The following is a 46,666-nucleotide window of genomic DNA, read 5'->3' as shown; positions in this document are numbered from 1 at the left end:
CCAATCGCTATGGACAAAGGTCTTCGCTTCGCTATTCGTGAAGGCGGCCGTACTGTAGGCGCTGGTGTTGTTGCTAATGTAAGCAACTAAGATTACCGATATCAGAGTATTCTGATAGACGTGATTGATCAGTGAAAAGCCACCCTCTATTTGAGGGTGGCTTTTTTTTGAGTAGGGAATAATTATTATTTTACGATGGCTTTGGTTTAATATATATATACTGAAAATTATTCGCAACAATAGAGATACGAATTATAAATGAACAAACTCATTATTGAGATCTTAGTTGATTATGGGGCTGAAGAATATATTTGGTATAGCTCATTTACTAATATATGAGAACTTATAGAATGGTGGGAAAATATCGAATCTATAGACGTTTTTGACTACGACCCACGTAAACTTATTAATGCTGGTACAGTAGAATTAATACCTGCAAACTCAGAAATTGATTTTGGATCATATTATTCTATAGAGAATGGTCCAAGAATTATGATAGACAATGACTATTCCTCATACCTCTATTACTCGGGGAAAAAATACAGACACAAAGGTCATAAGATTTATAGAAATAAGTTTTACGAGCGCTAAAGCCTATTAAGAAAATTAAGAGAAGTTATTTAGATAGTAACAAGCGTAGGGTGGGCTAGAAAATAAAAACAAGGCGTAACACACCATTGAAATGCGATTGATGTGAGCATTATGCTATCGCTCATCATAGTGCTAGTTGAATTACCTCCAAAATATATGATGTAAGGATAGTTATAATGAAACATATCAAACACTTTGTAAATTCTTATGGAGAGCATACTTGGGATTTTACGTACTACTATGATGAAGTAGTCCCTAAGATACTTAAACGTAGGAAAGATTTAAGCTCGATTTTATCAAGTGATTTAAATGGAATAGATAATAGAGAGAAGACGCTTAATAAAGGAATAATCAAGTCGATTTATTATGATTTAGAAAATGATAGAATATTATTGAAGATCGAGCAAAGACAAGGCAGAGATTTAATAAAAATCATCTATTCTGATATTATAAATGTTGATATTAATTGTCAAATATTACCAATGACCATAATGGCACATGAAGTAGACGTAACGCCTGATAATAATATTATACATTCACTATTTTTGTTAGGTGATACAGAAATAGTTTTTGAATGCGAAAAAATAGAACTAAAAAATAGTCCCCTTGAGAAAGCCACAAATCAAGCTATAAGTTACTACGTCGGCTAATTTATCACTGACATCAAAAAAACGTAGAGAGCAAGGATCAAACTGGCCAACACCACGCACCATTCACCTTACTCATGAATCTACCCATTAGAACAAAATATGCCAACTATAGAAAACCTAAAAGCTGTAACCAATGCAAACAAGCCTATTCTTCAAGCCGTTGCCGATATTGAAACCATTATTCAACCGCGAGACGCTTGGTCATATCAGAGCATAGTAGAATTACTGGCACAGGATAGTATTGATTTATTAGTAGTCTATCAAGGCGATAAAGTCGTTGGCTACTGTCTTTATCAACATCTTTTTGAGCAAGCAGAAATCTTGCGGATAGGTACTCATCCTGATTATCAACGACAAGGAATGGGTTCACAGACATTAAATAGGTTGCATGAATTATTGCAGGGCAATCAGGTAGAGAGTCTGTTATTAGAGGTGCGAGCAGATAATGTCCCTGCGATAGCGTTGTATGAGCAGCAAGGGTTTGCAATGATTCATCAGCGAAAAGGCTATTATAAATTGCTAGACCAGCCAGCGATTGACGCATTGATTATGCAGCGTGTTTATAGATAATAAAGTGAGTAAAATCTAATTAAAAAATTGAGAAAGTAATTCTGCTGAAGATAAATACGCAATCTAAACCAGCGTCATGGTCTTTAGCGTGGCGATGTTTTCTTTTTACAGGTTTCAGTATTTAGTTGGTAGTCACTGTTTGCTTTCATACTTTCAAGCACTTCGATACGTTCGCTTAGCAACTCTACCATAAGGTTAATGTTGGCTTGCTGTTTTTGAACTTGTGCTAATTTTTGCTGAGTAATCGTCAGCTGTAAACCAATATCAAGTTGACCGTCGTAATAATCGTTGAGGCTATCTTTGATTTCAGTCAGTGTAAAGCCAATGGCTTGGGCACTTTTGATCAATTCGATGCGCTCGATACATTGTGGATGAAACTCTGTATATAGACGCGATCCTGCCTGACGTTTGCGAGATTTTAGTAAGCCCAGTTGCTCATAATGGCGGACAGTATCTTTGGTCGTATTAGCCTTGGTTGCTAGTGTGCCAATTAATAAGAATGAGGTATCAAGTGCCATAATAATGTCGTCGATAGGTAGTTGTTAATGGCAAGAGAGGAGCGATAGAAAAGGAGTAATCATCTCAATTTAAGTTGCCATGGTTTTATCGTATCGAGTAGGGACACGGCCAATGGCTTATGCGAGTCGCCTTGCCATTTGACTGAGCCATCACTTATTAAGGTATCCAATTGAACAAGAAAATCAGCTCGCGGCAAGGTGACAGCACCTAAGCTCATAAGATGGTCATTTGGTAGCTGACAGTCAACGAGTGCGACATGACTTTGCTCACACAAGCGCATCAAGCCCCAAAATGCTAACTTTGAGGCATTAGAGGCACGATGAAACATGGATTCACCAAAGTAGATGCGGCCTATTTTTAATCCATAAAGTCCACCGACCAATTGCCCTTTATCATCCCAAACTTCGATGCTATGAGCAAAGCCTTGTGCGTGTAGCTCAGTGTAAGCTTCGATCATCTCATCATGAATCCAAGTGTGCTCACCCTCAGGTAGCCCATCGCTACGTGGTAAACTACAGGCATGGATAACGTCATCGAATGCTTGATTGAGTGTCACTTGCCAACGTGCGCTATTTGCCTGCTTCCGTAAAGACTTGCTGGGTTGATAGTCCGTTGGCACCATCACACATCTTGGCTCAGGACACCACCAAGCGATTGGCTCGTCTTCATTGAACCAAGGAAACAGGCCCTGCGCATAAGCAGAAATCAGCGTCTCGGGTGCCAAATCACCACCTATAGCGATGATACCAAGCCCATCAGGATCGATAGAAATAGGATTAGGAAAGTCATAACGCCCAAGACTTTTTAAGGTCTCAGGCGTGATGACTTTATCGTTCTGTTGAGAGAAGTTATCCATTTAGGATTCTTTGTCAGCAGTCAAGGTTGACGCATAAGTATGGTCAGTTGCAGTCGTTTCACCGATAGCATCCAAGTATTTTTCAGCATCAAGCGCAGCCATACAGCCAGTGCCAGCAGAAGTAATAGCCTGACGGTAGACATGATCGGCGACATCACCTGCTGCAAACACCCCTTCGACACTGGTTTGTGTGGCCATGCCGTTCAAGCCGCTTTTGACGATAAGATAACCATCTTTCATATCGAGCTGATTTTTGAACAATTCTGTATTAGGCTTATGACCGATCGCGACAAACATGCCCATAACGTCTAGTGGTTTGGTCGTGCCATCAATCATAGATTCGATGATCACGCCATTGACGCCCATATCATCGCCAACGACTTCTTTGACTTTGTGGTTCCACTCGATTTTGATATTGCCATTTTTGGCTTTCTCAAACAGCTTGTCTTGGAGGATTTTTTCAGAACGCAAGCTATCACGGCGATGTACTAGCGTCACTTCAGAAGCAATATTAGATAGATATAAAGCTTCTTCGACAGCAGTATTACCGCCACCAATTACAGCGACTTTTTGGTCTTTATAAAAGAAACCGTCACAAGTGGCACAAGCTGAAACGCCTAAACCTCTAAATTTGGTCTCTGATTCCAATCCCAAATACTGAGCTGACGCGCCGGTTGAGATAATCAAGGCATCACAAGTATAATTGCCATTATTGCCCGTCAATTGAAAAGGTCGCACATTCAGATTTACTTCATTGACATGGTCATAGACCAATTCAGTACCGAAACGTTCGGCATGGGCTTTCATGCGATCCATTAACGCAGGACCGGTCAAATCGTGTGCATCACCTGGCCAGTTATCGACTTCAGTAGTGGTTGTTAATTGTCCACCCACTTCCATCCCAGTGACCATAACTGGTTTAAGATTGGCACGCGCGGCATAAACTGCAGCAGAGTAGCCCGCCGGGCCTGAGCCTAAGATGATGAGTTTTTCGTGACGTGGAGCGGTGTTGTCAGTTGCCATGAGTTGTTCCTTGCTAAATATACGAGTTAAAAATGTGAATGATCAATATAATCAAAAAAAATATTCAAAAAATACGACTAATATGGTTTTTCTAATTGCTGTGTGATAATAACATAAGGCCATATGGCACAAAGTGCAAGTTTGCTAAAACAAACATGGGAATCATTAGAATTAAAGCATGTTTGCCTTGAAATACAATTTTGAATTATAACCATGAGAAACAGTGGCTATTTTATAGAATTTGTACAAAATTGTTAGCAGTATCCTGTCAGCCATTTTAATTAATCGTGTGATTTTGTGTCTAAATCGTGTATCGACTCATCTTCTTGCACTCTTTCTTTAGAAGACTGTCGCCACTGCACCTATCTATTTGTTATTATAAGAAGTTATGCCAAGTGTGATAGGGGCCAAAAGATAACTGTTATACGCAGTTGCTAGGACAAATAATGGCTTTTAAACACTTCGCTAGATATATCTATGTCAGCACTTTATGTCAGCATGATTAGGCTTAGTCATGCGCAGGCGACCATTTAGTATTAATAACAAGGCAGATCTTACGTGATATCAGCACCGCTTATTGAGTATTTAAAAAAAGGAATATTTACCCTCCTTGGGTCAATACTGGCCGTTTATCTGTTTGTCATTTTGATGACGTATACAGGCAATGATCCTAGCTGGTCGCACATCAGTAGTGATATGACCACGATTAATAATATGGGCGGTGAGACAGGTGCTTGGTTATCTGACTTGCTCTATAGCTTTTTCGGTTTTGGCGCATGGTGGATGCTGGCATTTATCGTTTATGAGTCTATCCTTATTTGGTGGGACAATAAGCCAACGTTTTGGCTGATGCGCGTGGTCGCTTATGTGTTTTTATTATTAAGTGCCAGTGCCTTATTTGCTCAGATTGTGTTTTTAGTACAGCAAGTCACCAATCCTGTATCGACAAAGCTTGAAGGGGTGGCTGGCGGTATCATCGGTCTTGAGTTGCAGTCGCGTTTAGCACAGCTTTTATCGCAGTGGGGGAGTGTGTTGTTTTTGATGGCATTCGTCATTATTACAGCGACCTTTGCCTTTAACATTCATTGGCTGACGATTTATCGGAAGATTACTACGTTATCGTGGTTCGGTTCAGGTGTTAAAAACAAAAATATAACGCCGCAAAATACCACCACTGAGCAAAATATATCAAAAGGTAATACAAAAAAAGCAGCATCAGAGTACGAACAGTTACCACTTGAGTTGCAATCCTCCAACCATGCTCAAGCAGTAGATAACAGCGGTCGGTTCAATAATGTATTGTCAGATTTTTTAGTGAATTCAGGACTTACTGATAGCGTAAAAGCTTCTATGGTAGCGGCAAAACAAGCCACGGCTAATCAAATGGCTATGGCTAATAATGTCAATAGCGATTATTTAAATACGGCCGCAGTGACACCTAGCAGTACGATAGATAAGACTATTAGCCCCACTAATACCTCAACGACTTCGAACCCTGTCATAGTGCCTACTCGTAAAGTTGAGCCAAGCTTTGCATGGAATGATGCCAATACCGTCGATGATTTATTAGCCAGCGAGCATACGGCTTATAACGCTAATAGCATCAATTATTCTGAGGCGGCTGCTTTTGTTTCTAGTTCTTCCAGCCCTGAGTCATTGAATACTGACTTATCAAATACTGACTCACTAAATGACGTTGCACCAGTATCCAACCATCACTTAAAAATAGAAAGCTCAGAGGCAGAGCTGTCTGCGAGTCAATCTATTGTCAGCCCAAAAACAAGAGTCATCCAACCAGCAGTTGACGAATGGGTGAACAGTGAAACAGCTGGCCACACTATTGATGAGTCTGCCTCACCTGCATCAACAGAGACCACAGTAGGTGTTGATACGTTGGCAGCGTCATGGTTAACAGAGCATGCCGACGACTTGAACCCAGCTGCGGCACAACCTGATGAAGCCGTTGAGTCAGATAGCGCTGAGCAGGAGCCATCACATCATGTTGTGTCACCAGCGGTGCCTGAAATCCCTGTTGCGCCAGTATCGATAGAGGTTACTCCACCTGTATCAGTTGTCTCAGATATGACGCCGACAAATACGCCACCTGCTAATCCAAAAGCAGCGCCAACGGACAATACGGCCACAATCGTACAGCCTGCAACGACAGCTAGGCCGACCATGAGCTTTGCGGTGCCAGAGGGCGATAGCAGCAACCATATCGCCGATATGATGCCAGAAGACGATAGCCGTATTGATGATGTCGATTCACCAGTGATGCCGCATATTAGTGACGATGCTGCATTCAGTCAAAAATCACGCTCGATGCAAACGGCAGCTTATCGCAGTGCCTTAACGCCTATTCCAGAAATATCTATACTCGACAAACCTGATCCTGACCGTAAGCCTAGTTATACTATTGCAGAGCTTGAGCAATTATCTGAGTTATTAGAGATTAAACTGCAAGAGTTTAATGTAAAAGCTAATGTGGTTAATGCCATTCCAGGACCCGTGGTGACTCGTTTTGAAGTAGACCTTGCTGCTGGGGTGAAAGCCAGTAAGGTCACAGGCATTTCACGAGACTTGGCACGTTCGTTATCGATGGCGTCTCTGCGTGTGGTTGAGGTGATTCCTGGTAAGCCTTATATTGGCATTGAAGTTCCCAATAAACAGCGCGAAATGGTGCGTTTAATTGAATTGCTCAATACCGAAAAATTCAATGATCCTAAAGCCCAAATCAGTATGGCAATGGGTAAAGATATCGGCGGCAATCCAATCATTACCGACCTTGCCCGCGCGCCGCATATGTTGGTTGCTGGTACCACAGGCTCTGGTAAATCGGTATTGGTCAACTCAATGCTATTGTCTATGCTGCTCAAATATACGCCGAATGAGCTGCGCCTGATTTTGATTGACCCCAAGCAGTTAGAGCTTGCCAACTACAATGACATTCCGCATTTACTAACGCCAGTCGTTACTGATATGACGGAGGCGGCCAGCGCTTTGTCATGGTGTGTGGCAGAAATGGAACGCCGTTATCAGCTGATGAGTTTGCTCAAAGTACGCAAGCTCAATGAGTTTAATAAAAAGGTCATCGCTGCAGAAAAATCAGGCAATCCAATGCTCGATCCTTTATGGCGACCGAATGACAGTGTGAGCATTAGCCAAGCACCAAAGCTAAAAACCTTACCGATGATTGTGATTGTCGCAGACGAATTTGCCGATATGATCATGCAAGTTGGTAAGCAAGCAGAAGAGTTGATCACACGTTTGGCACAGAAATCGCGGGCAGCGGGTATTCACTTGATGCTTGCGACCCAGCGCCCATCCGTCGATGTTATTACAGGTCTGATTAAAGCCAATATCCCGGTTCGGGCAGCGTTACGTGTCAACTCAAAAGTAGATTCGCGGACGATTTTGGATAGTGGTGGTGCTGAGGATATGCTGGGTAATGGTGATATGCTATTTCTAGGGCCTGGACAGATTGAACCAGATCGTGTGCATGGTGCGTATGTCAGTGACGAAGAGGTCAACCGTGTCTGTGACGCTTGGCGTGAGCGCGGCGCCCCCGATTATATTGATAATATGGCAGGCAACTTTGAATTGTCTAGTCCTAGTGGCGGCGGTAGCTCGAGCAATGCCTCTGGCGAAGATGATGATCTTTACAACGAAGCCGTGGGCTTTATTATGGAAACGCGTAAGGTGTCTGCTTCTAGTATCCAGCGTAAATTTAGTATCGGCTACAACCGAGCCGCTCGTATTGTCGATTCAATGGAAGAGGCAGGACTGGTCAGCTCGATGGGTAAAAGTGGTAAGCGTGAGCTATTAATGTAGCGCTATTAATATAGAGCTAAGTCAGTGTGATGAATCATAAAAAGGCGAGCCGCGAGAGTGACTCGCTTTTTTTATTCCCATGTCCCATCCTAAAATGAGTTGACACATTTTAAGAGTCGTTGAATAAACCCAGATCGATAGGATGGCTGTTCGATCTGTAAACCGATATACTAAATAAAATCATTTACCAAGGAAGGTCGGTTATGTTCAAAGAATATACTCAGTATGATGCCCTAGGTTTGGGCGCTCTTATTAATGCAGGTGAGGTGAGTGCTAAAGAAGTATTAGACGCTGCTGTCTCTCAAGCGAACAAGCTTAACCCAAAACTCAATGCCATTATTCACCGCTTTGATGAGCGCGCTTATAATGCCGCGCAAGCAGGATTGCCGACTGGCGTATTCAATGGCGTGCCTTATTTGCTAAAAGATTTGTCATTTAGTTTCGCTGGTGAGCCAGTGACGATGGGCAGTCGTAGTGTCAATATCATCTCAGAAAATGACAGTGAAATCGTTAAACGCATGAAAGCCACAGGCGTCAATACCTTTGGTAAAACCAATACCCCTGAGTTTGGTTTGATTATTACCACTGAGCCAAAAGCCCATGGCGCCACTCACAACCCTTTTAAGAAAGGCTATAGCTCTGGCGGCTCTTCTGGTGGTAGTGCAGCGGCAGTGGCTGGTGGCATAGTACCAATGGCAGGCGCGGGTGATGGCGGCGGCTCGATACGTCTCCCTGCTGCTTGGTGCGGCGCATTTGGATTAAAGCCGAGCCGTGGTCGTAATCCGATAGGCCCCAAATTTGGTGAAGGCTGGGAAGGGGCGGTTGCCGATCATGTGATTACACGTTCGGTACGCGACAGTGCCGCGATGCTTGATGCGACGAGCGGTGCAGAAATCGGTGCGCCATTTATCATTGCACCACCAAACGGTACGTTTTTACAAGCGGCGATGCGTGCGCCGCGGCAATTGACCATCGCTTTACATCAACAACCTCTAATCGCCAACACAGTAGTAGACAAGGAAGTGCTCGCTGTACTGGAGCAGACGGCAAAACAACTAGAAGCCATGGGTCATCAGGTGATACCTGCTGAGCCTAATATCAACATTGCACAGTTTTGGCACGATTTCATGGTAGTGGTCTGCGCGCATACCGCTTTCACTATCGAAAATATCGAACGTGATTTTGGTGCTGCGCATATCAAAAACTTAGAGCCACAAACTTACAATATGGCATTACTAGGGCGTTCTTTATCAGCAGTTGATTTGGCGCATGCTAAACACGGCTGGCATAATAGTCAATATCAAACAGGTTTGCTGCTCGAAACTTACGATATGATTTTGTGTCCAACCGTTCCGACTGCTGCTGTGAAGCATGGCGTGTTACCACCCAGTCGTATGGATGAGATGATGATGCGTAGCGCTGAGATACTCAATAAAGGCTTTGATATGGGTAAGTACGCCTTTAGCTCGGGTATGATCGAAAAACTTAGCGCACCAGTATTGGGTAAAATGGGCTTTACATTATTGGGCAATGTCACAGGATTGCCTGCAATGTCGTTGCCAGTAGGGATGAGCAAAAAAGGCTTGCCCATTGGCATGCAACTGATTGGACGGATGAATGATGAGGCGACTTTGTTCAGTGTGGCAGGTGAGATGGAGCGAGCTGGTTTATTTACCAAACTTGCTTTTGAAAAGTAGTTTTGGTTTTTTTATAATCGCTTTGACGAGTGCGTTCTAATCAAAGCGATAGATATCCATGCCCAAACTATGATGTGCCATGCTTTGATGGACGACAGAAACACGCTGACCAGCACCTAAAGCAAAAAACAGCGGTAGTAAATGCTCGTCACTTGGATGAATGTCTTTATAGTCAGGGTACTGCTGCCAATCTAGGGCGGTAGGAATGTCCGCCTTAATATGCTGTAGTAACCATAGCTTAAAGTCTTTTGCTGTCTGATCTGTACTGTCCGCTTGCCAGCGCAGCGCTTGCAAGTTATGCGTGATGCTACCGGAACCGATGACAAGTATTTGCTCTTCACGCAAACGGGCAAGCTGTGCGCCCAATTGATAACAAGCGATACTGTCATAGTGCTGCGGTAATGATATTTGTACGATAGGCACATCTGCCTGTGGATACAGATGTCTGAGCGGTGCCCAAACCCCATGATCGCAAGCACGCATCGGATTTATGCTGCACGTAATACCGCGTGCTGTGAGCTGATGTGCAAGTGACTCAGCGAGCGCTGGCTGACCTACCGCAGGATACTGTAACTCGTACAATTCAGGCGAAAAACCCGAAAAGTCATGCCACGTCTTTGGTTGCGGATTACTGCTGATCTCAAGCTTTGTTGACTGCCAGTGTGCTGACATAATGATGATGGCGCGTGGCTTGGGTAGGTTCTGCCCGATGCGTGCCAGCGCGCTAGTCGTGGCAGATTGTTCAATCGCAAGTGTGGGCGCTCCATGCGAGATAAACAAGGCAGGTAGCTTCGCCAAATTGGACACTACCGCAGGTGTGTCTGTCCAAGCCGCCGTAGTCGAGATGGGCGGCGACGCATGACTGCGATGATCGTTACGTTGACGATTGGCATGAGAGGCATTGGGTGTTACGAGTTTTGGATATTTCATGTTCCATTTATTAGGGTAAGTACGCATTTTTCAATCTGTTTTAGCAGATATCTTTTTTATAAAGCCTCTGCTGTCTAAAAATATTTTAGGCGTTTTCAAATATCAAAGCGTTCAAAACATGGTCTTGCCAAATACCATTAATCATCAAATATGATTTCGCATATCCTTCTTGTACAAAACCAAGTTTTTTCAATAAAAACGCACTCTTTTTGTTATCAGGTAAATGATTGGCCATCACTCTATGCAGAGAGTATGTATCCCTTATATAAATTAAGGCACTTGATAATACTTCATACATAATGCCTTTTCCTTCGTACTTTTCATCAATAGAAAAGCCCAAATAACAAGCTTGAAATACCCCAAAGATAAAGTTTGTGAAATTTATAACGGCAATAATTTCTTGAGAATCTTTTAATGTCACGGCAAAAGAAACGCCTTTAGTGTGTTTTTGCTCAGATACTGAAGCGTCAATACGTTCTTTTATATTGGCTAATGTATAGTATTCGGAGTCTCTTAATGGCTCAAAAAGCGACAGTCTGGTTCTATTTCTAGTGAGATACTTTTGAACTTCTTCGGCCATATCATGATTAATATAAAAAACGTTCGTTCGTTCTGTCTCAAAAGCGCTATACGAATTCATATATGACCTGACGTTTTTTATTCAAATTGGGCGTGTTGGTGGTTCGCTTAAAACAATGTTATGGCTATCAATTACCACGGTGATAAGGGTGGTTATTATTAATACTCATCGCTCGATATAACTGCTCCATTAATACAACACGTACCAATGGATGCGGCAATGTCAGCGCGGACAACGACCACTTTACATCGGCTTTTGCCAAGACTTCTGGGGACACACCATCTGCGCCGCCAATCACTAAAGCAATGTCATCACCTTGCTGCATCGCATCTGCCAAGCTATCTGCCAATCCTTCTGTTGATAGCATCTTTCCTTTGACATCCAATACCCATAACCGCTCACGCCCCGCTGCATTATGTGCGGCCAAGATTGCTTGACCTTCTTGCTCACGATACTGTGCTAAATTGGCATCTGAAGGATTTTTTGCTCGTTTTGCCGCAGCAATTTCGACAATTTCTGTACTGAGCATGGGTTGAATGCGTTTATGATACTCATCAAAACCTGTCTGTACCCAGTTAGGCATTTTATTGCCAACGCTCAAAATTCTTACTTTCATAATCCATACCATGTCAATAATTGAATAAATATTACAAACAATGCTACCGTTAGGTGAATCGAATAAACGGTCTTTTATGGCCTGTGGTCTACATCAAAGGCGCAATGGTTTGTGAAACCTGAGTTTCTGTGCTTTGCTGATCGTTACTAGCGTCGCTCGGCTTTGGAATGATGGTTAGCTTTGCATCCGATTCAAAGACGATAGCTTCAACATCATCGAAACTGTTGATCCCCTCAGAACGCATCGCACATTCTATCTCCTGACGAGTCAACCGCTCAGCTTGCATCGCATCTGGCAAGAACTGCCCTTGATAAAAAACAATACGTGGCTCGGACAAAATAAAGTTGCTAAATACCGGTGAGATAGAGGCGTATTTGGTAACCAAAAACTGCAATAGATAAAGCACCAAAATAGACGTCGCGCCTTCGATAAAAGGAATGTCTTTGAGCAAAATGGTACTGGCACCCAGTGAGCCAATCATCACCGTAACGATCCAATCAAAGTTGTTGAGCTGTGAGGTAGAGCGTTTCCCTGAGACTTTAGTCACCAGCACGATTAAGACGTAGATCATGACAGCCGTCAAGGCAATACGTCCAAGTTTGTCTATATTGTCAAAAAAAAGCATTTCCATGGAGATCGCTCCTATTGTGAAAGTGGCACAAGTCTCTGCTAATCATTTACCCGTTAAAGTTAGCCTAACGCATTTTATGCATCTATAGGGAAAAACTTACCGTCACTTTAGGAGGTTTTTTAGTCACTTATAGCGTTTTGGTTATCTCACTAGCGTTAAATTGTCTTGCGTTTGGGGTCAAGCAAACGATTGAGTAGCAAAATACTGATTCGAGCGCTGACCAATGTCATTACCAATATCAGTATCATTGACGCAAGCAGCGGTAGCGGCTGCTGTTTGGTCATCTCAAACAATACCTCACGGCTCACCGAATCAAACAACCAGAACCATATACCTAATAAGTAAATGAGCGTCAGTAGCCAAACGATAGCGACGCTGCCGAACATCAAGCGATTGCTCTCATTTCTATTCAGTGCGCGCTGTTGGTGTTTGATGAATTTGTGTACCGCGATATAAGCACCGACAATGATAGAGATGACCGTGACCAATGGTGAGTTTAGCGCCATTTTGGTTTGAATAATCATAAATATCACGCTGGCAAGCATATAACCAATCACAAAAAATCCAATATATTTTGCCAGTTTAGGTTGAGTGGATGTATGAGCTTGTGTCAATCCATTATGGCCTGAATTCAGGTTAGGTTTGCTGAGGTTGGTTGTCTTGCGTGACATAAGCTGACCTTTATAAAGGTAAATAATAGGAAATTAAAAGTAGAGCGTGTTGACCGCTGCTCGCTATAAAAAGCATCTTTAATAAGCGCCTCTAATGCTGCGCCGTCCAGTCAAGCATCGCATCTAGCACCGTTCTAGCATTATAAGCGTTTAACGCTTGCTCGCTATTGATAAGCCCAACGACGGCATAGTCCTGTCCTGATAACCCTTTGACATATCCTGCCATCGACGTGACGTTGTTTAAGGTGCCCGTTTTTATCCAAGCGCGACCAATGGCTGACGACTCAGGTAGACGGTCACTATGACTGGAAATGGTGCCACTAACTCCCGCCACGCCTAAGGAATTGACGTAGGCGTCGAAGCTTGGACGATTATACGCGTACGTCAATAATTCGCTTAAATTAGCGGCAGTGATCGTACAGTCGCGGCACAGCCCTGAGCCATTGGTTAAATGCGGTGGCGGCGTGTCTAAATGCGTCTGCCACCATTGGCTGATCGTCTGTAAGGCCTCAGGATAATCTGTCGCCGTCGGATTGCCAAATTGATATAAACTGCTGGCATCATTGTGACTACTCTCATGATTAGCAGTTTGGCTATTGGCTTTTTTACCATCCATACTTTGATTAGCATTGGTTTTGGCTAAATTTTCTGGAGAGTAAGCGCCTATCGATAACGCCACTTGCTCAGCCATGACATTGTTTGAGAAGTGATTGATGTCATGAACTTGTTGCCTCAAATTCAGTGAAGCATAGCTAACAATAGGTAATGGTGACATGGGCCATGCGGCTAGACCTTGTGCTGGCTTTGTCTTTTTTGTCGCATCGTAAGGGGTTTCTTGTGTGATGACCTTACCACTCAGTGTATTGCCCAGCGCTTGCCATTTGGCAGCGATGATGCGTGCGGCAAAATCTTTGGCATCGGGATAAGCGATATAAAAAGCATGCTCTTGGCAGCTGTTTGGCAGATCGGTATTTAGTACCAATCGCGTGGCTTGCCACTGCGGTGCAAGACTATAGCGTGCTTGACCACAGGCCGCTGAGCGCACATCTATGGTATTTGGCAGTTGATAGTTCGCTAATTGCGGCGTATAGACTAGGCTTGCTTGACCATCGTCCGTCGGATAAGTTTTGATACCGATGGTGGTAAAGTTGACCAAAAACCCATCCGGACTGGCGTTATAAGGGCGTAACGGGGCATTGTCAAAGGCCGCGGGGTCTTTAGTCACGTTGTGAAAAATAGCGCTATCGACGATGATATCACCGTTGATATGGCGAATCCCTGACGCTTGCACTTGATATAGCAGCTGTTCTAAGCGCTCATGGGTCATTTTTGGGTCGCCACTCCCTTGAATAATCAAGTCGCCATATAGCTGATCTTCTACGATGACACCGGTATGGTAGACACGAGTGTGCCAGACAAAGTCAGCACCAAGCATATCTAAAGCAATAAAACTGGGAACCAGTTTCATGGTGCTAGCAGGAGTACGAGCGATATCAGGTTGATAATTCAGTAAAGGCGAAAATGAGATTTTGATAGATGAGGCAGCGCTATTGGTATTATTGTTTGCTGCACTATTACTATCATTATTGAGTGCTGTCTGAGTGCTGGTTGAATTCGTCGCGGACAGATGACTATCAGGGATAATCGTTGGAATACTCTCTATACTTTGGTAAATATAAGGATCGTCAGTATAAGCGTGTATTTTTTGCTCATGCTTTTTAATCGTTTGCTTTTCGATAGTGATCAGGGCATTAGTCGTTACAGCACTATGCTGGCTCGACGTATTTTTAACATGAGTGTTACTCTCATTATTATGATTGCTTTTTTGATTGAGAGTTTTGGCGTTAGAATTCGCCTCTGTTAACTTTGAGCGACTGCTATCGATAACATTAATGGGGGAAGGCAAGTGACTGGCATTTTTATCACCGATTGGCGTAATCACCATACTGATATCAGAAGCTGATAAGTTTGCACGTGATAAAGCCGCTTGTATGGCCTCTGGTAATGCTGCTTGCGCGTAGAGCGGTGTTGCTATAACTGTGGCTAATACAGCAAATAAAGACAGGCGTTTGCCCGCTTGAGAAAACGCTCGTAAACGGCTATCAGACAACTTTGATTCGGCGTTAACTTTGGCGCTAGTTGTAGCATTAGCTTTAGGGTTAGTTTCGGTACGAATAATGATGTCATTATCGAGGGTATGGCAGCGTTTTGAGGTGAGGAACATGAGCATCTATCTATCAGGTAAAAAAACAGCCTATGGTAACACGAGTTGCTGTTTTCGCGTAGATGCAGGGTGATTTTTGACGGTCGCTTGTGCCTTGCCTTATGAGCGCGCGCGTAGGTGCAAAAACGCCATCGCTGTCATAATCGCATCATTATAAGCATCATGCGCACCCAGCTCAGGAATATTATAATGCGCTAAAATATTGGTCAGATGCTGTGATTGATTGGGAATGCCTTGAGTACGGTCGCCCATGCGCTGACTGTATAATCGACGAACATCGATGACCTTATTTGGCAGAGTTGTGCCCATATAGCGTTTGACCACAGGATTTAAAAATCCCATATCAAGCGGCGTACAGAAGCCAACGATTGGCCGATTATCTATAAAAGGTAGCAACAGCGCTAGCATTTCATCATAGCTCATCCCATGCTCAACGTCAGCGGTACGCAAACCATGAATCACAATGGTATCGCGGTCTGGCATTACGGGTGGCCTGCACACCAAATGCAGACCATTACCCGTATCAATCGTGTTGTCATTAATATGAATCGCTGCTACAGACAGTAAATGATGCTTTTTTGGGTTAAGCCCTGTCATCTCGCAGTCAATGGCGACCCACTGATTAGCCATGGGTTTGCTAAACATGGATGCCAACTCTGGACGTTGTAGCTGGGTCTTTTGCCAATTGCCAGATAACTGTTTTAGCCAACTCATATATAGTCAGTCCTAGATAAAATAAGATCAAATAGTATCACTGTGTTTGTTTATAGTGGATCGCCTATCCATCGCTCATCTATTTACGATAATTTTGTATTTACGATACCTTCATATGCATGATATTTATGATATTTATGATATTTCTAATTGATAATGTTGACGTAGCTGAGTCTTAAAACTTTTGACCACCGCCAGACATTCTTTGAACAAGTCACGTTCAAGCGCGGTTAAGGTCATTGGATTTACTTGCCGTGCATACTTATCATCAGTTGAAAGAGCAACTGATAGACGCTGTGCCATAAAAAACTCCAATGCTTCTAATAAGGTATCCGCACGCTCTTGGTTCAAAGCATGCGCTTGTACCAACGCTTTGAGACGATTTTTAGTACTAGGGACTTCTAAAATGTCGTTTTCTAATGCCAAGGTGCGAATACCATGAACCAATGGAAAGATACCTGCTTTTTTTAGGTCGATGTCTGGCGAAACGGATTTGCCGCCGAGCAAGGGCACAAACTTTTGCCACCATTGATTGACATCACCAAACTGTAGTGCTGCACGTGCGAACTGACGGATAAACATAGGATCTGACTGCCGATGAGCGACCTTGAGGTGTTGACGGACTTGCGTCAGTAGCGACTCATCACCGCAAACGTATTCTCCATCGAGTATGGCGGACAAATATATACTATGCATCGGATCGATGTTTTTAAACCATAAATCAATCTGTGCATTGAATTGTTTTAGTGGTTGCCGCCACATGGGATTGGTCATCATAATATTGCCATCGCATAGCGGATAGCCGAGACTGGCCAGATGATGATTAAAGGTATCAGCAAACTGTGCCAAATTAGGATGCGCGTAGCCATCGCGTATGATGAGTGCATTATCTTGGTCAGTACGCATAATTTGCTCGCCGCGACCCTCTGAACCCATCACGATGAGGCAAGTATTTGCCACGACCTCATCAGGTACGATCAGCTGCCAAAGTTTGGTAAATACCTGTGCATTGAGCGTTTGTACCATGCGACTAATATTGCCAATTTTTACACCATTTTGATGCTGAGCTCGAATATAGCGACCGATAAGCTCGACCGCTGTAGCTAAGCTCGGTAAGTCTTTTGCCTGTTCGATTTGAATACTAATGAGCTGTGAATGGTGGCTAATGTGAGCGAGCATGTCGCTTTGTCCTAGTACACCTGCAACATTTCCATGAGTATCAATGACCGGTAACCTATGGATGCGGTAGCGGGTCATGGTCAATAACGCATCGCCAATCTCATCGCTTGCTTTAATCGTACGCAGATTGAAGTTGGCATAACGCTGACAAGGCGTCGTGGCTAAATCCTGCTGGTCACTTACCGCGCGGCAAATATCGGTATCGGTCAAAATGCCCAACAGATGACCCGTTCCCTGTGACAGTGATGCGGTATTTTGTAGAGCATTCATTGGCCGCACCAGTACGTGTTTTAATCCTGCTTTTGTCATAGTGCTGGCCGCTTCATAGAGGCTGGAGTTGGCATCGATAATATGCACTGGTAATAACGTGACATCCGTCACTGGCTGCAACATGATTTGCTGCACTTCTTGTTGGTTATCATAACGAGAGGGATCAATGGACTTGCCACTGCGCCGTTGTTGTAATGCTTTTACTCGTTCAGAAAGATTGTCTGATAACATCTGACGTACCAGATGATTTTGTGCGCTGATTTTATCAATTGCTGCGCCAGCGACTTGTAAAAGCAAGGTATCCTCGGCAGCTCGAAACTCATAGGTGTTTGCAACTTCAATATCAGCGTTATTTTCCTCATTACCTTGTAAGTTTTTTTTAGTCATGGATTCAGGTAAGCGCCGACTGTCGAACCAGTCGTTGTTATTGAAATCGTCGGAGTGGTTATTACCCAAGTATGAGGCGACAAACTCACTATCTAGTGATTGCTCAATCTGTCCTTTAATGACTACATAAAGGTATTGCAATTCTTCTATAGTCAGACTTTCATTTTTGGCTAGATAGCGGATTTTGGTGTTTTTTCTGATGCTTTGACGTTCGGCTAAAGTCAATACATCAAAGGGTGGTTGGGTGAAATCAAGATGGGGCATGGCATCATCCTTGATGGCATATTCGAAGAGACATTTAACTATAGCACTATTAAAACAAAAAACCTCCAATAACCACATCTATATTGTGGCTATTGGAGGTTTTATTGTGTTTATGGGCCTGAGCTTTAGCGTTTTAACAGCGCTTATTATGCGCCTAGCAATTGACGAATGCGACTAATCGCCTCACGGCTTTCATCGACACTAGCCACAAGAGCGATACGCACATAACCTTGTCCCGGATTTTGGCCATCTAACTCACGGGACAAATAGCGCCCTGCCAATGCGTGGATATTGGCCTGCTCATAAAGTGCTTTGACAAACATCTCGTCATCACCATCAAACTGCTTGGGAGATTTTATCCAAAAATAAAATCCAGCCTCAGGCATGCGAAGCTCTAATAACTCACCAAGCTCAGACATCCATAGCGCAAATTTTTCTCGATAAAGTTGACGATTTTGTTCGACATGCTTCTCGTCCTGCCAAGCTGCGATAGAGGCGAGCTGATGCGGTATCGGCATCGCACAGCCTTGGTAAGTACGATACTGCAAATAAGCCTGCAAAATCTTGGCGTCACCTGCCACAAATCCTGAGCGTAAACCGGGTAAGTTTGAACGCTTGGATAACGAGTGAAACACAATACAGTTTTTAAAGTCATGACGACCCAGTGCCGCGCAAGCTTGCAACAAACCAATCGGCGCAGACTCAAAATACAGCTCGCTATAACACTCGTCGCTCGCAATGATAAAATCGTATTGATCTGACAGACGAATGAGGTGCTCCCAATCATCCATCGTCATAACCGAGCCTGTTGGATTGTTTGGGCTACAGACAAACAGTAGCTGCGTGCGCATCCAAACGTCTTTTGGAACCGCGCGATAGTTACCTTTAAAGTCATTATCAGCGGTGCACGGCACAAAGTACGGCGTTGCTTGTGCGAGTATTGCCGCGCCCTCATATATCTGATAAAAAGGATTGGGCATAACAACCGTCGGCGGTTGATCGGATACAGACGTTGGACTGCTCTGTATGTCGCCTGTTTTTTGGTCAATGACCGCTTGCACCAAACTAAAAATGGCCTCGCGTGTACCCATCACTGGCAATACTTCGGTATTGGCATCGACATGGTTTAAAAAAAACCGCTTCTCCAGCCAGTGCGCAATGGTTTGGCGCAGCTCAAACAAGCCATTGGTGGTTGGATAATGGCTTATTTTGTCCAAATTTTCGCGTAGTACGTCCAGTACAAATGCTGGTGGCGCGTGTTTTGGTTCACCAATACCCAGCTTAATTTCACTGTAGCTATGGGCTGGCGTGCTATCGGCAAGCAATGTTGCCATCTTTGCAAACGGGTAAGGATGTAGATACGTCAAGTTGTGATTCATAGGTAGGGTAACTATAATAGACAATTAATAATAAAGTTATAAAGAAAAATTACATTTGAGCAAGTGTAGCATTTCTCTTGCTTTTTTTCCTTTTCTTATCCTGTTAAGACGGCTTATCTATTGGACGGTAAATGATCCATCCGCCATAGATTTCAAAATACTAAAGCGTTAAATCAAGCTTATCAATTGATAACTTGTAATGATACAAAAAACGCTGTCAGTCTTAGCGATAGATTATTTTAGGGGTAATTTGATATGCCTAGTATTTCAAAAACAGAAGGTCTCAATGCTAAGAATATGACTTCTGAAGACGTCGATGTTGAAGATATCAATGTTGAAAATAATAATCATGTAAACGTCCATGGTAGTTATCAGCAAACCAAATTGCATGAGCTATTAAAGCAGCGGGAACAAAGCTGGTGGCAGGTTCGTCAGGAATTGATCAATCTTAAAGAACGAAAAATGGTCTGGTATGGCGAAAACAGCTTAATGATGTGGTTGCTGTGGCAGCTGGTCAGTTATGTGATTGTGGCTATGGTACTGATGTTGCTCAATAATTTTTTGAGTATCTCGCTACCTTTATGGCAATATATTGGCTTGTTTGTCTTACAAACGGTTATTTTTGTCGTTATGTTGACTGCCAAAGGTCGAAACGCTCATAAACTGCAACGCAAAATCGATAAAGATGAATTGGTGCGTGAAGAGGCGTTTAATGAGATGGTGATTTTAGCAGAGGATAGCCTATATCTAGATGTACATGTCAAATCGCCTATTTCGCTGAGACAATTATATGAATACTACGATGCACAGTTTCATCTATCAAGTCTGCAATGGTTGCTAAAGAGAGAAATTGATGCTGGACGATTGATGTTAGACGAGCAGCATTTAGAGGCCAGTATATTGCCGCTAGAACTGGCTGATGATGAACTCGATGAACATGCCAGCCAAATGATATATAAAAGCCTCATATAGAACTCGCGAGCCATAATAACTGCTCTTGATTTATCCTATTCAAACAAAAGAATTGGTCTTAAGTAGCAAAAAATTGCCTGCTTAATACCAAGTCTTTTGTTTTTCATAGTTCTATACCCTAATCGACAATTCTGCTCAGATGTCAATCGGTGCTGTTGTATAACCCTCAGCAGTATGGTCACTCCGTAAGCTGAGACTCGCGATTAGTGCTGATTTCAATGTGGTAAGCCTATCATCTGATAAGGGCTCATCATTTTGATCGCTGATATAAAACATATCCTCTGCGCGCTCGCCCAAGGTAGTAATACGGGCAGCATGCACCTCAATTTTTTCTTGCAAGAACACTTGTCCAACTCGTGCCAGTAACCCCGGCTGATCCAGTGTCTCCAAACTCATAATATGCTGATCTGATGCTTCATTGAACTCAAAGTTAATCACGGTAGCCACTTCAAAATGCCTGAGCTGGCGCGGAATACGTTTGGTCGTAATCTTTAGCACAGTCGGGTCTTTGAAGGCATTAATTAACCGCTGTTTGAGTTCTTGCTGACTGTCTTCATCGACCAATAGCGTGCCACTAGGATCTAGTAATACGTAAGAGTCCAAAGCAAAATCACGAGTAGCCGTAATGATACGGGCATCTAGTACGTCTAGATTCATCTGATCAAATACTGCCATGGTAACCGCAAATAGATTCATCTGATCTTGGGTATAAACAAAGACCTGTACGGCATCAAGTGCCAGCTCCCGATGCTCACGTAGTACAACCAATGGCGGACTGTCCGCATTGGAGGCAAGACCAATCGGTGGATGATTCAAGATAGCTTCGGTATGCCATAAGATATCCTCAGTAATCTCCCGCAAAAAGTACTCATCGCCCAAATCATCCCAAAGCCGCAATACTTCATCGCGATTCATATGCTGGTTTTTGACATTATCTAGCATCGCTAGCGCTTGTGCGCGTGTGGCACTGATCATATCTTGGCGATTGGTGGGCGCGTCGATATCAGCGCGCAAAATGCGCCGAGTTTGCGAGTATAACTGTTTCATTAGAGTGGCGCGCCAGCTATTCCATAACTGTGGATTGGTGGCGTTCATATCCGCGACGGTTAGCACGTAGAGATGATTGAGATGGGTCACATTGCCCACTAAGTTTGCAAAAATAGTGACAATCTCTGGGTCTGAGATGTCTTTTTTCTGGGCAGTCATCGACATCAATAAATGATAGCGAGTCAGCCAGCCAACTAAGTTTGCATCTGCCAAACTCATACCATGGGCTAAGCAAAAATTAATGGATTCCGTTTGACCAAGCTCACTATGATCGCCACCGCGGCCTTTGGCAATGTCATGAAACATGGCTGCTAGTACCAAGATTTCTTTACGCTCAATACGTTGGAAGATAGAGCTGATCAATGGGAAATCTTCATAAAAACGTGGGTCAGTGAAACGGTGCAAAATTCGAATCAAAAACAACGTATGTGCATCAACTGTATAACGGTGGAATAAATCGTACTGCATCAAACCCGTGACTTGAGCAAAAGCGGGAATGTAGCTGCCCAAAACGCCACAGCGATTCATAGTACGTAGACGATGAAAGAGATAGTTTTGTTCTTTTAAATTGGCCAAAAAAAGCGCTTGATGAGTGGGGTTATCACGGTAAACCTGATCAATACCGCGAGCTGCGATTTTTAATGCGCGTAACGTATGAGTGCGAACGTTTTTGATACCGTATTGACCCATCAATAAAAACATCTCTAAAATGGCCTCAGGATGCTGGGCAAATACTCGATGATGCGCGATGGCGATTTGGTCACCAATTTGATTAAAGTGTGAGTTAATCGGCTGCTTTTTTGGACGTTCATCGTCTGGCAATTGCGGCTCTATAATCGTCTCATAGTAGTGATTGGTCAGCATTTCAGACAGCGTTGATATTTTCATAGCACAGCGATAGTAATCACGCATAAAGCGCTCAACCGCGGCATTGGGTTGATCGTCTGGTTGCGTCTCATAACCCATTAGCTGGGCAACCTCACGCTGATAATCAAACAACAGCTTGTTTTCATTGCGACCAGTCAATACATGTAAATAATGACGTATTTGCCATAAATATCCTTCTGCAAAGCTCAATTCGTCAAACTCTTTTTCTGTCAAAAAGTTTTGCTGTACCAAGTCATAAAGCTTGCTGACTCGAAAATAACGTTTGGTCACCCAACCGATGATATGGATGTCACGTAAGCCTCCTGGAGCCGTTTTGATATTTGGCTCAAGATTGTACTCTGTGGCATTGTGTTGCAAATAACGCGCTCTAGCTTCTTTGATCTTCACATCAAAAAAATCACGGGGCGACCACTGTTTATTGACGATCTGAATGGGCAAATCTCTCAAAGCCTCATTGCCGATAAGCAAGCGCGCTTCTAGCTGAGCGCTCGCAATCGTATGATCAAGCGCAGCCTCCAAAGCATCATTGACACTGCGCACAGACAGCGCAGGCTCCAGCCCGATATCCCACAGCATAGCCACCAATTTATCAATCTTACTGCTGGTCTCATCTCCTATCTCATCAGGAGACAGCAGCAAAATATCGATGTCTGAATAAAGCGACAGCTCACCGCGCCCATAACCGCCAGTTGCAAATAATGCCAAATCGGTCTTATCCAATTCAAACCACTTAAACAAAGCAATCAGTAACTCATCAATCGCACCAGCACGTGCGGCGACCAATTGACGAATATTGACCCCGCGCTCAAGTGCGCGGCCGATATCGTCGTTAATTTGAGCCAACCATTTAGGAATATCGACTAACAATTTTTCGGATGCGTCGGTATCTGCTAGCGGTGATGTGTTGGGCACTATGTCATTTGATAGCAAAGGTAGAGGTGTCAGATCGATAGTAGCGACATCACAATTAAGCATGAAGAGTATCCCATTAAGAGGTTGAAAGTAGATCATGCAAGCTGAAAATCGTATGGCAGTCAGCGTGCTAATAAAGGCTGATTCAGCTAAAAGCTATATTGTTTAAAATCTAGGTTATCTAAAAGCTATATTATCTAAAAGCTATATTATCTAAAAGCTAGGTTATCTATAAACCAGTCCATTAGAGTATAAGGATAAAAAGCCAATAAACACAATACTCAATATGTCCTAACTCGATATGTACTAATTATTAGCCAAAAAAAAGACCGCCTAGGCGATCTTTTATAGTATTACTGTGTCAAAAAGCTCAAATCTTCTTCAGGGCGAGTGGTAAACACTTCACAGCCATTGTCAGTGACGACCATCGTGTGCTCCCATTGAGCAGACAGCTTACGGTCTTTGGTAATTGCCGTCCATTCATCTGGCAAAATTTTGGTCTGCCATGTGCCTTGGTTAATCATTGGCTCAATGGTAAACGTCATACCAGTCTTTAGCTCAAAACCCGTGCCTTTTTTACCATAATGCATGACTTGTGGCTCGTGGTGAAACTCGTTACTAATACCGTGACCACAGAATTCGCGGACGATACTAAAGCGCTCAGGTTCGACCACTGCTTGAATCGCAGCACCGACATCACCCAAACGCGCACCGTTCTTAACCACGCTCATACCAGCATATAGCGCGTCTTGTGCCACTTTGCAAATACGCTGCGCCATGATAGAACCATCGCCAATGATCCACATTTTTGAGGTATCGCCATAATAGCCGTCTTTGATAACGGTGACATCGATATTGATGATATCACCATCTTTTAGCAGCTTGTTTTCAGTTGGGATACCATGACAAACAACATGGTTGACTGACGTACAAATAGATTTTGGAAAGCCATTGTAGTTGAGTGGTGCAGGAATGGCCTGTTGTACATTTACGATATAGTCATGAGCGATTTGGTTTAATGCTTCGGTACTGATGCCCACTTTGACGTGCTCATCAAGCATCACAAGGAGATCACTGGCAAGTTTACCCGCTACGCGCATTTTTTCTATGGCTTCTGGGGATTGAATAAGGGATTTTTTAGTCATCATCATCTATCTTATAGTTATGGAATAAATGTTAGCAATTATAGCATAAATTCAGTACTGACTGTTTTTAGAGCAGCGCTGGCTGGCTTATCCTTATATCTGCTACTTTTGCAAAAATTTTCAATATCTACATGGGGTGTTTTTATATTCATAATTATGACTATAAAGTCACTAAAATATTGAATATATTCAATGATGAAAGTATGCTAACTATAGTGACTAAATGGATTAGCGCTGGTTTTTAGAGCTTTTGTGCGGCAGGCAACAAGTAAGCTCATACATAAAAACGACCAACCTTTAATGATAACAAGGATGTTGTTATGATTCTCAAAGCATATTTCTCTAAGTCCGTATCAGCAAAAATTTTACCAACGCTCGGCGTGCTCAGCACAGGCGTTCTTTTAATGACCATGCAAACGACTTCTGCACAAGCAGCAGGCCAATATTATAACTGTGCCAATGCCAACGGTTGCAAGCTGGTTGACAGCCAATATCTCACGTCTAGTTATACCAAAACTCAGTATCCAGTCGTTATGGCTCATGGGCTTGGCGGTTTTACGACGCTATTTGGGGTTATTGATTACTTCAATGGCATTCCTGGAGAGTTGATAAAAGGTGGCTCAAAGGTATATACGACCAAAACGTCTGCCGTCAATAATAGTGAGGTTCGCGGTGAGCAGCTGCTACAACAAGTCAAAACCATCACGGCCATTTCAGGCGAGTCCAAGGTCAATTTATTTGGGCATAGCCAAGGTGGTATAGACATCCGTTACGTTGCAGGTGTTGCGCCAAAATATGTGGCCTCCGTCACGGCGGTTTCAAGCCCAGAGCAGGGGTCAAAAACGGCAGACTTTATCAAAAATACCCTTGAGCCAAACAACAATACAGGAACGCCGTCAAATGTCACCACGCAGTTAGTATCAGGCGTGTTCAACTTGATTGGCGGTTTTACAAATATCGGTTCAGGTATTAGTGTTAAACAGATACAAGCGCAAGATGGCTATAAAGCGCTCATCGCTTTATCGACTGATGGCGCGGCTAACTTTAATGCCAAGTTCCCAGCAGCGATGCCAACCTCTTATTGTGGTCAGCCGACCAGTACTGCCGTCAATGGCATCAAATACTACTCATTTAGTGGTGTGGGGCAAATAACGAGCGCACTTGATCCTAGTGATTATCTACTAGCGGCAACGGCTGTACCATTTGCAGGTGAGTCTAATGATGGATTGGTATCTGCCTGCTCAAGTCGGCTTGGTTATGTGGTTCGCGACAATTATAGAATGAATCACTTAGATTCAGCCGATCAAGTGTTAGGTTTGACCGCATGGGGCGAGTCTGAGCCCAAATCCATTTATCGTACTCAGGTTAATCGTCTGAAAAACGCCAATCTATAGGTTGGTTTATGAACTAAGATGGCTCATTTATGTCAAATAATCACCGTCCAGCCTATGTATTACTCGCCATCATTGCTGTGGTTATCATAGTGACTGCGGCGGTTATTATGTGGTTCAAACCTAGCGACCGAGGCACGAGTTTATCTCAAGGCACATCTATCACGCTCGGTAATGAGTCTGATGGCTCAGTGCTGTCCACATTGACTAGCTTTTATAAAGGCAATGAAACCTCTGATCCCCAAAATAATACAATATTTGCAACAGGTCTGGAGGATTTGCCGCAATCGCTAAAAGGCACCGCTGTCGATGGTGAAATTATCATTGATGAAAACAAGCAATTGGTGGTCACCGAAGGCTTACGGCGCTTGTTTGATTACTTCTTATCGGCGCTTGGCGAAGAAGATGAAGCCGTCATCTATGCTCGTGTCGAGAGCTACATCCGCAGTCACACGCCAGAGCCTGCCGCCAGTCAAGCGATCACTATTTTTAATCAGTACATTGCTTATCTAAAAGCCATTCCTGAGATAGAAAAACGCTATGGCAACTTACAACTGCAAGCAACCCAAAGTGGCGAGCTGGACTTGAGCGTTGTTGCTCAGCAAAAGCAAGATGTGGCTAAGCTACGTCAACAATATTTTTCAAAAGAAACCATTAACGCATTCTTTGGTGCAGAAGAGGAGTATGACAATTATAGTGTTGAGATGATCAGAATTAATCAAAACAGCCAGTTGTCTGATACTCAAAAAGAAAGTGCAAAGCAGGATTATATTAGCCGGATGCCAAACAGTTCAACCAAAGCCAATATAGAGCAACAAGCCAATCTAAATGAATTAATAAGTCGTACAGAACAGATGAAAGCAAAAGGCGCAACGACTGAGGAATTATATAAGATGCGACGTGAGTTGGTAGGCGCGCCCGCAGCTGCACGGCTAGCACAAGTCGATCAAGAAGACGCTAACTTTGACCAACGTTTTAATCAGTACCAAACACAAAAACAGCAACTTTTAAGTCAAAATCCAGATAATACCCAAGCACAAACCCAACTTGATCAAATGGAGCAACAGCTGTTTGATGAGAGTGAGCGCAAGCGTTTAGCAGGTTATGCGGCGCTGCAACAAGAAAAAGCCGCCAATCCCAACTGAGTGCGTCAACGATCTATAAAGTATGCTGTAAGAATCGAGAAAAAGGGTTAGCAGCTAATGCTTTGCCTAGCAAGACCTAGTAGCAAAAAAGCTATAGAGTGGAACAAATATCAGGACAATGATACACCCAATCTATAAAGACGGTTAAGCATTAGATGGGCATAATAGCGGCATTGTTTAGGTACCTGAATAAAACAATCAATGAATTATAATAAAAGATGCTATCCAGAATAAACGATATCGCTATTTTTTATTCTGAATAAAATTACTACAGGGTTTTATATGAAAAACATGACTAAAATGATGATGGCTGCAACTCTTGCGGTAGGTACATTGGCGGCTGGTTGCCAGACCACTCCTAGCGTGACAGCACCAATGACTCAACCAATTACTTCTGAGGCGCTACAAGCGTATCACTGGCAGCTTGTCGATGCCAAACGTACAAATGGCGATAAAGTCAGTCAGCTATTCATCAACCCAGCCAAGCCGTTGACCTTAAACTTCTTTAAAGACAATGGCAGCGACCGTGTTACTTTTATGAATACCTGTAATAACATGGGCGCGCAATACAGTGTGGTGAACGGCAATGTACAAATTAGCAATGGTATCAGCACTTTGATGGCATGTCCTGAGCCGCAAGCGAGTTTTGATACCGCCACATTAGCCACGGTACAAGGTAAATATAGCATGAGTAAAAACGCGAGTAACACGCCTATCTTGACCATCAAAAATGACAGTCAAATTGCGCACTTCAAAGCCGTTGCTAAATAATTGGATCATTACAGACAATTGATTTAAGCACGATAATTTTTTAGCGTAAGATTTGATTCTCACGATGCCTCACGATTATGTGGGGCATTTTTTTGTGTAAAAAAAAGCTTAATATACGCTACACTTAATACTTGTCCACCATATAAAAATTACGATGGAACTATGCTAATGCTGAAAGGATTAAACCATATTACGATAGTTGTCAGTGATTTGGATCGCTCACTACATTCTTATACTCATATTCTAGGTTTTACTGCCCATGTAAAATGGCAGGGTGGTGCATATTTGACCCTTGGTGAGTTATGGTTCTGCTTATCATGCGATATACCATGTGCAAAACGGGATTATACGCATATTGCATTTGATATAGTCGCCAATGATTTTGAAGAGTTTGTTACTAAGTTAAGAAGTTTTAATGTAACCGAGTGGAAAGATAATAGCAGTGAAGGGCAGTCTTGCTATATTTTAGACCCAGATGAGAACAAGCTAGAGATCCATGTGGGAGATATACAATCAAGGCTTAAAATCTTAAAGCTACAACCTTATAAAGGGTTAGTATGGTTATAAACGGTAAAGCATTACTTTAAGTAAAACAAAAACCATTTAACCCTCTATCTAAATTAGAGACACGCCCTAGATAAGATCTTCTAAACTCGTAACTATCTCATAACGCATTTATCAAAGCTCTATTGGACTTTATCTCATGCTAAAAACTCTTGCGCGTAAACCAACTATAAACATAAGAAGTAGCGCGATTGCTACCATCATTGCTTCTCTCAGTGTATTAACCGGTTGTCAGACGTTACCAAACATGACGGCTGCCAATACTACGATAACGTCTGCCACGAGCAATCCGCTAACGGCTCGAATGTCAGCTATAGATCGTCAAGGATATATTGCGTACGTGGAGGAACAAGGACTAGGCGCTGCTAAGATGTCGACACTTTATACTATCCGCCCAGATGGCAGCGACCGCCAATTGATTGATCAGTTAAATGGTTATATTTATGCGCCTGCATGGTCAGCGGATGGTCAAATGCTCGCTTATAGTAAACAAGCGCCGCGCCAACATCCAAAGATTTATATTTATAATCGGGGCAATAGCACGCGCAATCTGATAGTAAATGCTGAGGGCAGTAATCTGTCAGCGTCATTTTCACCCGATGGACAAAAATTGCTCTATAGCTCAACGGTTGGCGGTAATGCGGATATTTATGAGATGCGTCTGAGCGACGGTAGTACCAAACAGCTCACGACCTTGCCGAGTACGGAGGTGCAGCCAAGCTATGCAAGCGATGGCAAAAGCTTTGTCTATACCAGCGATAAAGTCCGCGCGGGTCGACCAAGTATCTATCGTTATAGCTTTGTCACGGGTAATGCCGTACTTCTATCGACAGGCAGTTATGCGGCCAGTCCTCAACTTAGCTTGGACGGTCAGCGTATGGCATATCTTAATGGTCGTAAAGCGGCGGTTATGACGCTTGCCAACGGTCAGGTGCTCAATTTAGCAGAGACGGGGCTTGATGAGCCAGCACGTCTGTCACCCTCAGGACAATATGCGATCTATCCAACGCGCACCTCACGAGTGGATGGACAAAGCGGCGGTAGCTTGGTCATTCACTCTTTATTTGGCAACACCAGTTACGCGATTAGTGGTCAGGCTGGCGGGTCAGTTCGCTCACCCGTTTGGGGACGTTAATAGTAAAACCTATATATTATGGAATGGAATGTATATATAATCATAAATAAAGAAACATAAGTTTATTATCTTGCCTGGATTTTAGAGGGTATATAAGGCGTGTCTTCAATTCAAACGATACTATTTAAATCAAACGATACTATTTAAATAAGCTATCTAAATGAGCTAAAAATGGCTAAATTTTGCCAAACATCGTCAAATAGCTAACTAATATCCCGATATTATTTGCGCTATTTTCCTCGTTTGACGGCAATTTATCTCATTTTTATGACCATTTTTGAAATGAAGACACGCCCTAGTCATATGTTAAATTTACCAAATTAGATAACCGAGTCATAAAGATACTGGCCCTAGGAATCAAAACAAGGCGCGTACCATGCAAGAATCTTTTTTAGTATTCATCACTAAAATCAGCTTATACCCGACGATTGTATTCACCGGGCTTGTGATGTTCGTCACCTTATATTGGGTGGTGTCTTTACTGGGTATGGCAGATATGGATACGGTAGAGCTTGGGGAGTCAGGAGGGGACGTTTCTGACTTATCCTCAACAGGATTTTTTACAGGTCTCATGCTCAAGTTTGGACTTTATGGCGTGCCTTTAATTATGATCCTCAGTTTGGTGAGCTTAATTGGTTGGTTATTGAGCTACTTGTATACCAGTTTTTTGCATCAGTATTTTGACTCTGGCATTTTGTATTATCTATTTGGCACAGGCGCACTCATTTTTGTCTTAGTAATCTCCCTATGGCTAACAGGTATTATCATTTCACCCATCCGCAAAAACATCGCCAACATCCCTAGACGCAATGCCTCTAGCAACATTGGTAAAATCGCCGTCGTGCGCACATTGAGCGTGACAAACAAACATGGCGAAGCGGTGCTGAATGATGGCGGCGCAGGATTGATACTCAAAATTCGATCAGATAAAGACGACAATTTACTAAAACAAGGCGACAAAGTGCTGTTGGTAGCGTATCTAGATGAAGCCAATACCTACCGCGTGACGCCTGTCAAAGACCAATAATACGTCCTAATAAGGTGATCATCATAGTTTTTTATAATTGCTTTTAGCACAAATTAGCAGCGATTCAATAAGAAAAAGAAAAATAATCGACTGGCAAAAAATATCAACGGTTCTAAATTTGGTTATAGTTGGTTCAATATCATTCAGAGACAAGGCAGGTGAGCGAGAGCACGACAAATAGTAGCCTTGGCGAGTCTGACACCGTGTCTGATTTATATAGAATTGACTATAGAATGTTTTCATTAAAGGAATGAATATGGACATACTCATTATCGTCGGCGTGGTTGTGGTGCTGGCGTTTGTTTTCATTATGGCAGCACTTTTGATGCTCAAAGCCTTTTATATTAAGGTGGATCAGGGCACAGCACTTATTATTAACGGCGTCAATAAAATCGCTGTACGCTTTGATGGTGGCTTTGTTTGGCCAGTCATCAACAAAAAAGAGCTCATGAGAATCTCGCTGCTCACGCTAGAGGTGGACAGACGCGGTAAAGAAGGACTGATTTGTGCCGATAATATGCGTGCTGATATCACGGTCGCATTTTATTTGCGTGTCAATGAGACCGAAGAAGACGTCCTTAAGGTGGCTAAGTCTCTTGGCGCTGAGAGAGCTTCAGACAAAGTCGCGGTCAACGAATTATTTAATGCAAAATTCTCAGAAGCACTAAAGACAGTCGGTAAACAGATTGATTTTGTCAAATTATTTGAAAACCGTAGCCAGTTCCGTGACAGTATCGTTCAAGAAATTGGTAACGATCTGAACGGTTATATCTTAGAAGATGTGGCGATTGACTACTTAGAGCAAACGCCAAAGACCTCATTAGATTCAAGTAATATCTTAGATGCTGAAGGTATCAAAAAGATTACTCAGCTCACCGCGTTTCAAAACGTCATTACCAATGAGCTTGAGCGTGACGAAGAGCTGGCCGTTAAAAAGAAAAACGTAGAAACCGTTGAAGCGATGCTCGAGCTAGAGCGTCAGCAAGCCGATGCCGAAGCCAAACAGCAGCGTGAAATCTCATCTGTGATTGCCCGTGAGACCGCTGAAACGCGTAAGATTGAAGAAGAAGAGCGCAAAAAGTCTGAAACCGCCGTTATTTCGGTTGAGCAAGATTTGGCGATTCAGCGTGAAAACCAGCAACGTGAAGTTGAGGTAGCAGGGCAAAATCGTCTGCGTGCTGTCGTCATTGAAGAAGAAAAAGTAACGCGTGCTCGTGATTTAGAAATCGTCTCTCGTGAGCGTGAAGTTGACTTACAACGTATCGAAGCGGAACGCGCGATTGAGCTTGAGAAAAAAGAAATCGCGAATGTAATTCGTGACCGTATCGCGGTAGACAAAACCGTGGCGCAAGAAGAAGAGCGCATCAAAGAAGTCCGCGAAATAAGTGAAGCTGAGCGTTCTAAACAAACGCGCGTACTCGCTGCCGAAGCCGATGCTGAAGAAATCAAAGTACGTCAGGTGAAAAAAGCAGAAGCAGAAGAGCTGTCTGCTAAGCATAAAGCCGTCGAAATCACGACGCTTGCCAATGCCAATCTTGAAGCTGCTGCCAAAAATTCAGAAGCAAAAATCAAAATGGCGGAAGGCATCAAAGCAGAAGAGTCTGCGCATGGCTTTGCTGAAGCTGCGATCCAAGAAGCCAAAGCAACGTCTTTAGAAAAAGAAGGCATCGCCAAAGCCAATATTATCAGAGCGACTGGACAAGCGGAAGCACAATCACAGCGCGAAAAAGGCATGGCTGATGCTGAGGTTATCGCGGCTCGTGGTGAGTCCAATGCCAAAGCAGAGCGCGATATCGGACTGGCAGATGCCGAAATTATCGCAGCTCGCGGTCAATCAAATGCCAAAGCAGAACGTGAAGTTGGTTTGGCAAAAGCCGAAGTTACCCGCGCTCATTTCCAAGCCGAAGCAGATGGTTTGGTCGAGAAATTCAATGCGATGGGTAGTATGAGTAAAGAGGCACGCGAACACGAAGAGTTCCGCATGGGTCTTGAAACCGCACTGCAAGAAGCCTTGGCATCGATTGACGCAGGTAAAGAGATTGCTAAAGAAAACGCCGAAGTATTGGCAGTGGCGCTACAAAAAGCCAAAATCGATATCGTTGGCGGTGAAGCGCACTTCTTTGATAACTTTGCCAAGTCGTTATCTATCGGTAAAGCCATTGATGGCCTAGCAGGTAAGTCAGACACGCTAAGCGGTATCATCAATACCATGATGGCTAATAAAGTGATGAAAACGAACAATCAAAACGATGATAAACCTGCTTAATATGATGTTTTTAACTCATGGTTTTAACTCGTAATTTTAACTTATGGTTTCAATTCGTGGTTATGACTTATAGTTTTGACTTATAGTTTTGACTCATAGTTTTGACTCATAGTTTTGACTCATAGTTTTGAATAATGATTTTAATATAAATAAGTTCTCTGCTACTTAGGTGGCAGACGACTTTGGCCAACTCAAACTAAATACTTAAACTGAGTGATAGTTAATAGCTGTTAATGCACATTAATACTTACCATTAACCACGAGTTGGCTAATCTAAAAGAATCAGCAGTTAGTATTCGTTTTTTTAGATTAGCCCAGCGCTTATTTCATTCAAAAAACTCCTAAACTTTATCTTATTTTCCTTATTGCCTAAAAATAAAAATGGACAAGCAACGATGGCGGACACGCAAAAATCAACCGATTCGCATAGCAAAAACACTCAAAACCAAGCTGCCCAAACGGATCAGGCGGTTGCCTCAGGCAATTCTTATGAGCTTATTAAAAAACGTCTCACTGAGCAAGGCAGTCGCTTAGAGCAACAAACTGCCAAGCTCAATCACGCGCGTTTGCAAGAGTTCGGTAGCACTCAGATGCAAGTCATTGCCCGCACACGGATTCGTACCGAATACAACTGTGTGGCGCAGGACATGGTGCAGGTCGGTGATTATCTGCTATTTGGCTACAATGTCTTTATGGGACTCAAGCGGGCCAGCAGCATTAAAGATGTGTTGTCGCTATATCGATTGATTGAGCCAACGGACAAAGAGGTTGATAGAGAAAATGATGTTGATATAGATAGTAATGAGAGCGCTGACCAAGAATACAAACTTGAAGAAGTAGATCTAAAAGGAACTTTTTTAGATCAAGAGTCGTTTGTCCAAGATTTCAATGAGTTGTATCGATATTACAAACAAACACGCCTGATTCAACTGACGGTCAAAGACAGCAAATTGTTATTGGCTTTTCAGATTGGCGAGCGTATCACCGATATTCGTGTTTTTCGTTTCGCCTTAGATTTTAGCCAAGGCACGCCAGAGTCTGCGCAAGTCGCCTACGTAGACAATCGAGGCGAGCGCGATATCGAGTTGCCGCCTGCTTATGATTTTGACTGGATTGACACCACCCGCGATCAGATGATCAATGGCAAATACCCGCATATGAATATCTTGGATACGATATTTGTCGAAACGGTCGGTGGCGATTTGACCATTAAAATTGAGGATAATACGCAATCAGGGCAGGGTATCTATAGCGAGCCTGTCAATGATCGCACTCAGTCGCTGACCGATGCTGAGATTGCTTATGCCAAAGTTGGCAGCTTAATATTATTAAAGATATTGCCGTATCGTGAGGACAGTTATCGTTATTTCGTTTTTAACACTTTGACCGAAGCGGTACTACGTTTGGATGCGATTGGTCAATCGTGCGTGCAGCTACCAGAAGATCACGGCATTATTTTTCCGGGCGGTTATTACTTACAGACGGGCGAATATAAGCTATTTGATGCCAATAATGTTGGTGCAAAAGACTTAAAGTTTAAACGTAAAATTGTATCGCCCAATGGCGAAGATGTTCTGTTTTTATTCTATGATGTCGCTTTAGGCATCACGGGGTTATTTCCTTATAACTTGATCAAAAAACAATTGGCAAACCCCATTTATTGTAATGGGATGGCGCTGGCTGAAAATGGCCGTTTGGTGCTGTTTAGCGATCAAACTGAGCCGTCACGGATTCATCCGATGCAGATATGGCATACGCCTTATGCCTCGCCTGAGTATGTCAGTGAGTTGCCTGAAAGCACCAGTTTTTATGGCAAGATAGGCAACAAAGAATTGGTACGCGGTATCTCCGACCTTTATAGCATCACGCGCTTAATTGACAACCAAGGCGTGTCACAAAAGCTGTATGAAGAGCTGTCAGACAATACCAGCCGCCTCTTTGATAATTATTATTGGCTGTCCGAACCTGAGCTGAACGAAGTCGCTGGTAGCATTAAAGAAGTCACGGTCACGGCTGAATTGGTCATTGATGAGTTTGCCAAAGTACAAAGTATTCAAAAGCAAACCCAAACGGCTTTGAGTGATGCGGAGACTCAGCAAAGTGAGATATTACGACAGATACAAACCACCACTTTTGAGTCTGCCAGTGATTATGTGGATCAGCTATCGGCGATTAGACGTCAAAAAGGTCGTTTGGTAAGCCTAGAGGATTTGCGTTATTTAGATAGCGATAAACTACAAACGCTCCAGACACAACTCGAAGCAGCAGAAGGCGAGCTTGCCGAAAAAACCGTATTGTTTTTAAGCGGAGATGAGGCGTTATCTAGCTACGAAGGTATTTTGACAGACGTTAGTGAACGCTTAAATACGGCTGAAACCAATGCCGAACTAAAACCTGTGTTAGATAAAATAGATGAAACGACGCAAGGGTTGGATCTACTGACCGAGCTGCTTGGTACGCTAGAGGTGGCTGATGCGACGGTACGAACGCAAATTATCGATGACATATCGACTATTTATGCCAGTCTCAATCAAAGCAAAGCCAAGCTCAATCATAAACGTAAAAATCTAGGTTCTGCCGAAGCGGTGGCGCAATTTGGCGCACAGTTCAAACTATTTGGTCAGTCAATTGCCAATGCCTTATCGATTGCCAATACGCCCGAAAAATCAGATGAACAAATGGCGAAATTGCTCGTGCAGTTAGAGGAATTAGAAAGCCAGTTTGCCGATCCTGAGACCAGTAGTGGCGATCAGTTTTTAGCAGATATCATCAGCAAGCGTGAAGAGATTTATGAGACCTTTGAAAATCATAAACAACAACTGCTCGATACCCGTAACCGTAAAGCACAAAATTTAGGTGACGGTGCGCTGCGGATGCTTGAAAGCATCAAAAAACGAACTCAAAGTACCGGCGTTACTGGTTTTAAAGAAGAAGATGCGTTAAATACTTATTTCGCTGCCGATGGGTTGGTACAAAAAGTACGTAACATCGCCAAAGATCTGCAAGCGATGGGCTTTAGCGTAAAAGCAGATGACATAGACGCGCGCCTAAAAGCCATTCAGATCGAAAGCTATAAAAGTCTAAAAGACAAGTCTGACTTGTTTGAAGATGGCGGTCAGATCATTAAGCTGGGCAAGCATCGTTTTTCGGTCAATACTCAGCCATTGGATTTAACGTTGCTGAGTCGCCAGCAATCAGATGGCACGCGCATTCTCAATTTGCATCTAACAGGCACCGACTATTATGAAGTGCTTAACAACACCGAGCTGAATGCGCTGCGTCCGTATTGGGACATGAATATCGCCTCCGAGTCCGATGCCGTTTACCGTGCGGAATACCTGACGTATAGCATCATTGAGAGTGCCAAAAACGCTCAAGATGGCTTGACCGAAGCGCGGTTATATCAAGCGTACGATGAAACGGTGATTACTTTGGATATCAATGGCGATATTGATAATGACAGCCCGCTGGCTAGACTGGTCAAAGCATACGCCACACCTCGTTATCAGCTCGGTTATGACAAAGGTATTCATGACCACGATGCCACGCTGTTATTGATGCAGATATTACCGACATTACGCGCGGCAGGTCTCTTGATTTATACTCCGCAAGTGCGCGCGCTGGCGCAATTATTCTATTGGCAGTTGAACCTCGTACAAGCGCTTGGATTGGCAAGTTTGCAGCAATTTGGTTATGACGCTTGGCTCAGTGAGTCAGTACTGACGCGTGTGGATAACTGGATGGATAGAGCGATTACCGCTGAGCAACTGCGCCGTACGCTGGGTAGTGACACGGCCAAAGCGTTGCTGGTTGAGGACATGACCCATGTGATGCACGGTTTTGTCACTGCTTATAATGGCGATAAATTTAGTGTAGAGGACAACTCAGATTCAGAAACAGATCAAGATCATAATGCTACCATCTTTAAACAAAGCCACGTCCAGCTTGCCAGTGAATACTTGGTAGGAGTGATGGGACAGTCAGCGCAACCAGAGGTCGGTTTATCCAAAGCGGTTCATTGGCAAACGAGTCAACAAGCTGAGCAGCTGTGTGAGCAATTGATCAAAACCTTGAATGACGCCTCAGGCAACCTGCAACCCACTGGCAGTTTTGGGCAACTACAATCTGCCATCGGCAAGCTTGGCTTTCAGCCAAAATCTGCCTATGAGCTATTGGGCACATGGTTCCATGCATTACTGGATAAAACTTATGGTAGTAGCGAAACCGTTAGCGGGCAAGTCGATAACACAGAAAATGCAGGCAATGCGCTCGATGCCGCACAGTTGGCTGAGCTAGAAGAAAAAGAAGTCTTGCGTAAACAGCAGTTGGAGAGTGGTCGTCATTATGTACCCGAAGCCATTGCGGTCCTACTGACCCAATTAAATGATGCGCAGCGCGAAGCCTTGGTGCAACGTCTGATCGATTCAGGCGCAAGCTTTGATAAAGGGGCGCTTAATAAAGGAAGCAATCAAGGCATAGGTGGTACACCATCTGCCTTATCGTTTTCATCAACTGCATCATTGACCAGTATCAATAACCCACTCAATCAAGTACAGAGCTTTGAGCGCAGTACGGGCAAGGTATCGCTCGAAATAAAAGTAAACAGCTTACTAGGTGAGCACAAGCGCATTCATCAGCAGACCTTGACCTTTGCTGTCGATGACTTTTTGAACCGTTTGCATCATCATGACACGCAGGTAATCCCCGCTTATAAGCGTTATCTCGCCATGCGCTCAGGTATCTTGAGTGATGCAAAAGAGTCATTGCGACTGGACGAGTTTATGCCGCGTCCACTGTCATCATTTGTGCGCAACCGTCTGATTAATGAGAGCTACTTACCATTAATTGGTGACAACCTCGCAAAGCAAATGGGCACGGTCGGTGAAGATAAGCGTACCGACTTGATGGGTATCTTGATGATGATATCGCCGCCAGGCTATGGTAAAACTACCTTGATGGAGTATGTTGCCAATCGTTTAGGGCTCATCTTTATGAAGATTAATTGCCCTTCGCTCGGTCATGATGTCACCTCTTTAGATCCCGAAAAAGCGCCCAATGCTACGGCAAGAGAAGAGCTTAATAAAATTAACTTAGCCTTTGAGATGGGCAATAATGTCATGCTTTATCTCGATGATATTCAACATACTCACGCCGAATTTTTGCAGAAATTCATCTCGCTCGGTGATGGTACGCGCCGTATCGATGGCGTTTGGCAAGGCAAGACCAAGACTTATGACATGCGCGGCAAAAAGTTTTGTGTCGTTATGGCAGGTAACCCTTATACCGAAAGTGGTGAAGCGTTTAAAGTGCCCGATATGCTCGCCAACCGTGCTGATATCTATAACCTAGGCGATATCATGAGCGGCATGGAAGAGATATTCGCACTCAGTTATATTGAGAACTCATTGACCTCTAATACGGTGCTAGCGCCACTTGCCAATCGCGATCTAGCGGATGTTCATCGCCTGATCAAAATGGCAAAGGTGGATAATGCCAACTTAGCGCAAGTACAAAGTAGCGAGCTGACCTATCCTTATAGCAGCTCGGAGATTAACGAGATTATCGCTATTTTGCGTCATATGTTCACGGTGCAAAAAGTCATTCTCGATGTCAATCAAGCCTACATTGCTTCCGCTTCGCAAGACGATAAATATCGCGTTGAGCCGATATTTAAGCTGCAAGGCAGTTACCGCAACATGAATAAAATGACCGAAAAACTCTCAGCAATCATGAATGAAAACGAGCTGAACCAGCTCATCGACGATCATTATTTGGGTGAGTCGCAGCTATTGACCCAAGGCGCAGAGAGTAACTTGCTTAAGCTTGGCGAGATGCGCGGGGTATTAACGCAAGAGGAAGTAGAGCGCTGGGTACAAATTAAAGCGGACTTTTTACGTAACAAAGCCATGGGCGGCGCGGACGGTGACACGGGTGCGCGCATCGTCGCGCAGCTGGTTGATTTGGCGAGTGGCTTTAATGCCATCAGTAGCCAGTTCGAAAAATACGTAACGCAAAATGATCCAGAGCAAATCGCCCGCTTACGAGAGGTCGCGCGCCAAGCCCAGTTAAAGACTCAGCTAGATGCGCAACTCGAATCGCAAAAAATCCTCGCCGATAGCTTTATTAATAATGCCAAAACTGTGAGTGACAGTATCGATAATGGCTTTGAAAAAAGCATGAATCAGCTGATACAAGTCTATAAGCACGATCACAATGCTGAAAAGGCGGAAGGCGAGTACCTCAAACAAAACCAAAACATGCAAAAAGAGCTGATGGTGCAGCTGGTCAATGCCGTTGAGCAATTGGCGCAAAAAATGGCCGATAGCTTGTCTCATAGCCTAGCGGAGAGCTTGCATAAGGGTAATGAGAACCAACCAGCAGATAGCGACACGCCGGATATTCATCAGCAAACGGCACTCATGGCAAATGCGCTCAAGCAAGCCTTGGAGCCGTTGACGATGCGTATGGATGAGAAGCTAGCGATTGATACCAGTACTGATCAATCGGGTAAGCTGATCGTCAATAGCCTGAATCGATTGAATAAAATCTTTGATGACTATGAATAGCAATTATAAGGAGTAGTAACTATTGCTCATAAGTAATTATGAGGGTTAGCAACTATGAGAATAAGTACTTACAAGAATTAGTATTTACGAGCAATAATGATAATGAGCATTTATAATTAATAGGCTATACCGACAAGTTATTGATGTATAGTCGTGGCAGTTGCTTCGATTATATTAAACAAACCAATGAGAAATGTATGGCGCACAAAAAAAAGAACGTTCGAAAAAAACTCTGCCCTGTCTGCGAGCGTGAGTTTAGTTGGACTAAAAAGCTGGATAAAAACTGGGAGAGCATGGTTTATTGCTCAGACCAATGTCGCCGTGTGAAAAAATATGAAGGATTGGATCATCAAAAAGAAGATAAATAGGTGTCGATAATCAGTTAGAGATATACGAAAAAAGGAAGCAGACAATGGCACATAAAAAAGTAAATTTACCGCAAAAAACCTGCCCTGTCTGCCAGCGCCCGTTTACGTGGCGCAAGAAATGGGAGAAGGACTGGGATCAGGTGATTTATTGTTCAGAGAAGTGTCGGCGTAACAAAGATGGCAGTGGTGATAAGCAGGCGTGAGACGGGCTAATTGGCAGTAAGGCGAATTTCGATAATAATATTGAGTTCGAAATAAACTTTGACGGTTAAATAACCAACACGCGCTGAACTAATGATAGCTGCTAGCTGTGCTCATAAATTCTGCAATTGCTTGATCAACCAACGATGTATCTCACTGTCATTGGTGCGAGGGTGCCAAGCCGCTATTACCTTAAATGTCGGCGGTAAGGCTTCTACCTCTACTTCTTTCACTTTACTCGTTGGCAATAACCGCGAAGGATAAAATGCCAGCATATCGGTGGTATGCAGGATATCTGGTACAGCAGAAAAGCTAGGTACAGACATGACGATATTGCGTTGAAGGCCTTTTTCTGCAAACCATTGATCGTGAGAGCCACGTAGATTAGCACGCGAAGGTGAGACCACTAGCTGAGGATGAGCTGCGATTTGTGCCAATGTTAACGGCTGTTTTGTAAATTCATTATCGCAACCTGTAATGCATAAATGCTGCTCTTCAAATAAAGTAACGTATACCAAATTGTCCGGAATAAACTCTGGAAAGGTAATCAATAAATCAAGTTCCCCTGCCGTAATCAGCTGATTGATATTGTCGGAGGCAAAGTCGCGGACGATGAGTTTTAAACCAGGGGCTTCGCGTCTCGTTATATTGAATAGCTGTGGTAGCAAGGCTTGGGTGGCATAATCAGTCGCACTAATTGTAAAGACGCCTTTATAGGTTTGCGGCGTAAACAAATCAGGCTCTAACAGCGCATCCAACTGTTTTAATATATCGCTAATGGGCTGCTGCATCAATAGCGCTTTTGGGGTTGCTATCATGCTATTGCCTTGACGAATAAACAAACGATCATCAAATAAATCGCGTAGCTTACGTAATTGCTCACTAATCGCTTGTTGCGTCAGTCCCATCTTTCGCGCCACTTGTGAGAGGTTGTTCAAATCAAGTAAAGCGCTAAGCACTCTTAGCTGTTTGATATCGAGCCTGTTGATACCATTCATAATTGTCTCTTATACAAAAAAAGGTTGTTTCAAATTGTACCTATAAAACTCTATGCTGACCACTATTGCTTATGCCAATTATTAAGCATCAAAACAGGTTAAGCGATTTAAACCATCAGCCCATTAGTTTGCTTTAAAAGAGAGTTTTATGACACATCCTATCCCCAATACCAGTACGTTATTTTCTGCGGTAACGCTCGGCCCTTATACGCTCAAAAACCGTATCGTCATGCCACCATTGACAAGGTCTCGCAGCACTCAACCAGACAATATCCCCAACGAGTTGATGGCGAGTTACTATTCGCAGCGCGCTACGGCAGGCTTTATGGTGACCGAAGGCACTCAAATCGAACCAAGAGGGCAAGGTTACGCCTGGACGCCCGGCATACATTCACAAGCCCAAATTGAAGGCTGGAAAAAAGTCACGCAAGCCGTACACGACAAAGGCGGGATTATTTTTGCTCAGCTTTGGCACGTTGGTCGCGTATCGCACACCAGCTTACAGCCAAACGAAGCGCAGCCTATTGGCCCTTCTGCTATCACTGCTGACAACGTCAAAGTATTTGTCGAAACAGGTCCGGGCGAAGGTGCTCTAGCAGATCCAAGCGCGCCGCGTGCGCTTAGTACCACAGAGGTCGGTGATCTGGTAGACATGTATGCGCAAGCCGCACGCAATGCATTAGAAGCAGGCTTTGATGGTGTTGAGCTGCACTGTGCCAATGGTTATTTGGTCAATCAGTTCATCTCTGAGCACAGCAATACACGTAATGATCAATATGGTGGTTCGTTGACCAATCGTCTGCGCTTCCTAAAAGAGATCGTCGCTGCCGTCAGTGATGTCGTTGGTGCTGACCGTTTGGGTGTACGATTTGCCCCATTATTTGCGAGTACTAATGAAACGCGGGTGTATTTGGGATTGGTAGAGTCTGACCCTCATCACACGTATGTTGAAGCGGTAAAAATGCTCGAGCAAGCGGGTATTGCTTACTTGTCTATTGCCGAAGCCGATTGGGATAACGCGCCTGATTTACCTGAAGCGTTTTATAGGGCCATCAGAGCGGCGTTTTCAGGACTTATTATTTATGCGGGTAAATACACGGTGGAGAAGGCGGTTCATATCTTATCTAAAGGTTATGGCGATTTATTTGCTTTTGGTCGTCCTTTTATTGCTAATCCCGATTTACCTGAGCGCATAGCCAATAATTGGCCACTCAATGAGGCAGACCCCGCCACGATGTATGGCGGCACTGAGATTGGCTATAATGATTATCCCTATTATCAAAAATAGCTCGTAACAAAATAATTTATAACAATAAGGCCATTCGTGGCCTTATTTTTTTGGCATAAACATAAACTTAGTGCTTTATGTATTTGGCTATATTAAAGATAGACGATAATAGTTGTATCCTTTTTATTTAAGACAGCTTATGGCACAGCAGATTCAAACTAAGTAGCGCGTTATTAATTCAACTAAAGTTTGATTTATTATCTCAATTTACTAACCATATAATATATAATCATTTTTAAATTATTTTTTATCGATATCTTAAAAATGGGTTTCACGCCACATTAATATCAAATACATAAGGTTCTAGGGACAGAATGAAACGAATACAATTTAAAGGTAACGGTACGGAATATTTTAAAATATGGATTGTTAATGTTTTATTATGCATTGTCACCATAGGCATTTATTATCCTTGGGCAAAAGTACGTACGCGTCGCTATTTTTATGCCAATACTGAATATGCAGATCGATATTTTGATTACCATGCCACAGGTAAACAGCTATTTTTTGGTTATTTAATTGGTGTGCTGATATTGCTTGCCATGCAGATTATAGGTTCTATTTTGCCTTTCATTGGCATCATATTACCCATTATCTTATTCGCTTTTATTCCTTGGATAATTTGGCGTAGTCTGAAATTCAATATGCGCATGACCAGTTTTAGCAACGTGCGTTTTAGCTTCATGGGCAATCTAAAACCCGCCTATATTATTTATATGCTTATACCTGTATTGGGGTATGCAGCCGTTGCATTGCTTGCGTTTGGTAGCTTACTACCAATGTCAAATATCGATGAAGGTACTAATCCAGCGTTTGCTTTTCTCGTATTTGCCCTAGGGATAATAGCGGCAATAGCGCTAGGCATCTATATCACTGGACTCTTTACAAAAAAAGCAGCTGAATACCAAATTGGTCGGACAAAATTTGGTCAAGGTAATTTTTTGATCAATATTAATACCAAAAAGTTTATAAAAATTCAGCTCAAAAAAATACTCATTATTATCGGTGGTTTATTAATTCTCTCCGTCCTCTTTGGCTTAATAATCGCGTCTACTATGTCGGGCGGGTTTGATCTTAATAATATTTCCAGTGATGTTGAAAACGCCAATACCAATGCAAGTCCGTTACTTGTTGTCGGTTTTATCATTATATATTTTGGTTTTATTGCCACGTTCTTATTTGCGACCGCCTATTCATATAGCCGTCAACGCCAGTATTTGTTTGAAAGTACCACGCTAGATAAAGCCATTACTTTTAAGTCAACGGTTGGTGCTAAAGGATATTTTTATGTCTTGCTGACAAATATGCTACTGGTTCTATTTACTATTGGCTTAGCCATGCCGTGGGCGAAAGTCCGTGTGGCTCGTTATATCGCGGATAATTCTTGGGTAGCAGCTTCAGAGATAGATATCAATCACTATCTGACCCAAAAAGAGAAAGAGCAATCGGCTCTCGGTGAAGAGATTGGTGATGTCTTAGATATTGATGTTGGTATTGCGATTTAAGACCAAACTCAGTTGGTAGATACCTTATTTCAATCATCGCCTTGGTTAATTGAAGCGCCAATGACTAATTTGGCTCGTGGATACAGTGAGAACGTTAATGATAAATGTAGTATCAGGCAAATGGTATCCAAAAGACAGCTCGATCCAATATGCCGCTCAACTCACGGTAGATCAAACGAGATATGAGGTACAAATTGTATCTGATCATACTGCTGACGGTTTGGAAAGTCGTCAAAACCTAATAGGTCAGTGGTCGCAAGTCATGATCAGTGATCGTTTAGGACAGACTGAACGCAAGCTCACACTGGCTGATGGGTCACTATTTACGACGCAAAATAATGAGGCGATTGATACCCTCATCAATAGTAATAAAAATAGCGATACAGCCTCTCAGTGGCGCTTACGCTTACATCGTCATGAAACAAAATTGACCAGCGTCTTAACGATGTTGGTCATCACGGTTGCGGTTGTATTTGGTTTTATCAAATGGGGCCTACCTTGGACGAGCCAAGCTGTCGCTCATGCGCTACCTCAAAAGACAGGCGAGTTTATTGGTGATCAGTCGTTAGATTTTATGGATCGTTACTTCTTACAACCCACCCAAATAAGTGAGGCTAAACAACAGCAGATCACATCTCGATTTGAAACACGCCTCAAACCCTTTGGTGGTGATGACAGCATTCAGTATCAGCTACACTTTCGGGATATGAAGATAGGGGGAGAGAGTCAACCAAACGCTTTTGCATTGCCCTCAGGTGATATTATTTTGACGGATAAGTTTGTAGCGTTGAGCCAAAATGATGATGAGATAGATGCAGTGCTGTTACATGAAATGGGTCATGTCGTGGAGCGTCATAGCTTAGAGATGCTCACCCAAAACTCATTAACCACTATGATGGTGATATTGGTATTGGGTAATCCGGACGGTATCAGTGAGCTTGCTACAGGCTTGGGTACTGCACTAGTATCAAATCACTATTCGCGTGAGTACGAAACCGAAGCAGATGAGTTTGCATTTAAAAAAATGCTTAAGATTGGTATTGACCCACAAGCCTTTGTAAATATCTTAAATCGGATGGAAAATTACTCGACGACCGCTATAAATACAGAAGATAGCAATGACGCCGAAAATCAGCAAGAAGAAACTAGAGCCAATGATGAAGCAGTTGAGGACGACAAAATATCCGACTTCTTATCCACGCATCCTAGTACCCAGTTGCGGATTAAAATGGCAGAAAAATATAGCAAATGCTTTGCGCAAAAACTAACGGTTTGTGAGTAAAAAAAGTAAACTTAACGCAAAAAACCTGTCCCGTCTGCCAGCGTCCGTTTACGTGGCGCAAGAAGTAGGAAAAGGATTGGGAGCAGGTGATTTATTGTTTTGAGCGGTATCGGCGGGGTAAAAGTAAAGATAATTGAAACTACGTTTTCTCACTACCAAAAGTGCTCTTCAACGGCTTAATTGCACAAATATCGTTAAAGAGTTTTTGTATTTTCTTTTTAGTTGCAGGTGTTTCTAGACCTATTCCATTAAATAGTACACATGCTGATAGTATGGCCTTATAGGCTAATTCAAATCTATCAAAACCTAAACTATGCCCATAGGACTTATGTAGACCTTGTGAGCCATGCACTAAATTGGATCTCTCGTCATATATAATTTTAGAATACCGATCCCACTTATTAAATTCACCGTGGAATCTACTTATCATACTTGATGCTCGTTTGCTGAAATTTTCTGATACCTTGCCATTATCCTCTTTTGGATCTGTAACTATGCGTTCCATAGCCGTAACTAGTTTAATAGTTTGAGCACTTTCATTGATATCCCTTGACGCTTCACCGAACCAATAAAATGCATCAATTAAACGATCGGCGAATACTTCCTTATCTTTTGGACAAAGAGCATGAGCGATTAATCCTTTGATGGTATCTCCTAACTCTGTTTTCAGGTAGTCACTGAAGAATTTCCAAAAATCAGTCAAGTCTTCTCCAAATGAATGTGAGCCACCAATTCGATAGCGATTATTATCATACGCAAGGTAAAGTGTAGTTTGGTTTTTAATTGGATTGTGCATAGTGTTTAATTGGCTAGCTTTCACGTTGTACAAGTAGGTAAAAACTTTGATAACACCATAAACAAAATCAGCTATATTAAACGCTCTTTTTTTACTCATTTTGTCTGAAGAATTTAAGACTGTCAGGCAAAGTAGTTTGTCGTAGCTATTTGGGTTGTTATGTTTTATATACAGGTCATAATAGGTATTTTCTTTAACCTGATTAAGTATAGAGTCTTTTGCGATAATCTTCACATCACCTATGGTTATTTCATCTTTAAAATTTGGGATAAGTGCATTGAATGGAAGATAATAAGTCGTATCTTTTAATTTTCTTCGAGCTCTTCTATCAGCTTTAGATAATATTGAGGCATATCCAGCCTTATCAAAATCGCCAGAACTTTTAATATGAATATAAATAGAATCTCTAATATCATATACATACTCATCAACAGTTATCTTGTGGAATAGCTTTTTAGACTGTAAATCTCTAATAGCAATATCTCTAAGTCTAACCCAAGATTTTGATGAAATTGAAAAGGCTCGTTGATTTGGATTTATATTTTTGACATCTTTAGGTGCATCTATAATAGCTGTAATCAAGTGGGCATCGTTATCAAAGTCCTTTTTATAGAGGTCATTTGATTCTTCACGCAATTTGGATAGTCTCATTGCTTCACTAAATATAAAATTAAAATCTTCTACATTCTTTTCAGATGTACTCATAAGAACCTCATTACAAGATAAAGCAGGATGAATTCTGAGCTATGCTGAAGAAACCGTAGAGATAAACTTGGTAAACTAAGCATATTCACAGGAGTTTACCATGACCAAGAAA

The 46,666-nt window shown here is 42.9% G+C and carries 34 protein-coding genes and 2 pseudogenes; 20 read left to right on the top strand and 16 right to left on the bottom strand.

All coding sequences use genetic code 11. From position 1 onward, the window contains the following. The 3 genes and pseudogenes from JMX48_RS12125 to rimI all read left to right on the top strand — a co-directional run. Positions 1 to 90: pseudogene (locus JMX48_RS12125) on the top strand (elongation factor Tu); the annotation flags it as partial. A 677-nt stretch (positions 91 to 767) separates the two neighbouring features. Beyond that, positions 768 to 1,241, top strand: a complete 474-nt coding sequence (locus tag JMX48_RS12120) for a hypothetical protein (RefSeq protein WP_201538154.1) — start codon at positions 768 to 770, stop codon at positions 1,239 to 1,241. Positions 1,242 to 1,340: 99 nt separating this feature from the next. Next, positions 1,341 to 1,811 carry a ribosomal protein S18-alanine N-acetyltransferase gene (gene rimI, locus JMX48_RS12115; RefSeq protein ID WP_201538152.1) on the top strand — a complete coding sequence of 157 codons (471 nt, stop codon included), beginning with the start codon at positions 1,341 to 1,343 and terminating at the stop codon, positions 1,809 to 1,811. Positions 1,812 to 1,894: 83 nt separating this feature from the next. On the opposite strand, the gene JMX48_RS12110 is transcribed toward rimI, so the two are convergent. The 3 genes from JMX48_RS12110 to trxB are packed head-to-tail and all read right to left on the bottom strand — an operon-like array spanning position 1,895 to position 4,209. Beyond that, on the bottom strand, positions 1,895 to 2,329 hold the full coding sequence (locus JMX48_RS12110; protein ID WP_201538150.1) for a MerR family transcriptional regulator: 435 nt from the start codon (positions 2,327 to 2,329) through the stop codon (positions 1,895 to 1,897). Between the two features lie 59 nt (positions 2,330 to 2,388). After that, positions 2,389 to 3,186, bottom strand: coding sequence for a leucyl/phenylalanyl-tRNA--protein transferase (gene aat / locus JMX48_RS12105; RefSeq protein WP_201538148.1), 798 nt, complete (start codon positions 3,184 to 3,186; stop codon positions 2,389 to 2,391). Next, on the bottom strand, positions 3,187 to 4,209 hold the full coding sequence (gene trxB / locus JMX48_RS12100) for a thioredoxin-disulfide reductase (protein WP_201538146.1): 1,023 nt from the start codon (positions 4,207 to 4,209) through the stop codon (positions 3,187 to 3,189). It abuts the gene before it with no gap. A 558-nt stretch (positions 4,210 to 4,767) separates the two neighbouring features. On the opposite strand from trxB, the gene JMX48_RS12095 reads away from it, so the two are divergent. Beyond that, a complete protein-coding gene (locus tag JMX48_RS12095; protein ID WP_201538144.1) occupies positions 4,768 to 8,040 on the top strand; it encodes a DNA translocase FtsK 4TM domain-containing protein in 3,273 nt (1,090 codons plus the stop codon). A 203-nt stretch (positions 8,041 to 8,243) separates the two neighbouring features. Then, positions 8,244 to 9,737, top strand: coding sequence for an amidase (locus tag JMX48_RS12090; protein WP_201538142.1), 1,494 nt, complete (start codon positions 8,244 to 8,246; stop codon positions 9,735 to 9,737). A 36-nt stretch (positions 9,738 to 9,773) separates the two neighbouring features. Here the strand turns inward: JMX48_RS12090 and JMX48_RS12085 are convergent, their stop codons facing one another. From JMX48_RS12085 to dapC, 9 genes are all read right to left on the bottom strand, one after another. Then, on the bottom strand, positions 9,774 to 10,694 hold the full coding sequence (locus JMX48_RS12085) for a DODA-type extradiol aromatic ring-opening family dioxygenase (protein ID WP_227688007.1): 921 nt from the start codon (positions 10,692 to 10,694) through the stop codon (positions 9,774 to 9,776). Positions 10,695 to 10,752: 58 nt separating this feature from the next. Beyond that, complete coding sequence (locus JMX48_RS12080) at positions 10,753 to 11,247, bottom strand: GNAT family N-acetyltransferase (protein WP_227688006.1); 495 nt, start codon at positions 11,245 to 11,247, stop codon at positions 10,753 to 10,755. Positions 11,248 to 11,374: 127 nt separating this feature from the next. Continuing rightward, positions 11,375 to 11,863 (bottom strand): 23S rRNA (pseudouridine(1915)-N(3))-methyltransferase RlmH, encoded by a 489-nt coding sequence (gene rlmH / locus JMX48_RS12075; protein ID WP_201538138.1) that lies wholly within the window; start codon positions 11,861 to 11,863, stop codon positions 11,375 to 11,377. 88 nt (positions 11,864 to 11,951) lie between these two features. Continuing rightward, a complete protein-coding gene (locus JMX48_RS12070; RefSeq protein WP_201538136.1) occupies positions 11,952 to 12,494 on the bottom strand; it encodes a DUF421 domain-containing protein in 543 nt (180 codons plus the stop codon). Positions 12,495 to 12,649: 155 nt separating this feature from the next. Beyond that, positions 12,650 to 13,165 (bottom strand): ABZJ_00895 family protein, encoded by a 516-nt coding sequence (locus tag JMX48_RS12065; RefSeq protein ID WP_201538134.1) that lies wholly within the window; start codon positions 13,163 to 13,165, stop codon positions 12,650 to 12,652. Positions 13,166 to 13,256: 91 nt separating this feature from the next. After that, positions 13,257 to 15,389 carry a D-alanyl-D-alanine carboxypeptidase/D-alanyl-D-alanine-endopeptidase gene (locus tag JMX48_RS12060; RefSeq protein ID WP_227688005.1) on the bottom strand — a complete coding sequence of 711 codons (2,133 nt, stop codon included), beginning with the start codon at positions 15,387 to 15,389 and terminating at the stop codon, positions 13,257 to 13,259. 99 nt (positions 15,390 to 15,488) lie between these two features. Next, positions 15,489 to 16,103: a 3'-5' exonuclease gene (locus JMX48_RS12055; protein WP_201538130.1), complete on the bottom strand. Its 615-nt coding sequence runs from the start codon at positions 16,101 to 16,103 to the stop codon at positions 15,489 to 15,491. A 135-nt stretch (positions 16,104 to 16,238) separates the two neighbouring features. Next, positions 16,239 to 18,203 (bottom strand): DUF294 nucleotidyltransferase-like domain-containing protein, encoded by a 1,965-nt coding sequence (locus JMX48_RS12050; RefSeq protein ID WP_201538128.1) that lies wholly within the window; start codon positions 18,201 to 18,203, stop codon positions 16,239 to 16,241. Positions 18,204 to 18,349: 146 nt separating this feature from the next. Next, positions 18,350 to 19,582: a succinyldiaminopimelate transaminase gene (gene dapC, locus JMX48_RS12045; protein WP_201538121.1), complete on the bottom strand. Its 1,233-nt coding sequence runs from the start codon at positions 19,580 to 19,582 to the stop codon at positions 18,350 to 18,352. A 255-nt stretch (positions 19,583 to 19,837) separates the two neighbouring features. Here dapC and JMX48_RS12040 point away from each other — a divergent pair, with 255 nt between their 5' ends. Next, entirely contained in the window at positions 19,838 to 20,554 is a 717-nt protein-coding gene (locus tag JMX48_RS12040; RefSeq protein ID WP_201538119.1) for a hypothetical protein, read from the top strand. 135 nt (positions 20,555 to 20,689) lie between these two features. Here the strand turns inward: JMX48_RS12040 and glnD are convergent, their stop codons facing one another. Both glnD and map read right to left on the bottom strand, forming a co-directional pair. Continuing rightward, positions 20,690 to 23,464, bottom strand: coding sequence for a [protein-PII] uridylyltransferase (gene glnD, locus JMX48_RS12035; protein WP_201538117.1), 2,775 nt, complete (start codon positions 23,462 to 23,464; stop codon positions 20,690 to 20,692). A gap of 290 nt (positions 23,465 to 23,754) precedes the next feature. Continuing rightward, positions 23,755 to 24,546 (bottom strand): type I methionyl aminopeptidase, encoded by a 792-nt coding sequence (map, locus tag JMX48_RS12030; RefSeq protein ID WP_413786369.1) that lies wholly within the window; start codon positions 24,544 to 24,546, stop codon positions 23,755 to 23,757. 320 nt (positions 24,547 to 24,866) lie between these two features. Here map and JMX48_RS12025 point away from each other — a divergent pair, with 320 nt between their 5' ends. The 10 genes from JMX48_RS12025 (at position 24,867) to JMX48_RS11980 (ending at position 39,982) form a co-directional block, all read left to right on the top strand. After that, entirely contained in the window at positions 24,867 to 25,940 is a 1,074-nt protein-coding gene (locus JMX48_RS12025; RefSeq protein ID WP_201538114.1) for an esterase/lipase family protein, read from the top strand. Positions 25,941 to 25,969: 29 nt separating this feature from the next. Beyond that, positions 25,970 to 27,082 carry a lipase secretion chaperone gene (locus tag JMX48_RS12020; RefSeq protein WP_201538112.1) on the top strand — a complete coding sequence of 371 codons (1,113 nt, stop codon included), beginning with the start codon at positions 25,970 to 25,972 and terminating at the stop codon, positions 27,080 to 27,082. A gap of 282 nt (positions 27,083 to 27,364) precedes the next feature. Beyond that, a complete protein-coding gene (locus tag JMX48_RS12015) occupies positions 27,365 to 27,853 on the top strand; it encodes an META domain-containing protein (RefSeq protein WP_201538110.1) in 489 nt (162 codons plus the stop codon). A 168-nt stretch (positions 27,854 to 28,021) separates the two neighbouring features. After that, positions 28,022 to 28,420, top strand: a complete 399-nt coding sequence (gene fos / locus JMX48_RS12010; RefSeq protein ID WP_201538156.1) for a fosfomycin resistance glutathione transferase — start codon at positions 28,022 to 28,024, stop codon at positions 28,418 to 28,420. 136 nt (positions 28,421 to 28,556) lie between these two features. Further along, entirely contained in the window at positions 28,557 to 29,552 is a 996-nt protein-coding gene (locus JMX48_RS12005) for a PD40 domain-containing protein (protein WP_201538108.1), read from the top strand. 376 nt (positions 29,553 to 29,928) lie between these two features. After that, on the top strand, positions 29,929 to 30,579 hold the full coding sequence (locus JMX48_RS12000) for an OB-fold-containig protein (protein WP_201538106.1): 651 nt from the start codon (positions 29,929 to 29,931) through the stop codon (positions 30,577 to 30,579). A 256-nt stretch (positions 30,580 to 30,835) separates the two neighbouring features. Then, positions 30,836 to 32,845, top strand: a complete 2,010-nt coding sequence (locus JMX48_RS11995) for a flotillin family protein (protein WP_201538104.1) — start codon at positions 30,836 to 30,838, stop codon at positions 32,843 to 32,845. Positions 32,846 to 33,240: 395 nt separating this feature from the next. Then, positions 33,241 to 39,411 (top strand): DNA repair ATPase, encoded by a 6,171-nt coding sequence (locus JMX48_RS11990; protein WP_201538102.1) that lies wholly within the window; start codon positions 33,241 to 33,243, stop codon positions 39,409 to 39,411. A gap of 197 nt (positions 39,412 to 39,608) precedes the next feature. Then, the gene (locus JMX48_RS11985; RefSeq protein ID WP_010196547.1) at positions 39,609 to 39,779 is read left to right on the top strand and encodes a DUF2256 domain-containing protein; all 171 of its coding nucleotides are present in this window, start codon (positions 39,609 to 39,611) and stop codon (positions 39,777 to 39,779) included. 44 nt (positions 39,780 to 39,823) lie between these two features. After that, the gene (locus JMX48_RS11980) at positions 39,824 to 39,982 is read left to right on the top strand and encodes a DUF2256 domain-containing protein (RefSeq protein WP_201538100.1); all 159 of its coding nucleotides are present in this window, start codon (positions 39,824 to 39,826) and stop codon (positions 39,980 to 39,982) included. A gap of 111 nt (positions 39,983 to 40,093) precedes the next feature. On the opposite strand, the gene JMX48_RS11975 is transcribed toward JMX48_RS11980, so the two are convergent. Then, positions 40,094 to 40,978, bottom strand: a complete 885-nt coding sequence (locus tag JMX48_RS11975) for a LysR family transcriptional regulator (protein ID WP_201538099.1) — start codon at positions 40,976 to 40,978, stop codon at positions 40,094 to 40,096. Between the two features lie 148 nt (positions 40,979 to 41,126). Between JMX48_RS11975 and JMX48_RS11970 the strand changes: the two genes are divergently transcribed. The 4 genes and pseudogenes from JMX48_RS11970 to JMX48_RS14180 form a co-directional block, all read left to right on the top strand. Then, on the top strand, positions 41,127 to 42,266 hold the full coding sequence (locus tag JMX48_RS11970; RefSeq protein WP_201538097.1) for an alkene reductase: 1,140 nt from the start codon (positions 41,127 to 41,129) through the stop codon (positions 42,264 to 42,266). 314 nt (positions 42,267 to 42,580) lie between these two features. Then, positions 42,581 to 43,771 carry a YjgN family protein gene (locus JMX48_RS11965; protein ID WP_201538095.1) on the top strand — a complete coding sequence of 397 codons (1,191 nt, stop codon included), beginning with the start codon at positions 42,581 to 42,583 and terminating at the stop codon, positions 43,769 to 43,771. A gap of 97 nt (positions 43,772 to 43,868) precedes the next feature. Beyond that, on the top strand, positions 43,869 to 45,053 hold the full coding sequence (locus tag JMX48_RS14185; RefSeq protein ID WP_201538093.1) for a M48 family metallopeptidase: 1,185 nt from the start codon (positions 43,869 to 43,871) through the stop codon (positions 45,051 to 45,053). Positions 45,054 to 45,058: 5 nt separating this feature from the next. Further along, positions 45,059 to 45,121: pseudogene (locus JMX48_RS14180) on the top strand (DUF2256 domain-containing protein); the annotation flags it as partial. Between the two features lie 71 nt (positions 45,122 to 45,192). Here JMX48_RS14180 and JMX48_RS11950 read toward each other — a convergent pair. After that, positions 45,193 to 46,554: a HEPN domain-containing protein gene (locus tag JMX48_RS11950; RefSeq protein ID WP_201538091.1), complete on the bottom strand. Its 1,362-nt coding sequence runs from the start codon at positions 46,552 to 46,554 to the stop codon at positions 45,193 to 45,195. Between the last annotated feature and the right edge of the window lie 112 nt (positions 46,555 to 46,666).

Source organism: Psychrobacter immobilis (genome assembly GCF_904846225.1).
GTDB lineage: Bacteria > Pseudomonadota > Gammaproteobacteria > Pseudomonadales > Moraxellaceae > Psychrobacter > Psychrobacter immobilis_F.
Note: the sequence above shows the minus strand (reverse complement) of the source record. Positions and strands in the feature narration are given on the sequence as shown.

Coding starts and splice junctions, on each gene's coding strand:
- JMX48_RS12120 (WP_201538154.1), top strand. CDS start 768: ATGAAACATATCAAACACTTTGTAAATTCTTATGGAGAGCATACTTGG.
- rimI (WP_201538152.1), top strand. CDS start 1,341: ATGCCAACTATAGAAAACCTAAAAGCTGTAACCAATGCAAACAAGCCT.
- JMX48_RS12110 (WP_201538150.1), bottom strand. CDS start 2,329: ATGGCACTTGATACCTCATTCTTATTAATTGGCACACTAGCAACCAAG.
- aat (WP_201538148.1), bottom strand. CDS start 3,186: ATGGATAACTTCTCTCAACAGAACGATAAAGTCATCACGCCTGAGACC.
- trxB (WP_201538146.1), bottom strand. CDS start 4,209: ATGGCAACTGACAACACCGCTCCACGTCACGAAAAACTCATCATCTTA.
- JMX48_RS12090 (WP_201538142.1), top strand. CDS start 8,244: ATGTTCAAAGAATATACTCAGTATGATGCCCTAGGTTTGGGCGCTCTT.
- JMX48_RS12085 (WP_227688007.1), bottom strand. CDS start 10,694: ATGCGTACTTACCCTAATAAATGGAACATGAAATATCCAAAACTCGTA.
- JMX48_RS12080 (WP_227688006.1), bottom strand. CDS start 11,247: ATGGCCGAAGAAGTTCAAAAGTATCTCACTAGAAATAGAACCAGACTG.
- rlmH (WP_201538138.1), bottom strand. CDS start 11,863: ATGAAAGTAAGAATTTTGAGCGTTGGCAATAAAATGCCTAACTGGGTA.
- JMX48_RS12070 (WP_201538136.1), bottom strand. CDS start 12,494: ATGGAAATGCTTTTTTTTGACAATATAGACAAACTTGGACGTATTGCC.
- JMX48_RS12065 (WP_201538134.1), bottom strand. CDS start 13,165: ATGTCACGCAAGACAACCAACCTCAGCAAACCTAACCTGAATTCAGGC.
- JMX48_RS12060 (WP_227688005.1), bottom strand. CDS start 15,389: ATGTTCCTCACCTCAAAACGCTGCCATACCCTCGATAATGACATCATT.
- JMX48_RS12055 (WP_201538130.1), bottom strand. CDS start 16,103: ATGAGTTGGCTAAAACAGTTATCTGGCAATTGGCAAAAGACCCAGCTA.
- JMX48_RS12050 (WP_201538128.1), bottom strand. CDS start 18,203: ATGCCCCATCTTGATTTCACCCAACCACCCTTTGATGTATTGACTTTA.
- dapC (WP_201538121.1), bottom strand. CDS start 19,582: ATGAATCACAACTTGACGTATCTACATCCTTACCCGTTTGCAAAGATG.
- JMX48_RS12040 (WP_201538119.1), top strand. CDS start 19,838: ATGCCTAGTATTTCAAAAACAGAAGGTCTCAATGCTAAGAATATGACT.
- glnD (WP_201538117.1), bottom strand. CDS start 23,464: ATGCTTAATTGTGATGTCGCTACTATCGATCTGACACCTCTACCTTTG.
- map (WP_413786369.1), bottom strand. CDS start 24,546: ATGACTAAAAAATCCCTTATTCAATCCCCAGAAGCCATAGAAAAAATG.
- JMX48_RS12025 (WP_201538114.1), top strand. CDS start 24,867: ATGATTCTCAAAGCATATTTCTCTAAGTCCGTATCAGCAAAAATTTTA.
- JMX48_RS12020 (WP_201538112.1), top strand. CDS start 25,970: ATGTCAAATAATCACCGTCCAGCCTATGTATTACTCGCCATCATTGCT.
- JMX48_RS12015 (WP_201538110.1), top strand. CDS start 27,365: ATGAAAAACATGACTAAAATGATGATGGCTGCAACTCTTGCGGTAGGT.
- fos (WP_201538156.1), top strand. CDS start 28,022: ATGCTGAAAGGATTAAACCATATTACGATAGTTGTCAGTGATTTGGAT.
- JMX48_RS12005 (WP_201538108.1), top strand. CDS start 28,557: ATGCTAAAAACTCTTGCGCGTAAACCAACTATAAACATAAGAAGTAGC.
- JMX48_RS12000 (WP_201538106.1), top strand. CDS start 29,929: ATGCAAGAATCTTTTTTAGTATTCATCACTAAAATCAGCTTATACCCG.
- JMX48_RS11995 (WP_201538104.1), top strand. CDS start 30,836: ATGGACATACTCATTATCGTCGGCGTGGTTGTGGTGCTGGCGTTTGTT.
- JMX48_RS11990 (WP_201538102.1), top strand. CDS start 33,241: ATGGCGGACACGCAAAAATCAACCGATTCGCATAGCAAAAACACTCAA.
- JMX48_RS11985 (WP_010196547.1), top strand. CDS start 39,609: ATGGCGCACAAAAAAAAGAACGTTCGAAAAAAACTCTGCCCTGTCTGC.
- JMX48_RS11980 (WP_201538100.1), top strand. CDS start 39,824: ATGGCACATAAAAAAGTAAATTTACCGCAAAAAACCTGCCCTGTCTGC.
- JMX48_RS11975 (WP_201538099.1), bottom strand. CDS start 40,978: ATGAATGGTATCAACAGGCTCGATATCAAACAGCTAAGAGTGCTTAGC.
- JMX48_RS11970 (WP_201538097.1), top strand. CDS start 41,127: ATGACACATCCTATCCCCAATACCAGTACGTTATTTTCTGCGGTAACG.
- JMX48_RS11965 (WP_201538095.1), top strand. CDS start 42,581: ATGAAACGAATACAATTTAAAGGTAACGGTACGGAATATTTTAAAATA.
- JMX48_RS14185 (WP_201538093.1), top strand. CDS start 43,869: ATGATAAATGTAGTATCAGGCAAATGGTATCCAAAAGACAGCTCGATC.
- JMX48_RS11950 (WP_201538091.1), bottom strand. CDS start 46,554: ATGAGTACATCTGAAAAGAATGTAGAAGATTTTAATTTTATATTTAGT.